Raw genomic sequence first — 57,671 nt, 5'->3', positions numbered from 1 at the left:
CGTCACCTGTTCCTGTTTGTGAACTGCTGATGGGAATACCGTCTACCACAATCAGCGCGCCACTGCCTCCTAAAGCGAGTACATTATCACCTCTTAAAATAACATCACTGGTACCTAAAGGTCCACCAATTTTGTTCAGGTTCAAACCAGCTACTTTACCAGATAGCGCATTTAGCCAGTTGCTGGTTGGCGAATCGGAAACTTCTTTTCCATCTATTTTTTGTGCTGCGTAACCTAGTGCTTTCTCTTCTCTTTCAATACCGAGTGCAGTTACGATTACTTCGTTGAGTTTTTTTGTTTCGGGTTGTAGACGTATATCAATAGTAGTGGTTTTGCCGGAAGTGACTTTGACTTCCTTCCGGATTTGTGTAATAAAGGACATGTATCGTATTTCTACAGTGTAAGTGCCGGCAGGGAGAGATACATTATATACTCCATTGTTATTAGCGAGTACGGTACGTTTAAGTTCTGTAATATGTACCGTTGCTCCAGGTATTGGTTCTTCTTTTTCATCTAAGATTTTACCTGTAAGCAGGCCTGGTGTTTCCTGTCTGATACTTACTGTAGGTTTGGTCGCCGATTTGGGTATAGGAAATACCGTGATTTGTTTGCCGATAATCCTATAGGTAAAACCTGACTCTCTAAGTGCAATATCAAGAATTTCTGATACTGCTTTTTGAACAAGGTTTAAGTTAAGTGCTTTATTATTGATTTTTGCGATATGTGCTTCCTCGTAAAAAATCCTATACTCACTCTTTTTTTGAATCTGTTCAAAAACCTCAGTTATTTTCGCGTTTTTTATTTTTATAGTAAGTTTCTGTGAATAGGATTTCCCATAAACAGTAAGGATACTTATAAACGTTAAGATGGTGACAAGCTTGATCATGTGCAATAGGAGCTTATATCTTCTTTTCAGAAAATGTTGGCTTATGCCTGTTTTTTGCATAATTTAGGTGATTGTTTTTAATTAATTGAAACGGTTAATTAAATGAATTATGGGCGGGAGATGTTAGCGCATCTTTCGCCTTTTTTATTAAACATTCTATTTATTCCTGGTTGTTTATCTTTCTTAGTATCCACCCCCTTTCTGTCTTTAATGAGTGGTAACCAGTTGTTAATGCAATAATATCAATAACTTCTTTTATATCATTTTGTAGGGTTAAGCGTCCCGAAAAATATCTATCTTCTTCACTGTCCTCAAGTGCTACGGGTACATTGTAATACCTTTCCAGGGTTTTAAGTAAGTTTTGAAGCGGTTCATTACGGAGATACAGGTAACCTGACTTCCATGAGGTTTGTATTTCAGTGTTTACAGTATGGACATTAAACGGACTTCCATTTTCATAAATGGCCATTCGTCCGGGAATCAGGCGCGTCCTATTCTTATTATTTTCAGCAGATAGTTCTACACTTCCCGTTAACAGTGTGGTTTTTAAGTTTTTTTCATCAGGATAAGCTCTTACATTAAAAGAGGTACCAAGCACTTTTACATCAACATCTTTTACGTATACATGAAAAGGCTGTTCTTTATTATGGAATACCTCAAAAAACGCTTCACCTTGTAGGTACACTTCTCGTTTACTTCCCTTAAATGTATTTGGATAAACCAGGCGTGATCCAGAGTTCAGCCAAACCCGGCTACCATCAGCTAATAATACATCAGCGCGACGGCCATAAGGAACAACAAGTGTACTGTATCCGTGCTCATTCATTTTTAGTTTTTGGTCAGCCTGTTTTTGTGAATCATTATTTATACGTAATTCATCTCCTTCATAGGTAATCCCTGCATTTCCTTTTAAATTGAAACTGCTGCTTTTATCCATTATCAGGCGGGTTTCTTTAAGCCCTCTTATATTGATGTTTTCTGAAGTTGCAAATTGTAACAAATCTTTTTTGGTATCCGCTTCTTTAATATTCAATTTAAATAAAATGCCAATACTGATTAAAATTACAATTGCGGCAGCAGCTCTAAGGAATACCAAAGTTCTGTTTCTCTGTTTTTTATCAGCGGCTATTTTAGCTAACAGATTGTTTTTTAAGCTTATGTTTGTGTCAGTCCAGGCTGAAAAAGCTCTTCCATCATCTTCATTAAGCTGTTCGTACCAATCCTCTACTTGCCTGCGCTCTTCTTCGGAACACTGACCATTTAAGTATTTCTTTACCAGTTCTTCTAATTGATTTTTCACGGCTTTATTGGCTTATATACAAAGAGACAAAGCGAACTGAACTAAGTACTATTGGCAGTCTTATTTATTTTGCAAGATTAAATAAATTGGGATAATCAGATATGATTCCGTCAACGCCCATACTTTTTAATTTTTTAATGCCATCAAGGTCGTTAACAGTCCAGGGAATAACCTTGATTTTTTCATCATGACAAGCTTTTATCAATTCGGGTGTAACGATGTCATACTGTGGACTAAATATATCTGGTTTAAAGCCCAGTCTTGCTATATGTTCTTTTATTGATTTTGTATTTGACTTAAATACAAGGAAAGATGTTTTAACGCCAGGATAACGGGCATGGATTATTTTTAATGCATTTACATCAAATGATTGAATCATGGTGCGATTTTTTATCCCTTTATCAAGGATAACTTTCATTGCCAGATCTACAAATTCGTTTACTGGAGGGTGACCTTTCCCTTTGTATTCAGGATTAGTTTTAATCTCCATGTTGTAGTAAATAGTGCGTTTCTTAATTTTAGCATAAGCCTCTGTCGAGTCTATTAGCTCAGATAATAAAGGTTTATAAGCCGCCATTTTTTTCTGTTTAGGGAAATCAGGATGTGGTTTAAGGCCTACATCATATTTGCGGATGCTATCATACGACATGTTGTACAATAATCTTGAATAACCATCTTTAGAAGTCATCTCCTTCCCTTCTGGCGTAGTGCAGAATTTAAAACCCATGTATGAATCATGAGAAACTACTACTTTTTTATCTTTTGAGATTTGAAGATCCATTTCCAGTGTGGTTGTTCCTAAGTCAATGGTCTGGAGCATACCCTGGATTGTATTTTCTGGCATTAGACCTCGAGCACCACGGTGTCCCTGTGAATCAAATTGGGCTGCTGATGGTTTGTTTTTTTTACTAATACTGCATGATGCCAATACAAGCAGAGCTAATAAGCTGCAGATACTGTTTCTAAATCTCATATTCTTATTTGGTTTTTGTTGGTATGTTTATTTCAAGCATTACAGGGAAGTGGTCTGAAGGATAGATCCCTTTCAGCATATCTGTAAGTATACGGTAGCTCCTAACTTCTATTGCCGGGTTAAGAGAGACAAAAAGGTGATCTATACGATTGGATCCGTTAAGGTCCTGCTTGTAACCATTGTAGGTTGTCATTTCGCTGTTTCTACGGTTTTTAGCCAAATGGTAGCTGTCCTTTATAAGGCCTGAGTTATTTAGTGTGGCATAGTTGGCATGATGCTGGTTGAGGTTAAAATCTCCTGTTACAATAACTGGGTAGCCCTCAGCTATTACCTTGATCTTTGTAAGCAACAACTGCACACTTTCCTGGCGAGCTTTAATACCTATATGATCTAAGTGGTTGTTGAAAAAATAGAATTCTGAGCCACTTTCTTTTTCTTTGAATTTTGCCCAGGTACAAATCCTCATGGAGAAAGCATCCCAGCCTTTACTAGGCACATCAGGTGTTTCAGAATACCAATAGGTGCCCCAATCTAGCACTTCAAATTTATCCTTCTTATAAAAAATTGGGGTATAATGCCTGTTTAATATATCGGTTCCACCTAAGATGTTGATTCCGATATAAGTGTAGCCTGGGATTAATTCTAATAGTCCTTTGATCTGACTAAGGTATGGTTCCTGTGCGCCTACAATATCGAACTGATATTTGTTAAATACCTTGGCTACGCTCGGTAATCTTTTAACCCATGTGTTTACTTTATCTTTAGAGTTGTCATATTGAATATTAAAACTAGCAACTTTAAGCAGTTCAGTTTTTTTTGAGTTTTGGGCCATTGTAGAAATCTGACCTATAAGAAATATAAAAAAAATAACAGCAGCTAATCGTTTCATTATATAATTGGTTTATTGGTTCTTTGTATAAAGAGACAAAGCAATTATATGATGGTACTATTAGAAGATTAAAAATAATTGAACTTTTGTTAAAAAGCTTTTTAGTCTTTTGGTAACGGTGCTGAGTTGGTTTTTAATGGTTTGTTCTGAGGTTTTTAATTGTTCAGATATTTCAGAGATAGATAAATCCTGTTCTTTTCTTAGTGTCCATACCGTACGCATTTTTTCTGGCAGACGATTTATTTCAGCATTTACAAGTTGAGGTAAATCGAGGATTTCCATTTTGCCATTAAACTCATGATCTTCTTCTGAATAAGAGTTCGTATAAACCCTCATGTTTTTTTCACGAGTACTGGCTTGGAGTAGGTGATTTAGGATATGATTTCTTAAAGCAGTAAATAACCATGCTTTGAATGATGTCTTAACATTTAAGGAGGTTCTTTTTCTCCAGAGAGAAGAAAAGAAATCCTGAAATACATCATCTACATCATCCTTGTTTTTTAGTTTTTTGTAAATGGTATAATATACAGCTTCAGAATAACGGGAATAGATCATTTCAAAGGCTTGAACAGAGCCTTCGTTAATCTCTTTAACTAATTGAATGTCTTCTTTCTCGCCGTTCATTGGACGCCTAAATTAAATAAAGTCCTTGAAGCTATGTTTAACATCATGTTAACAAATGAAACATGAATGCCTGCTCTTCTTTATTTCTGTTTTTATATTTGGTTAATCGAAAAACGAAACATAAAGCAAGTATAAGAAATATAAATCGAAATAAAAGAAACAATTTAATTGGCTTAAAATCAGGAGGAATGAACTAGCTGCGGACTTGAATTTATATGTTTTGCCTAGAGGCAATTATATGGATTTGGCATAAAAAAACCGTTTTCAGATGCTGAAAACGGTTTTTTATGGTGGGAGATGAGGGGTTCGAACCCCCGACCCCCTCGGTGTAAACGAGGTGCTCTGAACCAGCTGAGCTAATCTCCCTTGGTTGTGCTTTTTTTATTTTGAAACAGCTAAGCTGCTGTTTTTATGGTGGGAGATGAGGGGTTCGAACCCCCGACCCCCTCGGTGTAAACGAGGTGCTCTGAACCAGCTGAGCTAATCTCCCATGTGTGTTCTTTTGTTTATTAAAACCAGCTGAACATTGCTGTAATTTTTATCGAGGATCCCCTCGATTTGGGATTGCAAATATACATCCTTAAATCATTTTTGCAAAAAAAGATGAACTTTTTTATGAAAGAACATCTTCTAAAATCTGATGAGAACGAATATCTCCAAAAGAAGCTGTGTGTAAGGTGTAGTAAACCAGTATTTTATCAAGGATGCTGCGTCTGGTTTGGTTCTCCATATTTATTTCATTTATTTTTTCAAAAGGGATAGAAAATAAGGAAATGAAGAGTGAAGCATCTGATTTTTCAAGGAAATATGGATGCACAGGAATAGAAGATCTAAATTCGCCTTCCTGTAAATCGAAATAACTTTGATCGCTCTTAGTTTGTGTACTTGGTGCAAATCCTAAAAAGCGGGAAAGCTTAAGTAAAAAAGCAAGGTGGAAGTTTACATTCAATTCTTCAGATTCATCAAACCAGCATACTGAACTAAAAATGAAATCGAATAAATACTCGTCAGTAGTTTGTTGGCGGATACTTTTGTACAGCACCTCATTTAAAAAAAGTACAATAGTGCTTTTAATGATATCATAAGGAATACTCCTGAAAATAGGAGCAGGTCTAAGTTCAGAGACTCTCTGTATACTCGTATTGTTTTTGTGATAAACAATCATTTCAACCAGGTGCAAAGGTTGCAGCATATTCATCCGGATCTTTGCCTTTGGTTTTTTTACCCCGTTAATCATGTACGACTGAATGCCAAACTTCTCTGTGAAGATTTGTACAACAACACTGCTCTCGCTGTATAAAGTCGTTTTTAAAACAATGCCCCTGGTTTTATGCAGCATATTGAAGTATTTTTGGAATAAAAATAACCAGGCCTATCCCTGCTGCAGTAATAGCTGTAATTAGTACAGCCCCTGCTGCTACATCTTTAATGATTTTTGCTTTTGGATGTATTTCAGGAGAAACAAGATCAACCAATTGTTCTATTGCCGTATTAATTAGTTCAGTCATCAATACAAGTCCAATGGAAGCAATGATCCACAACCATTCTGAAGATGATAGCTTAAAGCAATACCCGGAAATAGCAACTAAAAGAGCAAAGGAGACATGGACTTTGAAGTTGAGCTGGCTTTTAAAAGCATAACCCAATCCGGAAAATGCATAGCCAAAACCTTTTATAAACTTCCTCATATCCTCTAAATTGCTTGCGATAACTATATTATACAAAGTAACTCATGCTTTCTTACATATCCAAGTTTCCATAAAACGTTTACCTTTGCTCAATTTCATAAACGAATGTCTGTAGAAAAAAACATCCTTCATCCCAGAAATAAACACCGGTCCAGATATGATTTCCCTGAACTGATTAAAAGTTTACCGGATTTATATCCATTTGTTGCGATCAATGCTCATGGTGATGAGTCTATCGATTTTTCTAATCCTTTAGCGGTAAAAATGTTGAATAAAGCACTTTTAAAACATTTTTATGGGATCTCGACCTGGGATATTCCTGCAAATTACCTTTGTCCTCCTATACCTGGAAGAGCCGATTATATTCATTACATAGCCGATCTGCTTGCAGAAAGTAATGGAGGTATAATCCCCAAAGGGAAAAATATAAAGGGTTTGGATATTGGAGTTGGGGCAAATTGTATTTATCCCATTATAGGTCATCAGGAATATGGGTGGAGTTTTACCGGGTCGGATTTAGACCCCGTAGCGATTAAGTCTGCCAGAGCCATCATATCGGTTAATCCGCAATTGAAAGATGATTTGACCTGCAGGCAGCAGCATAATAAGCAGCATATTTTTAAAGGTATTGTTAAACCGGGGGAACGGTTTGATTTCAGTATGTGTAATCCACCATTTCATGCCTCTGCTGCAGAAGCGCAATCTGGTACGCGGAGAAAGCTGCAAAACCTGGGTAAACACAGAGGAAAAGAACAAGTGCTAAATTTTGGCGGACAAGGAGCTGAATTGTGGTGTGAAGGGGGTGAAATTGCTTTCATTCGGAGAATGATTGAGGAAAGCACAGCTATCGCAGATCAATGTTTGTGGTTTACTAGTCTGGTTTCAAAAAGCGCAAGCTTGCCTTTCATTTACAGTACTTTAAAGACTGCAGATGTAGCTCGGTTAAAAACGATTGAGATGGCACAAGGGCAGAAAGTAAGCCGTATTGTAGCCTGGACTTTTATGGATTAATCCAGCAATAAAGGCTCATCATCATCATCTGTTAAACTTAATTGTATACTATCTGTTCCTGCAATACCCTCAATAGATCCGCGGATGTGGGTTGCATTTAGCATGACTTTCTCTAGTTGCTTTTCCCTGGCTTTCCAGAGCCTTTCCATAGCGTCACGTTCTTTTTGAATAGATAACTTCATGCTCATGAAACCTTCTCTGATGGCTTTCCATTGCTCAGAAAATTCTCTGCTCGTTAGATAATCGTAAAGCATATGCATTTTATCACCGCGGTTTTCCTGTGATTTAGTTGCACTAAAAAGTTTAACAATACCATCCCTAAGAATATACGAAACAGCCTTTACCTCATCAAAAGAACAAATCCATACCCCGTCTTTTTCTCCGAAACAGTCCATTCCTTTAGGGTAAGCCTGGGTTACGATTACAGCGACATCAACCCCCATGCTACGCATGTCTTTTTTAAGTTTCTCAATCCATTCCATCGAGAAGTCTTTTGTACGTTTACTTTCGTAAATGATCTTGCCACAATCCTGGCCAAACTGATTCCGAACATGATGTACACAATCAGCACCACGAACACCCTTTCCAACTTCTGTTACCAGATCGAACGGAAAGGCATTACGTAAAAGCTCTTCCAAAATAAGTTCCTGTACCTCGCCCTGTAACTGCATGGAACCTTGTTCGGCTTTCCGTTTCATTTCTTCAGCCAATTTCTTCTGGTCGTCCAGTTGTTTTTCCAGTTCTTTTACCCTTAATTGGTGCTCAGTATCTTTTAAGTTTGTTTTTTCTGCTTCCTGTTTGCGAATTTGTTCAACCATTTCTCCGCGCTGCTCTTGCAACTTGCGTTGAATTTCAAGTTCCATCTCAGCTTCTTTCTCTTTCATCGCTTGTTCTTTCTTTAAGAAGTCAAGTTCCTTTGAACGAGCAAGTTTTAGTCTTTCTTCGTTTTCTTTATTAGCATTGTCTAGCATTTGAAGCTTGTTTTCAAAGTCTGAAGCGATGCTTTTACGTAAGTTTTCTTCCAAAACTTTTTGCAATTGTTTCTTTTCAGCCTCCATCTTTTCTTCGAAAAGCTGAGCTTGCTTCTTTTTTTCAAACTCAAATGCCTGCTCCTGTTGCTTTTGCTGCTGTGCAAATTCACTCAGTTTTTTGCTGTATTCCTCGTCCTTTTGTTTGGTAAAAGAAACCATCTTTTCACGAAGATCTTTTTTATACTCTTCTGCCATCACTTCCTCGATAGGAAAGGTGTGGGAACAATTGGGACATTTTATCTCTGTAGACATATTATTTGGTGGAATTAAAGGAGAAACAGTACAAATCTAATATTATCTCTTTACAAAGAGACTTTCAGCAAACTTCATCGATACACTTCTGGGTTCTTCGTTTTCAATTTGAAGGTTTAAAGAGCCATCAAAGTCTATTACTTCCAGAACTTTAATTTTTGTGCCTATAGTAATATTTAATTTTTCAAGGTATTGCAAAAAAATGGTAGAGGTATCTTTAACGGCTACAACATGACAATTCTCATCTGCTATGATCTCCGATAGTAGTACCCTGTTAATTATTGGAAAATCGCCATTGGCTTTAGGAATAGGGTCGCCATGTGGATCAAAATCAGGAAATTCAAGGAATTCCTCTAGTTTATTTACAAGTTTTTCTGACTGGATATGTTCCAGTTGTTCAGCTACTTCATGTACCTCATCCCAACTAAAGTCTAATTTTGCATATAAAAAGGTTTCCCATAAACGGTGTTTACGTAAAATAGACATTCCTTTTTTTCTACCCAGTTCAGTTAACAGAATTTTGCCATATTTCTGATAATTTACCAAATCTTTCTCCTTCAGTTTTTTAAGCATGTCGGTAGCTGTCGCCGGTTTAACCCCTAGATAGGCTGCCATTTCATTTGTGCCTGCTTCCGGACGGTCCTCATTCTTGAAGCTCAGCATCAGTAATGCTTTTAAGTAGTTTTCTTCGGTATAAGATAGCATGTACAAATATAAAATAATAAATAATTCAATTAACTTTATAGCATGATTTACCGTACCACGTACCAAGCCGCCAAAATCATTGCACCAAAAGTGGAGGCAATATTTTCGCAGTATCTGGCTACTGCTACTGAAAATGGTGAAGAAGATCTGGCTCCATTGCCAACAGCTAATGTTGCTGAAGCTCTGATTGATGCCGCTTTTTGGGCCAGCCTTAGAAAAGAAGAAGGGCACTCTCCTAAAATATCTTTAGCTTTTTTACCACCGGAACAGGCGGGTAATCCTTTGCTTTTTAAACAACGTTTACCTTTAAACCCTGGGACATTGACTAAAATAGCTCCAGGTGTAGAACGGGCAGGGATCCATTTAGGTATATGGATAGAAGAGGGAGAGTTATATGTATGGGGTACAACGGTAAGCATCCCTAATTTTTGCTTTGTTCTTGATGTTTCTGAACCAGCTTTATTGGTTATCAAACATCGTAGGATTTATGGCTTCGGAAAATTCACAAATATTGCTGTGCTTAAAGGCGACCAGGTAAAAATGGTAGATGGTGATCATGCAAATTTGCCCGATTGTCCACCAATGCTCTTATCTTTACTTGATCTTACTGCTCCTTCATATTGGAATGATTCTGTGAATGTAATGATTCAGCTGGCTGTTTCTATGCGTGCACATGGTCGTGGGGGAACACTCCTCGTTGTCCCAACTGTAAATAATAATTGGTTGCAATCTATTATTAAGCCTATTCAATATGCTGTACAGCCATCGTTTACAGGCTTGTCTAAACTGTTGCAACAGGATAGAAAAGAAGCCAGTCAGATTTTCTGGCAAACTGCTTTAAGACGCGAGGTTGAGCATTTATCTGGATTAACTGCCGTAGATGGTGCAACAATTATTAACGATGAGTATGAGCTCCTTGCATTTGGTGCTAAGATAGGACGGGCAAAGGGCAAAGAAAATATTGATGAATTATCCTTTTCTGAACCTATACTAGGCGGATCAGGAGTGGTTATGCATCCTGCTAAGTTGGGTGGTACCAGGCATCTTTCTGCTGCACAATTTGTCCATGATCAAAGAGATGCCACTGCTTTGGTCGCTTCACAGGATGGACATTTTACCATATATAATTGGTCTCCACAACAAAGCAGGGTACAAGCTTATCGTATAGATACCCTTCTGCTGTAATTTCTTTAAGAAAATATAATAGCAGCGATAATAACGCCGAGAATAAGAGTAAGCATTACAATACGGTCTACATTAATCCACTCTTTATGTGTGATCTGATGCCCCGCTTTTGCTGTTTTCTCTTTTCCCACCGCTTTATGCGCATTCTTCACATGTTCAGAATAATCTTCTTTTCGCCTTGCGAAAATCTGAAAGATCGAATAGTGTTTGACCAACATATTGTAGCAGTTTTAGTAGATGTATGAGAAAGAAAGCAAATTGTGAGCCAGAATATATCAATACTAAGAAATGTTAATAAATTGATTTTGCTATCCTTTTTTCATTTCATTTTCATGAGTTAAATCAATCAATTTGAAATTATTGATTTGATTATCAGTGTTTTGTGTGTTTTTGTGTTATTTTTATAGTACTATGTATTGCATATTACTATATAAAACATATAACTTTGTATTATGATAGCAGAAAATACGCAAACACAAATGCGAAAGGGCATACTTGAATACTGTGTGCTGCTTATAATATCGAGAGGCGAAATTTACGCTTCGGATATTATCGCTGAACTGAAGCAGGCTAAGCTTCTGGTTGTTGAGGGAACGCTTTATCCATTGCTTACCCGATTAAAAAACAATGGCTTACTGAGCTATAACTGGGTAGAATCAACTTCGGGGCCACCTCGTAAATACTACATACTTACAGATACAGGAAGAGGAATTTTAAAGCAATTGGATACCACATGGGAAGAGCTTTCTTATGCCATTAATACATCCAGAAAAGAAGCAGATAATGAATCTAAAAAACCTACTAATCAAACAGAATCATGAAGAAGACACACAATATAAATATAGGTAACTCCATCGTTCACATCGAGGAAGATGCTTATGAAATGCTTACCAATTATTTGAATGAGGTAAAAAATCATTTCTCGAAAAGTGCGGATGACTTTGAGATTGTAACGGATATAGAAAATAGGATTGCTGAGATGTTTGCCGAGATTTTGGCTGCACAACAAAAACAGGTGATCAATATTGAAGACGTACAGTCTGTGATAAAACAGATGGGTTCAGTAAGGGATTTTGAAACTTTAGAAGATACTGAAGGAGAACCTGAAGTTTCAAGTCATTACAATTCAATAAGGAAATTATATAGAGATACCGATCAGGCAATGGTTGCTGGTGTTTGCTCTGGACTTGGTCATTATCTGGATATTCAAACCAAGTGGATCAGGCTATTTACTTTTCTAAGTATTTTCATATTTGGCGCTGGTTTATTGGTTTATATCATTTTTTGGATTATGGTTCCGAAAGCCACAACCAGAATAGAGAAAATGGAAATGCGTGGTGAGGAAACTAATCTTAGAGGTTTTGCTAATACACATTTACACCCACTTGCAGAGCAATCACGTGGTTTCATAGCAGGTTTTATTCAAGGTATCGGTGAGTTTGTACAGGGTACAGGAAAGGTTGTTTTTAAATTCATAGTTGGGGGGATTATCGCTTTTGCTTCTTTCTTCTTATTAGCTTTAATCGTTGTACTGGCTGTATTTTTAGGGCTATGGAGTTCTGATGTGCAAAATTATTTTCCGATTAGCATGGTCAACGAAGAATACCTTTTTCCTATGTCTATAGCTGCATTTATTATTCTGTTTATTCCATTGCTAGGTCTTATCCTGTTTTCAATACGTGTAGGGTTTAATGGTCGTCCTGTTAGTAAAGTATTATCTTACGGGCTACTATTAGCTTGGATAGCTGGTGTATTCACTGGAATATTTTATGTGGCAAGAGTGTCTACAGAATTTAAGGAGGGGGCAGAATTTGCACAAACTACACCTTTGAATAGTTTTCCAGTTTATTCGCTGAACATAAATAAGGCAAGGTACTTTACCAAAGAAGATAGCTTAAACTATCGCATAGATGCAACACGGTATAAAGGCAGAAAAATAATGTCTAGCCTCGACGATGATTTCAATATGCCCAGGAGTATTAGCTTTAGAATGGAGAAAAGTTTAGATGGGAAGGTATCTTTAAATACAGCATTTAAATCGAGAGGAAAAACTTTTGAAGTGGCCTTGAAAAATGCTCAGAACATTCATTACGACTTTTTACAGGAGGGAGCCAATCTAAATTTTAACCCAATACTGCATATTCCAAAAATGGCCAATTGGCGCGGACAGGAAGTCGTTCTTGTTTTAAATATTCCAGTAGGTACAGAGGTTAGAATTAGTAAAGAGTTTAATCGGTATCTGAATGGATATGATTATTGGAACTGCGAACATGACGAGGGCTCTCAATATACCTCCTGGATTATGACTGAAACGGGTGTTAAATGCAAATTTGAGAAGGAGAAGAATGATAATTAAACACAAAAAGGGGCATGTTGCCCCTTTTTGTGTTTAATTACATATTTTAATTATTTAACTGTATAGCGATATACAAAACGACCAACATGACCATCTTTATCTACACCTTCAATAACTGCTTTGTAAGTTCCTTTGCCGTCAGCATTATAATATTCCAGAGATAAACCACCAGTAGCATTTGTAACTACTTTTGGATTCCAGTATATAGTAGATCTTAAATCATTGAAATTATATGTTGCAGCTGCATTAACATATTTAGGGGCATAAAACTCCCGTTGTTTGCTATAGCCCTTCGGACTAAATTTCAATAGACTTGGGTCTGGGATAAGTTTCTTGAAATCTTCCATACTCATCTTTTCACCCTTAGGTATTTTCTTCGTGTTAATAACCAACACCCCGTTTGTATTATACATTCTATTTACTGTACCCAATTCGTCTTTTGTAAATACTTCTACGTTCTCTACTTCATTAGATTGTACACTTGAAAGACCTAAGTAATCAATCGGCATGCCGTTCAAGAAGATCTGTACTGGTACTCTGCTGCCTTGTTGGTAATCTCGGTTTACATAAAAGTTATTCTCATAGAAGATTAACCCCGTAGCCATAGTTTGCAAACATAAAGCAAGCATATTACATCCTTTAAATCGTTCGCCTTCTATCAATGTTCCTGAAATAGAACTCAATCCTGATAAAGCCGGGTGATCAGCATGGCTTGGCCTTTTAGCTTTAGCCCCTTCAATTTTAACCTCTTTAAGTTGACGTAAATAGCTGTACTGTCTTTTACTGTTGTTTAAGTAGGCAGACATCGTGCTGTCTATATTGGTTACTTCTTCTGCCTGATAGGGGTTTTTAGTTAGTTGCGGAGCTGGCTGACCGTCTAATATAATCATTAGATTATTTCCATTTGGATTGTGCTTTGCACTGATCACTACCTCAGAAGAATCAGGGATGTTAAGGTTCTGGAAGGTGAATATTCCAGATGGACTGCTTAAGGTTTCCACTCCAATTCGTGTGCCTGGTACTGTTAAACGCAGGTTGCCTTTTCTTATAGGCATACCTGTACGGTCTCTTAAGGTACCGGTAAGCGTCATGCTTTGTTCTGGTAAAAAGGTAAGTGGAGTTTTTTTATCCGAAAGGATTTCCTTGTAACTATATCTTCTAAATCCTTGCGTCAGTAATAATACATCCAGGTCAGCCAATTTCTTTGCATTGGTTTTGTTGAAATAATAATTGGGTTTTTCTATATAACCTTTAAGGTCTGAGGTAAGCAGCAATGAACTCAAAATAGTAATTTCTGAGTTCTCATCAACAGGTACTTTCTGCTCATCAGTAACTGATATAGAGAAATCTCCCTCAGCAAACTGAGCCCCATTTTTGGCCGTTACAGCAAGCTTAACTTTCTGACGGGGTTTGTAAGTAGCTAAGTCGCTTTTTAAGGAGAGTTTGATGGAATTGGGTTGATAATTAAAAGCCAGTCTTTCACTTATAGGTTCACCTGTTTCATTAAATAAGGTGATTTGTACGATACCTGCTGGAAACTTATCTTTAGGTAACTTGGCTGAAGTTACTTGTGAATTCAACTTTGTTTTGGCCGCGTAATAAATAACAGCACCATTTGTGGCTACTATAAATAGATTTTTGTTTTTATTGGCCTCGAAATAAGCATCATTGGCAATGATTTTAAGATTAAAGACTAAAGAATCAGTATTGTTTACCTGAGCAGCGATACCTGAAGAAATGGCTTTTGGCAAATCGAAGGACTTACTTGAGCCATCTTTAAAAGTAATATTTGCTTTGTAAGTCTTTCCTTCTTCTGCATTCATATAAAATGAACCCATCCCAAGGTGACTGGAACTGAAATCGATCAATTTATTTCCGGCATTATCAACTATAGCGCCTTTTAGGTCAACCCCAGCCCCATTTTGCTTTAATGCTTTAAAACCAACTCTTGAAGCGATTCCATTAATGAGTTCACCACCTTCGGGAAAAAACTGAACATCATACTCTGCCGAGGTACTAGGCTTAAAGCTAAATGAACTTGTTAGTACGCTTTTATCCGTCATGGTAATCTCTGTGATCAATTCACCATTTTTGATCTTATCAGCTCTTCTTGGGTCTATTTTTATTCTTAAAAAACCGTTCTGGTCGGTAACTCCTTTTCCTTTAGCAACCTCATCATAATTAGATAGCGCTTTCCAGGTTACCGCTTTTCCTCCCTGAACAACATTGTCTCGATTTTTAAACTGTAAAATAGCATCAATCACCTGGCTTTTATCCGTTTCAGTAGTTTTAAAACTAAAATGTGTATTTAACTGTTTTTCAATTGCTTCACCTATTGCAATGGTTTTGCTAAAAAAGTAATCGTCACTAAAGTTTAACATCCACCTTGTATAGGCTTTAATGTAATAATTTCCTTGCTGATAATTACCAGGACTAAGGGGGACATTCCCTGTCGCTACTCCTCCAACAACAGGGAGCTTAAAGGTTTGGACCAATGAGTCCTTACTGCTCATAATGTCTACATAAACAATTTTGCTCAATTGAGAAGGCACATTTTGTTCCATGGTCAGATAAGCCTTAAACCACATCGTATCTGCAACAGAATAATAGGGTTTGTCAAAATGCAGGTATACTTTTTCTACCGGACGTTCATCCGATAGTTTTTTTGTTTTCTTTAAAATGTTATCTAAAACAACACTGTCCTGTTGTGCAAAGGCTGAAAAATGGACAGCAGTAATAGCAAATAGGAGTGCGATAGCAGAATTTATGAATCTCATCAAAATGTTTATATACGATTAATATTGCTAATATATTCATTTATGAAATGAATCGCTTAACATGCTCGCATCTTTAACATTTTTTGACAGTTTAATACGGGAGATTTTAGCGCTCGAGGATCTTTTAAAAAGACAAGAGGCCGTTCAATAAGTATTATACTTTATTGAACGGCCTCTTGTAATGATTAGGTCTGAAAGATGATCTTAATTTAATTCTGTTACAAAATCCTGTAAAGGTGTACGAACCTTTTTAAGGTTTACCAACCAGTCTTCTGCATCATCTCTGTAACCTAGAGGAAGAATTGTAGTACTGCGTAATCCAAGATCTTTTAATCCAAGTAATTCATCAACTTTTGCAGCTTCGAATCCCTCCATTGGTGTCGCGTCAACTTTTAAAAGGGCTGCTTCTGCAATAGCTACCCCAAACCCGATATAAGCTTGTTTTGCAGCATGATGGAAATGGTCTTCAGGAGTCATTTCTGAAAATTTTCCCAATAGACCATTTAAGTAGGCTTCTGTAGCAGAGTCTGGTACTCCTCGTTCTGCATTGGTATGTGAAAATACTCCTCTTACCCGATCTTCTGTATAACCATCCCATGCCGCAAAAACCAATACATGAGACGCATCAGTAATTTGTTGCTGTCCGTATGCTACACTTTTGATTTTTTCTTTTAATTCCGGGTCTGTTATTACAAATATTCTAAATGGCTGTAAGCCAGATGATGTTGGTGCAAGGTGAGCAGCAGAAATAATTTGGTCAACTTTGTCCTGAGGAACCGCTGTACCATTCATTTTTTTAGTGGCATAGCGCCAGTTAAGTGCTTCTATTAAACTCATAATCTATTGTTTATATCTTTTTTTTCTAAGTTTTCTGCATTATTTAAATTGAAATAATAACAGTGTTAGCAAAGATAAGTATGTTATTTTAATGAGTGGTAATAATTCTGAAGCTTATGACTTTTAAATGAAAATTATTCTTTTTATTATGCTTGCATAGTTTTATCTTAGCTAAAACATACGATAAACAATCTTGTTTTAAGTATAACAGGCATTTTTTAACTAACCAAATTATTAAAACATCTACTCCTCTACTAAACAACTACTTACTTATGAAAAAGATTTTATTGAGTTTTTTACTGTCGGTTCCTGTTTTGGGATTTTCCCAATCATTCCAGGTAAATCTTCAGGGACAAAAGCAAACAGCAATGGGCGGAGCAGGTGCCGGGCTTGCTCTTGATGAAGCAGCGGTATTTTTTAACCCCGGTGCTGTTTCTTTTCTTAAAAGAAATGGGGTACAGGCAGGTGCACATGGCATTTGGCTTAAGACAGCTTTTAACCAGACAGGTTCTGCAACAACCGAGTATAACAAAAACAAAATACCTACACCTTTAGCTGCATACGCAGTTTTTGGATCTCCAGAGAATCGTTTAAGGTTTGGACTGGGGGTATATACTCCATTTGGTGGAGCAATGCACTGGAATGAAGATTGGACAGGGAAATATACAGTTACTTCTCTTGATTTGCAGGCCATTTATATTCAGCCGACCTTGAGTTTGAGAATTACTGATAACATCGGAATCGGTGGGGGATTGGTATATGCTTTAGGTAAAGTAGATCTCCAAAAGGCTGTTCCTTATACCAATAATGGTGTGCAAACTACCGCACAGTTAAAAGGTCATTCAAAAGATTTTGGCTGGAATGCAGGTATATTTATTAAAACTGTATCAGGTGTTTCTGTAGGTGTAACTCACCGTTCGCAGGTAACGGCCAAAGTAGAAAATGGGGATGCGAACTTCTTTAATGCACCAGCTTCTGTACAATCATTATTGCCTACTAAATTTAATGCAACGTTGCCTTTGCCTGCTACAACTACTGTTGGCTTTGGATTTTATCCATCAGAAAAAACAACTATCGCACTTGATGTAAATTGGGTATGGTGGCATGCTTATAAGAATCTTGATTTTTATTATGATAAAGGTGATCCTACCTTATCTAAACGTAATTATCATGATGCTGCTACTTTCAGAGTGGGTATTCAAAATGAAACGACTTCTTTCCTTACACTTAGAGCAGGGGTTGCCTATGCACTGTCGCCCGTTGGCGAAGGTTACGTTACGCCTGAAGTGCCGGATGCTGACAGATTATTATTAAGTGCGGGTATCGGTTTGAAACCATCTGAGCGTTTCGGGATTGATTTCTCTTTCTTGTATGAAAATATAAAATCAAGAACTGAAACTAATATAGAAACAGGTCTTAGTGGCACTTTTAAAACTGTTGCTTACATCCCTGGTGTAGCATTATCCTATAAATTCTAATTTTCTAACAGCAACATTATGAAATCGACATATTTTTATAAAAGTGTTCTGGCACTGGCCATCCTGGGTTTGGCATCTTGTAAACCTACTATAGATACTCCTGCTCCAACCAAAGGAACAGCTGATTTTACACGTTATATTGCATTGGGTAATTCACTTACAGCAGGTTTTTCAGATGCCGGTTTATATTTGGAAGGACAAAAGAATTCTTATCCTGAAATGATTGCTGCACAAATGAAAGCTGTTGGCGGGGGTAGTTTTAGCACTCCTTTTTTTCCTGAAGCTCAATTTAACGGTTCGGGATATCTGAAATTAACTGCACTTGTTAATGGTGTGCCTACTATTGTTCCTGAGACTTCAAATTTGGCCATTAGAGGTCAGGTTGGTAGTGTTAATTTATATACAAAGTATACTGGCAATATTGAGAATTTCGGTATACCAGGTATTCAGCTGGCACATGCGAAAATTCCAGGTTATGGTACCAAAAATAATTACTATGAGCGTTTGTTAACTGATGCAACGATAAATACTCCTTATCTTGATTTTGTCACGGCTAAGCCCTGGACATTTTTTAGTAACTGGCTTGGAAACAATGATATTCTTGGCTATGCCAGCGCAGGGGCAACTGGAACGGCACCAACTCCTAAGGGGGCATTTGCAAGTCAATATGCTGAGGTGATCACAAAGTTAACTTCAACAGGTGCTAAAGGAGTGGTGGCCACCATACCTGACGTTACAAAAATTGCTTATTTTAATACAGTTACCTTGCAGACTTTGCTTGCCGCTATTAATGCTACTCCAACAGGTAAGGATGTAAAGGATATTTATATTCAGACAGGCGCAGGGATACCTAGACCTGCAACAGCTGAGGATCTGTTTACTTTAACATTAAGCTCTGCAGGGGTAATGGGGACACCGAATGGTTCAAATATCCCATATGGCTTACATCCTGCAAACCCTGTTGAAAGTCATTTTGTATTAGATAAAGCTGAAATTGCTGTGGTAAATGATTTTGTTACCTCTTATAACAATTCCATTAAGGATATCGCCAATGCTAAAGGATTGGCAATTATGGATGCATATAGTATGCTAAACGAATATGGTGCAGGTAAAATGGTTAATGGGATTCCGGTAAGCGCTGCTTTTATCAAGGGGAATCTTTTTTCATTGGATGGTACACATTTAACTCCTTTGGGTTATGCGATAACGGCTAATGCTTTTATTGCAGCTATTAATGCTAAATATGGTTCAAATATCCCGGTGGTAGATGTTTCTAAATACAGAGGAGTCAAGCTTCCCTAACATTGGTTTAAACAAAACAAAATTGCCTGCTCATTTTTAAAAATGAGCAGGCAATTTTGCTTATTGATATAATAGTTTGGATTATTTTACTTCTAATATCTTGTCAATTTCTTTTGCAAGGTTTCTATCTTTCTCTGTGACTACGTCGCCAGCATCATGTGTCGAAAGCCATATTTCAACCTTATTCCACTCATTGGTCCACCTAGGGTGGTGGTTGTTCTTCTCGGCTAAAAAGGCAACTTTTAGCATAAAAGAAAATGCTTCCTGAAAATCTTTAAAGATAACTGCCTTATAGAGCTTTTTGTCTACTTCTTCCCATTGCTTCTGTATGATCTTTTCCATGATTTTATTTTTTAAGGATATAGTTTTCTGCTAAATCTCCAGTAACTCTGTTACCGTCCATATCCAGTTGAGTTAAGGTATTCTCACCTACAAAAAATTGAGATGAGCGGTCTTTTAATCCTTCAAGAATAACTATTGAGCCAGTTTTATCCCATTTGAAGTCTCCTGTTTCTTCAAAAATCTTGTCGCCTTTACCTTTATACTTTGTTTTAATAAGGTAAGTCATGTCTTTATTCAGAGTAACCTCTGTCTCTATACCCTCACAGTCTGCACAAGGGGTAATGCCTTTATAAGTACCATTCCAGTCCAGCGAAATTTGTGCATTGTGCATATCTGCATCGGGAACTTTGTCAACTGCAACTGTGTCTATACCATCGGATACAACATTACTATCAATTGTGGATTGTTGTTTTGTTTCTGAATTACAGCCCCATGTGAAGATGGAGACAACTGCGAGAATGATGATTTGTTTTTTCACGTGATAAATGTTTTGTTTAAAAGATAGATAGCTTATTGTTTTAATTTCGCCTTGAACACTTTTTCTAATTTTTCCATTTTCGGTAAAATGACCAATCTGCAATAAGGCTCGTTACCATTTTTATTGAAATAATCCTGATGATAATTTTCAGCAACATAAAATGGAGCAGCTTTATTTATGACTGTAACAACAGGTTTGCCAAATGCTTTAGTGCTATTTAATTCCTTTTTATATTTTTCTGCTATTTGTTTTTGTTCCTCATTATGATAAAAAATAACCGACCGATATTGCGTACCTACATCTGCCCCCTGACGATTCAACGTAGTTGGGTCATGACTTTTCCAGAATACTTCCAATAAATCGTCATATTTTATTTTTGTTGGATCATAAGTCACTTCAATCACTTCAGCATGACCTGTAATGCCGCTGCAAACATCTTCATAAGTAGGATTCACTGTTGAACCACCTTCATATCCTGATCGAACACTGACAACGCCATGTAGTCTTTGAAATAAGGCTTCTGAGCACCAGAAACATCCCATACCGAAAGTCGCTTTCTGTAATTTTGTTTGTGCATCAACATTGTTCGTCATTAAGAGAACTAAGATCATAATCGATAAATACTTCATGATTATTATAAATAAAATGAGGAATCACCCCCGTTAAGCTCAATAAAACAATAATCATGCCCTTTGCATTATGTTTTTTGACTTTGTCTGTGTGTTATTGGATTACCACAGTTATATACTGAATTTTAGGGCGTTTGGTTTTAATAGATTTGCAGTCCTGAAAATTTTCAGTATATTCGATAAGTATTTTCTGAAAGATACTGAATTGTTTTTAATTATTCTTGCTTCAATATCGAAGAAAAAATAGCGTTTAAAATTCTTGAAAATTGGACTTAGTTCGGACTTGGAGGGAGTCTCGATCGGCCTTAAAGGTAAAGTCGAAATTGCTTCGTACCTCCTTCGTCTCTCCTTCGTGTTTGTTCGATCAATTCTGAATCAAAATACGTCTAATTCTGGTACAAGATCAAAGCCTTTCAGCTGCTTCATATTCAGTCTATTCTAAATCCTAAAAAAATCTAATTTATTTGTCTTCTTTCTCTCTTTAATGTGAGTATTTGATTTGAAACAAATACCTAAAAAAATTAGGTTATACCAAATGTCTGTTGTGCTTTTTCGAAAGACTGTTTAAATAGTTTGTGTTGGTAACTTAAAATATTTATTTGTAGGTTTTTATCTCAGTTGTGAACCCGGTTTAAGTTTTATCAACAATAGTTTCTTAAATTAGATTATTGTTACTTATTAAAATATAACATTATGTCTACACCTTATATCCCATGTTTAGACTTGGGCTCATACATCAATGGAACTGAAGGGGAACGAAAAAAGTTTTCTGATGAATTGGGTAGAGCCTTTAATGACTCTGGTTTTGTGACCATTACCAATCACGGCGTTAGTCAAGAGCTAATTGATAAGCTTTATAGTAATATTCAAGCGGTATTTAGTCTTTCTCCTGAACAAAAGAAGAAATACGAGAAAGTGGAACTGGCTGGTCAACGCGGTTATACGAGTCCAGGCAAAGAAACTGCCAAAGGGGCAAAAACGGCCGATTTAAAAGAGTTCTGGCAAATTGGTCAGGAGGTAATGGATGGCGACCCTATAAAAGACCAGTACCCTGATAATGAATTTCTTGAAGAAATTACTGGATTTAATGAGATAACCAGAGAGATTTATCAACGATTGGAGGCTAATGGAAAACATCTATTAAGGGCAATTGCAACTTATTTAAATCTGCCAATTGATTATTTTGATAAGCATGTGCATAATGGAAATTCCATTTTAAGAGGAATTCATTATTTCCCTATCGAAAATCCGGATGCTTTACCAGATGATGCAGTTCGTGCGGGTGCTCATGAAGATATTAATCTGATTACATTATTGATTGGGGCGAGTGCCGATGGTTTAGAAGTGCTGACCAGAAGTAATGAATGGTTGCCTATTAAAGCACATCATACAGATATTGTGGTAAATGTTGGTGATATGTTACAGCGTCTAACCAATAATAAGCTGAAATCAACAACGCATAGAGTGGTAAACCCTCCTCGTGAACTCATGAAAACTTCCAGATTTTCTGTTCCTTTCTTCTTGCATCCGAGAAGTGATATGGACTTAACAAGCCTGCAATCTTGTATTGATGCTGAGCATCCTAAAGTTTATGAGGATATGACAGCAGGAGAGTATCTTGATGAAAGATTAAGAGAAATTGGGTTAAAAAAATAAAAAGGAGGCTTAGCAAACTCTTTATGCAGGTTGCTAAGCCTTATTGCAAACAGGTGCAGATTAGGTGAGATTGGATTTTAAAAGTGCCTAAGGCGCCTAGAGCAATGCACGCTGAGAGCAGGAGGGTTATCTTGTTGTTGGTATATGCGTTTCAGATGATATATTTAGCCTGTATAAGCTACTTTTCCTGATTTTAGATTCTTAATATGTTCCTGGCAAATTAGATTGGCTTGTTTTAATAGATCTTCTATTCGCCTGATTAAAGCACTTAGCTCGTTATTGGTTATATTAAATTTATCATTGTATCGCGCATCACTAAACCCCTTCATTAGCAATGCTGATAATCTTGCGCTTTCTGGAGTAGGCTCGGTGGGTGAAAATGAAGAATCTGGAAGAACACTATCTATAAGTTTGCTCAATCTTTTTAAGCTGTTGCTATTGCTGCGGTATCCAGTCAATACTCTGAGCATTGCAGAATAGCAGTGTTGTAGACTTTGGTGAAGCATAAAAACAGCCAGGTTGTTGCGCTGTTCTCCGGAATAAAAATGTGCCCCCATTAGAAAGCTTTGCGAGAGTGCAAACCATTGGTGCCAGAATTTTTCTCGTTTAGAAATACGCTCGCTGATGTTTTTGCCAGTTGCAGCTGCGATAAATGGTTCAGCTTCATTATCATGTAGTAATACCCCTTTTCTATAAACTTTAGTGAAAAATGAACTGTTATTTTGTAAAGCAGCATTGATCTCTAACATACGGTGAACTATGACCGTTATGTTGGCTATACCTTTAAGTTCTTCTTCCAGCCTTTGCTGTATTAAAATATCAGGAATAGCCTCCGCTGCTGAGGGTATAACTAGCAGACAATAACTGTTTGGTTCTGGATTTATATCTTCCCCTTCCGAAGAAAAGCAGCTGATTTTCTTTTTGGCAGTTACGATACTTCCAAAACAGATGATCTTTTCTGCCTTGATTTTTCTAAGAATAGCATGTGTAATTTTTTTTAATTCAATTGTTTCAATGCTTTCGGCTACTGTTTTAGCCTTTGCTACTGGTGTTTTTTGCTTCTTCATACTACAGTTTATAATGGTGTTTTTAATATTTAAGTTTATTACATTAGCAATTGTTGTATGGTAAACGTGCGTTCTTTTGATGAGATATTGAAATCAAAAGAATGTTTTAATGAGATTATTTTGGAAGACATTGATTTGCAGGTGAATAAAATTGGATCTCGGTTAAGTGAGGTGCGAAAAGTAATGGAAATGACTAAGGAAGAGTTTTATAGTCCCATTACTAAACATGTAAGTAACTTTACGGCTATAGAGAACGGCAAAAGAAATATTGGTAGACGGCTGTCAGATGATATTGCTAAATATTATCATGTAAATCCGGATTGGCTGGAAACGGGTGAAGGAGAGATGTTTGAAGAGGGGTTCTCCAATGACGAGATTTCTGCGATGAAGAAAGGAGTTCCATATTTTAACGTGAACCTTTCAGAAATCTCTTTCGAAAGTTTTAACACATTAAAGGAACCACCGGAGTATTACGTAAATTTCAGGCCATTTAATGATTGTGATGCTTATCTGCCAATATATGGAGATAGCATGTATCCTAAATATGCAAGTGGCGAGATCATTGCAGTAAGAGAGGTCAGGAATTTTAACATCATCCAATGGGGAGAAGCTTATCTCCTGGTGGGTGATGAAAGAGCAAATAGTATCACTACAGTTAAATTGCTATTTGAGCATTCAAATCAAAGCAAGATTATTCTGCGTTCATCAAATCCAAATTTTAAAGGTGATACTGTGATCGATAAAGATATGATCAAAAGAATGTTTATTGTAAAAGGAAAAGTGACCAGAAATCAACTATAGGCTGGATTTGGGATTAAAGTGCCTTATCAATTGCTTCATTGATTACATCTTGTATTCTTCCTCTGATTTTCATCGTAATCAGTTTATCCGTTACTGCAGGATATACCCGGTTGGACAGGAAAATATATATCAGACCCCTTGAAGGATCAACCCATACACATGTTCCTGTATACCCTGTATGCCCAAAAGTTTGTGGTGATGCAGTTTCGGAAGGATATTTTTTTGTCAGATCAGGATCCCATCTGTCAAAACCTAATCCTCTTCTACTTACGTTAGACTGCTTCGTAGTAAACATATTTACAGTCTGAGGAGTGAAATATTGTTGTCCACCATAGCTGCCCTTATTTAGTAACATCTGATAAATGATCGCTACATCATTGGCGCTTGCAAATAATCCCGCATGGCCCGAAACACCGCCTGCTAGTGCAGCTCCCTGGTCATGGACATAACCCTGTAATAGTGTTTTTCTGAAATAATTATCCTGTTCTGTAGGTACAATCTGTTCTCTTGGGAATCTATTCCTGGGTAAGAAACCTGCAGTTTGCATACCAAGTGGTTTGTAAAATTTTTCCTGTACATACTGATCCAATGGAGTTTCAGTAATATGTTCAGCTATTTCTTTCATGACATACATACTGATGTCGCTGTAAACATAAGTGCCTCTTGTTTTTATTGGAGAATTCAGCATTTTTGGCCACATTACATCCTTAAAATAGTTTTTTCGGATGAAATAATTGTCGGCCACTTTTGTTGGGTAAGCAGCACTGGAGTCGCGACTATAATCGCCTGGTTGTATGTTGTTATGAAAGGGAATGTATGGTGTAAAGCCTGCCTGATGGAGCATAACTTCACGCACCTTTATATTGGCCATTGGAGTATTTCTTGCTCTAGGGATATAGGTTGCAATACTCGTATCAAGGTTTAATTTTTTTTGTTCAACCAATCGCATAATGGTTGGTGTTGTCGCCGTAGTTTTAGTTAAAGATGCAAGGTCAAAGATATCGGATAAACGATCCGGTCTGATATTATCATAAGAATGGTTGCCATAAGCCTTATTGAAAATAACTTTTCCATCTTTGGCTACCAGGACCACCATCCCAGGGGCAGCTTTTGCGTTAATCGCTTCATTGGCAATCTTATCTATTTCCCGTAGGTTGTTAGCATTTACATTTGCGTCTTCTGGTAATGTGTATTTTAGACGGATAGTATTTGTTGTGTAGCCTGTGCCCATGGTATACTTTGGAGAAAAACTTTGATTAAGTTTCTGAGTAATGGCTATACCTCCAAAAATCATTTGTGGAACAATAGCAGCAGAAATAGGAGTGTTTTCTGCAGTCCAGATGATAGGAGACTTAATTCCATCAAGAACATTTAGCGCTCTGCCTTCACCAAATAGTGAAAGAATAACCTGCTTACTTTTGGCTGTATTTAAAATGAAATTGATATTACGGGAATCGTTTACTGCGGTAGATGGTAAAGTGATGATAACCGTATTGAAATACTTTAAGTCATCTTCCAGATCATTTAGAGTGGAAGAGGAAGAGTAGTCGGCTGATGAGAAGCTGGTTACCTTTGCGTATTTATATAGCAAACTATCATATACCGATTGGTTGGTAAATCCGAGGTTTACTGAAGCAATGTTTCTTTTATCAAGATTCAATAAGGGTATAGTGTTTTCCTGATTATTCAATAGTATAGTACTATTCATAATGGTTTTGGATACCATTAATATCTGTTCATTTTGCTGATGGTCCTGCTGTGCGCAGGCGGTAAATGTAAATAAGGCAAAAAAACTAATGCTTATAATGCCTGCAAGGCTATTTCTTCTCATGAATAATAGATTTAAATCTATGTTTGCGAACATAAATATAATGGTAATTTTATGGTAATATCTGAATGTTACGGAACAAATATCTAAAAAGATAGGATAACATGAGCCGTATTTTGCCTAAATTAGCGACTTTACCGAAGATATTATAGATGTCAGATATTATACAGCTTTTACCCGATAGTGTAGCCAATCAAATTGCAGCAGGTGAAGTAGTGCAAAGGCCTGCTTCTGCAGTTAAAGAGCTTTTGGAGAATGCGATTGATGCAGGTGCGAATAAGATACAATTGATTGTTAAGGATGCAGGTAAAGCGCTGATACAAGTGATAGATAATGGATCTGGTATGAGTGTTACTGATGCCAGAATGTGCTTTGAGCGTCATGCGACTTCTAAAGTTCGTAAAGCTGAGGATTTGTTCGCTATCCGTACTATGGGTTTCAGAGGTGAAGCAATGGCTTCTATTGCTGCTATTGCACAGGTTGAATTGAAAACCCGTAAACATGATGAAGAGATTGGTACTTCAATTGAAATTGAAGGTTCTGAATTTATAAAGCAGGAACCTGTAGCCACATCTGCCGGAACAAGTATCAGCATTAAAAATCTTTTTTATAATACGCCTGCAAGACGTAATTTTTTAAAAAGTAACCCTGCTGAAATGCGCCACATCATTGATGAGTTTCAGCGTGTAACACTGGCACATCCGGGAATTGCTTTTACACTTCATCATGATGGGGTAGAAATTTTTCATTTACCTTCTTCTGTTTTGAAACAGCGGATTGTACACTTATTTGGAAATAATTATAATGAGCGCTTAATTCCGGTTGAAGAAGAAACGAGTATCATTAATTTAAAGGGATATATCGGAAAACCTGAGTATGCAAAGAAGACCAGGGGAGAACAGTTCTTTTTTGTAAACAACCGTTTTATAAAGGACGCATATCTGAATCATGCAATTAACAGAGCTTATGAAGAGTTGCTTCAGGATGATCATTTTCCTTTGTATGTGCTTTTTATTGATATTGATCCGGCTAATATTGATGTAAATGTACATCCTACAAAAACCGAAATCAAATACCTGGACGAGAAGTCTATTTATGCAATTCTACATTCAGCAGTAAAAAGATCATTGGGAAGGTTTAATATCAGTCCTACAATTGATTTTGATCAGGAAACTGGTTTTAGTGGTATGATTACGCATAAATCACCTGAAGAAATTGTACCCCCCAGCATCAGCTTTAATCCTGATTTTAATCCTTTTGCGGGAGATAAGCCAGTAGCCTCAAGAGAAGCGGCTTATGCTAGCTTTCCGAAAAGCTATGGCGGTGGTGGAGGGAATATGTCGCCAAGTACTAAAAATTGGGGTTCATTATATGAAATCGCTAATCACGATCAGGCTGAGCAGTCATCATTAGAATTACCTGTTGCCGAAACTGAGCATCAGTTTACACCTGTACAAAAACAATTGATGCAATTGCATAACCGTTATATCATCTCGCAGATTAAATCAGGTATTATGTTAATTGATCAGCAGGCTGCTCATGAGCGGATTTTATATGAACGTTTTACTTTGCATCTGGAAGATAGAAAGGGTGCTTCCCAGCAAAGTCTATTTCCCCAAACAGTAACGTTAAGTACTAATGATTACGAACTGGCCAAAGGTTTATTAGAAGATATTAAAAGTTTAGGCTTTGAAGTAAGAGATTTTGGTAAAAATACGTTAGTAATTGAAGGGATTCCTGTGGATCTTGGAGGTGGGAATATTAATGAAACTCAATTGTTTGAACACTTGATAGAAGGCTTTAAAAATTCGCAGCAGGAATTAAAATTAGATAAAAGAGATGCATTGGCCAGAAGTATGGCGAGAAACAGTGCGATAAAAAATGGTACAGCTTTGGGGCAGGAAGAGATGAATACATTAATAGAGCAGCTTTTTGCTTGTAAAACACCTAACTTTAGCATTAGCGGTAAGCCGGTAATCCAAACTATTGGTCTGGCTGAGCTTGATAAAAAATTTGATAAATAGATACATGAATAATATCCATATACCGCCTGTAGTAAAGAACTTATTGATCATAAATGTGCTGTTTTTTGCAGCCAAATATGTTCTTCAAAATACAGGTATAGATCTTGATCGCCTGTTAGGTGCATATTATTTCGATTCTCAGTACTTTGGAATCTGGCAATTGGTTACCTATATGTTTATGCATGGAGACTTTATGCATATTTTCTTCAATATGTTTGCACTATTCATGTTTGGAGGGGTGCTGGAAGCAAGATGGGGGGCAAAAAGATTTATAAACTTTTATCTGATTACAGGTTTAGGTGCTGTAGCTTTGCAAATGGCTGTTCAGGCTTATGAAGTATATAACATTACTGGAGCGATCTACAATAATCCGATTCAGCTTGAATTCTTAAAAAACCAGGGAGTTCAGGGCTATATTAATATTGGGGGAGTAATGGATGCTCAAAAGCAGACATTAATGGGGATTTATGGCTTTCCTATGGTCGGTGCATCAGGCGCTGTTTTTGGCTTGTTAGTGGCATTTGGCTTGTTATACCCGAATACACAGATGTATGTGATGTTCATTCCTGTTCCAATTAAAGCAAAATATCTGATTCCAGTATATATCCTTATGGAACTTTCTTTAGGTGTAGCAAGAATACCCGGTGATTCTATTGCACATTATGCACACCTTGGCGGGGCACTCGTAGGGTTTATAATGGTCAAATTATGGGGAGATAGAAACAACGATAGATTTTATACCTATTATGAATAGTAACCTGTTAAAAGATTTAAAATATAAAGTATTCCAATCGGGCAATCCTGTATTTTTTTATATAGGTATCAATGTCCTTATTTTTGTTGTTTTTGCACTGCTTAATATTCCTTTCTTCTTGTCTGGAAAGGGTGGAGTGATGTACGATGCACTTATAAGAGAATATGCGGGTTTCCCTGCCTCTTTATCGAAATTGCCTACCAGGTTTTATACCATCATAACTTATCAGTTTTTTCATGATGGTTTATGGCATATCCTTTTTAATATGCTTTGGTTGTTCTGGTTAGGTAATATCTTTCTTGATTTTTTAAAGCCTCGTCAGTTCCATTTTGTCTATCTGGCTGGTGGCATTGCCGGAGCACTGCTTTACCTTCTTGCTTATAATATTTTTCCTGTTTTTGCTGAAGTAAGGCCGGATGCTACCGTGATTGGTTCATCTGCCGCTGTGATGGCTGTTATTGTTGCAACAGCAACTTTATTGCCTGATTATAGCATGAGGTTATTGTTGTTTGGTGAGGTTAAACTTAAATATCTGGCCCTGGCTTATATCGTTTTAGATCTGATAGGAATTGCGTCTAAAGATGCAGGGGGCAGTTTTGCACATATTGGTGGTGCTGTACTTGGATTTACATATATTAAATTGCTGAAAGGTGGGGCCGATTGGAGTAAAATATTTAAGCGTAAACCTAAGCTTAGGGTTGTTAAAAATGATTCTGGAAAACAAACAGGCAGGAAGCAAAACGAAGGTGTAAATCAGGAAGAAATAGATCGTATACTGGATAAAATTTCTAAAACAGGATATAATAAACTGAGTAAACAGGAGAAAGAAACGCTATTTAAGGCAAGTAAAGACTAATGAAACGAGCTAAGCCTACATTTCTGGATAAATGCGTTCGTCTGATAGCCTTGGGGCTGCTTATCGGTCTGGTCCTTGGGATGCTGGCGGGCGGAATAGATCCACGTAGGTTTCAATATATTGCTTTTTTTGGTTTAGCTTATCCATATTTCTTAGTGCTGAATATATTAATGATCATTTGGTGGTGTCTGCGGAAAAGGTGGACTTTTGCAGCTTCAACCTCTGTATTGATTTTGATAGGTTGGACTCCCTTAACTGCAACATTTGGATTTATCGGTGAAAGCGGAGAAGGGGCGAAGACTAATGCTGAACACATCAGAATGATGACCTATAATGTGCATAGTTTTAAGCCGTATGGACAAAACTATATAGATCCGGTAAAACAACAAATGCTTAATCTGATTGAGGAGGAAAATCCTGATATCATTTGCTTTCAGGAATATTTTACAAGGAGAAAAGGGAGTTACGATATTACTGATAGCTTAAAACGCATTTTAAATAAACCTTATTATTATTTTGTCCCCTCATCTGAGAATGATTATGAAGCTACAGGATTAGCTATTTTCTCTAAATATCCAATCAAAAATAAAGGTGAGATTACTTTTGTTAATGGTTATGGAAATTCAAGCATTTTTGTAGATGTGATGATTGGAAAGAAAATGTTAAGGGTATATAATGTTCATCTTCAATCTATATCATTTGATAAGCAAGACTATAATTACCTGGATCAGGTTAAGTATAAAATGGAGCCTAAGCTTTATCCTTCAAAAAGGATAATGATTATGTTAAGGAATGCTTTTCTAAAACGCAGTGGACAGGTTGATGTGATGAAAGCACATATGGAAACTTGTAAGACTCCTTATATAGTGGCTGGTGATTTTAATGATACTCCGGCATCTTATGCAGTAAGGCAAATGACAAAGTCATTAAAGAATGCCTTTAAAGAGCAAGGGACAGGTTTTGGGAAGACTTATAATGGTAAGTTTCCAAATTTTCAGATCGACTATATTGCTACGACAAAATCAATAGATGTACTGAATTACCGCATTATACCTGCTAAATTGTCAGATCACTTTCCTGTTCGCAGTGATTTAATATTAAACCCATAAATTTTTTAACTTTACAGAATGAATAACGGCTTACAACTGTACAATACCCTGACACGAAAGAAGGAAGTTTTTGAACCGCTGAACGCGCCTCATGTGGGCATGTATGTTTGCGGACCTACTGTATATAGTGATGTTCATTTAGGGAATTGTCGTACATTCATTTCTTTTGATTTAATATTTAGATATCTAAAATATAGTGGATATAAAGTTCGCTACGTTCGTAATATAACTGATGCCGGGCATTTAGAGGGCGACCGTGATGAGGGGGATGATAAATTTGCAAAGCGTGCAAAGTTGGAGCAGCTTGAACCTATGGAGATTGTTCAGAAGTATACCTTAGGTTTTCATGATGTGCTGCGTATGTTTAATACCCTTCCTCCTAGTATTGAACCTACTGCTACAGGACACATTACCGAGCAGATTGAAATGATCAAAGAGATCATTGCCAATGGTTATGGTTATGAGGTTAATGGAACAATCTATTTTGACGTTGAAAAATACAGTACAAAATACAACTATACGATATTAACAAATAGAAATCTGGAAGATATGCTGGCCAATACGCGCGAGCTTGGTGGACAGGATGATAAAAAAGGCAGGCTTGATTTTGCGCTATGGATAAAAGCAAAACCAGAAACATTGATGCGTTGGCCATCACCGTGGGGTGAAGGTTTTCCTGGCTGGCACATTGAATGCTCGGCTATGAGTGCGAAATATCTTGGTGATGAGTTTGATATACATGGTGGTGGTATGGACTTAGCGGCCACACATCATACAAATGAAATTGCACAGTCTGAAGCCTGCAGCCATAAACAACCTGCAAAATACTGGATGCATACTAATATGCTCACTGTAAATGGTACACGTATGTCTAAATCTGCTGGTAATGGTTTTCTTCCTGGCGAACTTTTTACTGGTGATCATCCTTTGCTGGAACGTGGGTTTAGTCCAATGACGGTTAAATTTTTTATGCTTCAGGCGCATTACCGTAGTACGCTGGATTTCTCGAATGAAGCTTTGGACGCTTCGGAAAAAGGATTCAGACGTTTAATGAATGCACTGAGCCTGCTTGATAAGTTAAGCTCGTCGGCAGATAGTGACTTTGAAATTGACCCTATTATAAAGAATTGTGTAAAAGCAATGAACGATGATTTTAATAGTCCTGTGGTAATTGCAGAACTATTTGAAGCTACCCGGATCATCAATACTGTTTATGATGGGAAAGGGAAAATCTCAACAGCTGAACTTGATAAGTTGAAAAAGCTGATGAACGATTTTGTATTCGATATCTTCGGATTAAAGGATGAGGATAGCTCTAATATTGAACTTAATGCAGTTTTGGATATGGTGATTGATATCCGTAAAGCTGCAAAGGAGAATAAGGATTATGCAACTTCTGATAAAATACGCCTCGGATTGCAAAGTATGGGGATACAGTTAAAAGACAGTAAGGACGGCACAACCTGGACTAAAGCTTAATATGTGCAATTGTTAATTACTTTTTTAAAGAGAATTATATCCATATCCTATATTCGCAACGCAAACTATACATTATGATGAACAAATTTTTTTATACAATTATTGTTGCTTCACTAACAGTTGGTGCTTATGCCCAAAAATCTGATGGAAGCACAAAATCTCTGGTAAAAGCCGAAAAGGAATTTGCTGCAACCCTGGCTAAAAGTGGCTCTAAGGCTGCCTATGCTTCATTTGCTGCTGCAGATGGATTGGCATTTAGGCCAAACCCCGTAAATGCAAAAACATTTTACGCGTCACATCCAGATAGTAAAGACATCAGTTGGACACCTGTTTATGCTAAAGTTTCCAGAAGTGGAGATTGGGGTTTTACCACAGGCCCGTACACGGAAAAAGGGGATAAAACATCTTATGGTCAATATTTAAGTGTTTGGAAAGCCAATGGTTCTAAATGGGAACTTGCTCTTGATCTAGGAACTAGCAGCAATAAGCCTTTGAATAAAGTAACTCCTGTATTTATTGAACCTAAAGACTTTTATAAACCTAAGTTTTTAAATGATAAGCAAAGAGCTGCTGGAGCAGATATCATTGCTACTACAGAAAAAACGCTGAATACTACTTTAAAGTCTTATGGAATGCCTGCTTTTGCTGGGTTCTTAAATCCAGACGCACGTTTGCTGTTCCCAGGATATGAGCCAATGATTGGCAAAGACAATATCCTGCCTTTCTTTAATAGTATGATCAGTAAAATAGCGCTGAAAACTACTAAGGTAGATAAAGCTGATGGTGGAGATCTGGCTTATACATATGGTATAGCTACTGTTGATTATAAAGCGGACTTAAGAGAAAGCTTTAACTATGTTTTCATATATGAGCGTCAGGCTGATCATAACTGGAACATTATTGTTCAGGTGTTTTCGCCAGCAGAACGTTAATATGATTCTTAAATATGAAGAGGTACTATATGCAGATATGGTACCTTTTTTGTTTAAAGCCAATAAATCCTTAATTTATGCCGTTATTAAAATATTCATGAAGAACCTACTTATAATTACTACACTCATATTCGTATCATTTACTCCTGTCAGTGCTCAAAAGTTTATGTTGATAGGTCACCAGGGTGCAAGAGGTATTATGCCAGAAAATACCATTGAGGGAATGCTCAAAGCATTGGATCTTGACGCTAATGTATTAAACATGGATGTTGTGATTTCTAAAGATGAACAGGTTGTTCTTTCTCACGAACCGTATTTTAATAACGAGATCAGTAAAACTCCAGCGGGTAAACCTATTTCTTTTAAGGATGAAAAGAAATACAACATGTTTAAAATGGATTATGAGGAGATCAGAAAGTTTGACGTAGGGTCAAAGCTACATCCAAGGTTCCCTGGACAAATGAAATTTAAAGCATATAAGCCATTGCTTGAGGAAGTAATAGATTCTGTGGAAGCTTATGTAAAGAAGAATAGATTGGCAAAGCCACTTTATAATATAGAAACAGCCTTGATCAGAAAGGGAGATGGGGAGTTTCAGCCAGATGCCTCAGTGTTTATTGAGCGGATCATGGAAATAGTGAAGAAAAAGAAACTAACAAAAAGAGTGATCATCCAATCACTTGATTTGCGTACGCTTCAATATTTAAAAGAGCATTATCCGAGTATTAAAACATCTCTGATGGTTGATGAAAAGCAAGACTTTGAAGATGGTATACAGGCGCTAGGATTTACACCCGACTATTACAGTCCATATTATGTGCTGGTAGGAAAAGGTTTGGTAGACCGTTGCCATGCTGCTGGTGTAAAGATTATTCCGTGGACGGTAAATACTGCCAAAGACATGAATTATTTGATTAATCTTGGTGTTGATGGTATCATTACCGATTATCCTAATCAGTATACACGTATCATGCAGCAAAAAAGAGACTAGTATAAATTCTTAATGATGTTTTCTATCGATAAGCCTTCGGCTTCTGCACGGTAATTACGTACAATACGATGTCGTAAGATAGCTTCTGCTACTGCCTGTATATCTTCAATGTCAGGAGCATATTTTCCTGTAATTGCAGCATGGCATTTAGCACCTATAATCAGGAATTGTGAAGCCCTGGGCCCTGCACCCCAGTTGACGTATTTGTTTACCTCTTCAGTCGCCAAAGAGGTATTTGGACGTGTTTTACTAACCAGTTTTACTGCATATTCTACTACATTGTCTGTTACCGGAATATTCCTTACCAGTTTTTGGAAATATTGAATCTGACTGGCATTAATAATCTTGTTCAGTTTAACCTCATTATTACTGGTTGTATTTTTTACAATAGTCAGCTCATCTTCAAATGAAGGGTATCCCAAATGAACATTAAACATAAACCTGTCCAGCTGTGCTTCAGGTAGGGGGTAGGTTCCTTCCTGCTCAATAGGATTTTGAGTAGCAAGAACAAAGAAGGGCTTAGGTAAGATATGTGTTAATCCTGCAGCAGTGACAGCTTTTTCTTGCATTGCCTCTAATAATGCTGCCTGAGTTTTTGGTGGGGTTCTATTGATCTCATCAGCAAGAATGATGTTAGAGAAAATAGGGCCATTAATGAATTTAAAATTACGGTCTTCACCAAGAATTTCAGCGCCAATGATATCACTCGGCATTAAATCAGGAGTAAATTGTATCCTGTTAAAATTTAAGTCTAATACATTTGCTACAGTCTGAACCAATAACGTTTTCGCTAATCCTGGTACACCAACCAACAAACAATGTCCATTGCTAAAAATTGAGATCAGGACAGACTTGATAATTTCGTCCTGTCCAATCACCACTTTTCCTATTTCAGCTTTAATGCTTTTGTAGGATTGATGCAAAGCATCAACAGCTTTAATGTCATTGTCAAACTCCATAAATGTTATTTTTTTGCAGACTTAGCCGACCAGATTTTTAACTCATCACAGTTGTCGTAGTCCTCATCAATACGGATATAAGTGTTTTCTCTTCTTTTTTCGAACCACTCACTTAAGATCTTATCTGTTTTTTCCTGTTGTGCTCTTTCTTTAAATTTAGCATAATCCTGCTCAAGATTCCCTTTGTGAGGTGGGATTTTAGATTTCAAATAAAGAATCTTATAGCCATCTTTACCACTTTGATCGGTAAATAAGGTAGGTTTTGATATTTCACCCACTTTCATAGTATCTACAATCAGGAATACTTTAGGATCAAGCTTGTCAGCAGGTATAAATGTTGTTCTTGCCGTTACGTTGTCAGCATAAAGAATCATACCCCCATTGTATTGGGATTCTTTATTGTCTGAATACTGTGATGCTGCAAAAGAGAATGGTATTTTTTTACTAACAAGATTCTGATAAATGGTATCAGCTTTAAATTTGATGCGTTCCAAACTTGCCGGTGTAGTTTCCGGGCGAATTAAGATGTGACGTGCGTTTACCTGTTCACCACGACGCTCTATTACCTGTAGAATATGGAAACCATGTTCGGTTTCAAAAACAGGAGAAATGTCACCTGCTTTTAATTTAAAAGCCTGAGCGGTAAATTCTTTTACCATTCTGGTACGGTCAAAGAAACCCAGATCTCCACCATCAGGTGCCGATCCCGGATCCTCAGAATACGATTTTGCAAGGAAAGCAAAATCTTCACCGCTTTTTATTCTTAAGCGTAATGCATCAATCTTATCATGGAACTTTTGTTTTTCAGCTTTGGTAAGCTTAGGATACATTACAATTTCACCGATTTCGAACTCTGTAGGAATATCTGGTAAGCTGTCTTTTTTGTACCCATCAAAATATTTTTTCACCTCTAAAGGTGTGATGCCAACATCCTGAGTAATTTTTTGCTGCATTTTATTGGATATCAGCTGTTCCTTAATGTCGGGTCTGATCTCATCTTTATATTGCAATACGGAGCGGTTTAAGAATTGCTCTAAACGTTCCTGCCCACCAGCTCTTTGAATCTGGTAGCGCATACGCTTTTCTACTTCTTCATCAATCTGAGATTCATCTACTGTAACAGAGTCAATTTCCGCCTGCTGCTTCAATAGTTTTTGAGCAAGCATTTGCTGGAGTATATAGCATTTTACATTTGGATCATCTGGATTTCCAGAATTAAGAAACTGTGCATATTGCTGATTTAAATCAGATAACAATATAATATTGCTTCCTAATACCGCTACGACTTTATCTATGTTCTTTTTTTGTGCCTGGGTATTAAAAAACAAACAGATTAATCCGCTTGCGATCAAAAAAATTCTCTTCATTATATATTTATTCAATTGTATTCTTTTTGCAAATTTAATATTCTCAATTGCTATTGACTAGTTTAATCCAACTTTGCCAGTTTTCTTATCTCATTTTGATTAATTTTCACACTATATTTCTTTCTTAGTGTATCAATCCAATCTTTTTCAATTCGTTCCTGATCATCAATAGGCTTATTCCATACCTTTATTTCCGATACATTAAACATTAAAGCTGCATCTCGGTACTCATTCATCATCATTTTATGGGCCTGACTTGTTTTGGAAGTTCTTTTTTGAGCATCCAATGCAGACTCATAGTTTTTCATTTCCGCAAGATACGCAGTATCGGTGTCTAAACCCATACCTCTTGCATCTAAAACTTTAAGCTTAAAGTTGATATACTGGTTTAAATAATCTTCTAAATCTTTCACCGAGGTAGTTGAATTGCCTTTATGGTTCTTTTTATAAAACCATAAAAATTCCTTATTGCTAATAGGCTTTCCATTAATGGTTGCTACATTTTGTGCAAATGCACCTTTAATAAAAAAACATAAGATTAAAATGCAATAAGCTTTTCTCACAAAAGATATATAGTGTATATTTTTAAGGCATAAAAGTAATAAATAAAGGCACTATAATAAGATATTTAACTAATTTTAACAGAAAAAATATTCCTAGTAAAATTATCATTAATGGATAGCCAATTGACAGCTGATGGAACAGCCTTACATTTATTTTTTACAGACGATGTTTATTTAGTTGATGATGTTGGTAATCAGGGTGTTGAATTTGGTGTAAAAGCCGATAAACCAGGACTTTCATCTAAAGAAAATGTCACTTCTTCAGTTGAGTCTATTGTTAATTCTGCTGCTATAGTTGCTGAAACTCCAGTTGATATTATAGTTCCTCAATCGATAGCGTTTAAATACTTAGGTAAGAACCTGCGTAATATTCTGATTCTGGTTAACGATGAGCAAAATGATGTAAGTGATGAGAACGGGCGTGAATTGTTGCGTAAAATTGTAAAATCAATAAACCTAAGTGCGAATGATTTTGCCTTACTTAATTATGCAAAATACAAAGGGGTAGGGTTTGAACAATTGCAGTCACACTTTTCAAGCACTTTGATTTTCTCTTTTGGTGTTACTCCTGCTGATCTTTCTATGAGCAAAGCACATCCTGAACATGTTATTGTGATGGAAGGACCTGTAAAAATGATATTCTCTGCGGAGCTAAGAATATTAGATAAGAACCCTGCTGGGAAAAAGGCATTATGGGGAAGCCTTCAAAATCTTGGATTATAATATGAGAGAACTTGTTTTTGCGACAAATAACCAGCATAAAACGCAAGAAGTGCGTAATATGCTGATGAATGAATATAAAGTGTTAAATCTGAACGATATTGGCTGCGATACTGATATTCCTGAAACTGGTGATACCTTTGCTGAAAATGCCACATTGAAGAGCCGATACGTTACAGATCATTATCATATGGACTGTTTTGCTGATGATAGTGGTTTAGAAATAGAAGCATTAAATCAGGAACCAGGTATTTTTTCTGCCAGATATTCCGGTATAAAAGATGATCAGAAAAATCTTAATCTGGTGCTTCAGAAAATGGAAGGACAGTCTAATAGAAAGGCACGTTTCAGAACCGTTATTTCCTTAATTAGAAATGGAGAGGTTTTTCTTTTTGAAGGTATCATTAATGGTGTGATCAGGACTAGTCCTTCTGGTGAAAAAGGCTTTGGTTATGATCCTATTTTCGAGCCTGCAGGTTATGATATAACTTTTGCAGAAATGAGTATGGAACAGAAAAATCAAATTAGTCACAGGGCATTAGCCATGAATAAACTGATTACTTTTTTAAAGGAGCAACCTTAGTCGTATCACTTTTTGAAATGCTGTCAACAACAGGTTTTACGATACTTTCTTTAATAGTTTTCCTTGCGGTACTGTCCTTTTGAAGTCCTGGGCTAACAGGTTTTTCCAGCACTTTATTCTTTAAATCAACAATTGTTTTCTTTAAAGAATCTGTTGCGGCGACTGGGATTTTAGTGTTTTTAGGCGGGATTGTTACTGTATCTTTAGCTGGCGTGCCTTTAGTGCTTTTGACAGGTGTACTTTTTGCGGGTGCTTTTTTTGCGGGCGACTTAGCCTTGGCTCTTCCACTAATTACCTCCTTTTTAGATCGTGGTCTGAGTTCTGGTTTCCAGGTAAAGCCAGTTAAAAAAACATCTTCCTTTAATTCAGGAACGGGTGTTCTGATTCCTTCAGGTTCTCTGATTGTCACAATCCTTGCAATTTCTTTATCTTTAAATAAGATTTTTATACGACTACTTACCGTTTGGTTCATATCAGTATAGATCTTTTTTTCATTTTGATTGAAATAAATACTCTCTGCATTTCCATCCACAAACATATTTTGGAGCTTTCCGTCATCGAAAAAAGCAGTAATTAGTTTTCCTTTAATCTGATTGTATTTCGCAGAATCAGCGTTGACGTTTACCAGAAAAGCATTTTGCAGGACTTGCAATGTTCTTAACTTTTTGTTTTTTAACTGCAGGTAAATGGTGTCTCCAGTTTGCTGTGAACCCTCTGCCCAAAGAATAGGATCCCGGTACCAACGAAGAGTGGAGTCTGCTGCAGTATAAAATAAGGAGTCGGCTTTAGCCTGCATGTTCGACTTATAAACCCTTACATCATGGTAAGCCTTAATAATCCTTGTTCGTACAGTGTCTTCAGGATTGAATGGTATAGAATCCTTGACCGCAACATTTTTCATTTTATTAGCAAGATCCCCCTTTAAAGTTGTGTCTGCTTTCCCTTTTGGTAAGGGGTTTACTTTTCCCTTTAGAGCAGTATCAATTTTCCCCTTTACTATTGGAGCTGCAGCTTTAATAGCTTTTGAAACGCTGTCTTTACCTGTTTTTAAAATGGAGTCCGCCTTCGATTTTAACACGGAGTCTTTTGGTATCGGGGTTGTCTTTTTAAGCAGTTGCAGACTGTCCATTAGTGTACTATCTTTTAAAAGGCTATCTGCTCCTTGCTTAATTTCAGTACTTTCCAATGGCTTTTTGGGCGTATTTTTTCTTGCCTTTGCATTCTTTTTAATGTCCTTATCAAGCTTTTTTGGAGCTGAAGTGTTTTCATTTGGGATAGCCTTGGGGGCTGCAGGACTAACCTTTTTATCTTCAGGATCGTCTTCTTCACCTAGTTCATTATCTTTTTTAATGACAGGTGAGGAAATTAATGTCAGTGATTTTTTTAGAACCATTTGTGTCTCCAATGTATCAGCTCCCATCCATAAACTGTCTGGTTGTTTTATATTGTTTACCATAATGGAATCTGCAGTACCTAAGCCTATATAAGGGTTTTTGGTAACTAAGGTTCTTTCATCTTTTTTATAGTAAAAACCAAGTTGACCATACATCACTGTTTTATCAGTAGTGTCTTTAAAAACTATATTTCTTACTGCCTTTCCGTATCCGGCAATACCATCGTAGTATAAACTATCTCCTTTAAGGGATTTTGATCCCATGGTATACAAATTTTTCTTTCCGAAATAGGCATACTGTGTTTTAGTATTATAGGCGCCGTTTTCGGTGTATAGGTTGTCGTCTTTACCCTTGATATTGGTAGGTCCGTAAAAATAAGTCCAGTTGGTTAATGTGTTATAACGCAAGGTATCTGAATTGATCACACTCTCTGGGGTTACTACAACTACATTATATCTGAAATAAGCATCACGGGTATTTGAAAAATAATAACCGTTTTTACTGGTTAAAGTTACATCCTTACTTACAATTTTACCACCGGTAATATAGGTGCCATATTTAGTAGCCATATTGTAATCCAGTATATTGGTAGTCAGTACAGATTCACGGTCTACCATTCTTACATTACTGGTTAAATGTGCAATTTTTGTATTCCCGTTGTAATTTAGTCGGTCGGAATAAATGTTAATTGTATCAGCCTGATTAATGTGTACATTATTAAAAGCATCAAAAACGTTTTCATTTACATAAAAAACGGCACTGTCACAAGTCAAGGTCGCATTATCTTGTCTGAATACGGGTTTTCTTAAATAAGAAATATTCTTTTTTGCATCTACATTTGTTGCTTGCCAGCTTTCGACAATGATCTTGGTCTTCTGCTGTGCAAGCACAGAGCTGGATAATAATAATAGAAGTAGGAAATAGTGTATTTTTTGCACAATACAAAGTTAGTTTTATAATTTGTTTTTTTAAAGGTTATGATATCATCATGGATTATTATTCATTATTTTTGAAACCATGTTACCCCTGCAAAATTTTCAAACCTATATCAGTCAACATAAGCTTTTTCAGCCAGAAGATAAAATCCTTTTAGCTGTAAGTGGGGGTAAGGACTCTGTTTTAATGGCTCAGCTATTTAAACTCTCTGGATTTGAATTTGGTATTGCACATTGCAATTTTAATTTAAGGGCAGCGGAATCCCAAAGAGATGAAAATTTTGCAAAAATGCTGGCTGCAACGCTCGAGGTTCCGTTTTATGTGACTCATTTTAAAACGAAAGATTTTGCAGAAAAAAATAAGGTATCTACGCAAATGGCAGCGAGGACACTTCGTTACGAGTGGTTTGAGGAGCTTAGACTGCGAGAGGGATATGATTATGTTGCTTTAGCACAACATCAGGACGATGCTATAGAGACGGTATTGTTAAATCTTACACGTGGAACTGGTATTGCGGGATTACATGGGATTTTGCCTAAAAAGGATAAGCTGATCAGACCTTTACTGTTTCTTTCAGCGGCAGATATTACATCAATCATCAAAGAAAATAAAATAGATTATGTGGAAGACAGCTCCAATTTGAGTACCTACTATTCACGTAATAAAATCAGACTGAATGTGATCCCTCAACTTAAAGAGATCAACCCTAATCTTGAGGAAACTTTTAGTCACAACATCAGACGTTTTGCTGAAACTGAAATGGTTTTACAGCAGACCGTGGATAGATTAAAACAAGAAATATTAAAAGAAAAACAAGGAAGATTTTATTTATCCATAGAAGCAGTGAAAGCTTTAATTCCTAAACAATTATTGCTTTTTGAACTGCTCAGGCCATTTGATTTCACGGAACCTGTTGTTGCTGAACTTTTAGAGCGTTTAGATAAGCAAAGTGGTACTGTCTTTCTGAGTAATTCGCACAGGATTGTTATAGATAGAACGTCTCTGATTATAGATAAGTTGACCGATCAGGCATTAAGTAATTTACTTATTCATGCTGATAATGGCTTGATAAGATTTGGTGAAAGTCAGATTCTTATCAGTTCATCCGATGATCTGAACTTTAAGAAAAATAGAGATATTGCCTATGTTGATGCTAATAAGCTTGTGTTCCCATTGGTGTTGAGAAAGTGGCAGGATGGAGACCGGTTTATGCCATTAGGAATGGAAAACTTTAAAAAACTAAGTGATTTTTTTATTGATGAGAAAATCCCAATTAGTGAAAAGGAGCAAATTCCAATATTGATAAATGGAAATGGCGAGATCATCTGGATTGTAGGCTGGAGGCAGGATAATAGGTATAAGCTTACTAATAGTACCAGGAAGGTTACTGTTTTTGAGTTGCAGCAGTTACATATTACAATTCCTAAACAATCTTAAGCAGGTCGAAAGCAGGATGCAATAAAAAAACCAGTAACTTTATTGAAAATACACGCACACATGGGAAACCGATACGCTTTTTTTGAAAAACAATATATTGGCCGGGATTACATTAGAATTTGTATCAGGTTGGTAATGGCGGCATTTTGTTTTGCAGCTTACGTTTATGAACGTGATCGCGATAATACCCAGGATCTTTTTCTGGTGGTAGGTTTTGGCATTATAGGCGTTTCTATATTATTGCTTTTTCTGATTCAGTATAAAACGATGATAGCTGATAAGAAAATTATCATTGATGGCTTGTGGTCAGCAAGAAAAGTTGTGATTGATTTAAATTCAATAGTAAAGGTTAGAAAAGATTCTTATAGCAGCTTTTCATTAAATAATCCGGTGTACAATTTGCACCGTAAAGGCAGTATTAGGTTTTATTCTTCAGGTAAAGATGCCGTTGTCCTTACAGACCGTGATGGCTTAGAGTATTACATTGGTACACAAAGACCAAATGAGATGTATCTGGTTATTCAGGAAGAAATGAGAAGTTAGCTAAATAATTGCATTAGTTTAACACAATCATCGTTTTAAGTACTGTACTTTGCAGCGTTAAATAATTTCAATGAAACCGTCGTGAGCATAACGATAGCGGATATATGCTCATGATAGCTTCATGAAACTAATTTGTTTTTATGAAAATAGGTATTGTTTGTTACCCTACTTTTGGTGGTAGTGGCGTAGTGGCTACTGAACTTGGAAAGGCATTAGCCGATGAAGGCCATCAGGTACATTTTATTACATACAGTCAGCCAGCACGCTTGGATTTCTTTTCTGCTAATCTTTTCTATCACGAAGTATCTGTAAGAGATTATCCTCTGTTTGATTATGCACCTTATGAATCCGCATTAGCGAGTAAACTCGTTGATGTAGTAAGGTTCGAAAAACTGGATATTCTACATGTACATTATGCGATCCCACATGCTTCAGCTGCTTTTATGGCAAAGCAGATTCTGGAAACTTATGGTATTTATATCCCTTTCGTAACCACCTTACATGGAACAGATATTACACTTGTTGGGAAGGATCCAACCTACAAGCCTGTGGTTACTTTTTCGATTAACAAATCAGATGGCGTAACTACTGTTTCTGAGAGTTTGAAGAAGGATACCGAAGATCACTTCGATATCACAAATGAAATCAAGGTCATTCCCAATTTTATAGATTTCTCACGTTTTAGTTTAAAGCCAAAAGATCACTTTAAAAAGGCTATTGCTCCTAATAATGAGCGGATATTGATTCATACCTCCAATTTTAGAAAGGTGAAGCGTACCGCAGATGTAATTCGTATTTTTCAGAAGATTTTGCAGAGAATTCCATCTAAATTACTAATGGTAGGTGATGGTCCGGAGCGTGCATCTGATGAGAAATTGTGCAGGGATCTGGGGATTTGTGAGCATGTACGCTTTTTAGGTAAGCAGGATGCTGTAGAAGAGATTTTATCCGTTTCGGATTTGTTCTTAATGCCTTCTGATTCTGAAAGCTTTGGCCTGGCAGCCTTAGAAGCTATGGCTTGTAAAGTGCCTGCAATTACTTCTAATTCTGGTGGTTTACCAGAATTAAATGTAGACGGTTTCTCTGGTTTTATGAGTAATGTTGGTGATATAGATGATATGGCTGAAAAGGCTGTTCGTATTCTCGAAAATGATGAAGTTTTACAGCAGTTTAAGGAAAATGCATTTGCCAGGGCTCAGGACTTCGACTTGAAGAAAATCCTACCGGATTATGTAGCATATTATAATAAGGTTATTGCGGAATCAACAAAGTTGGTGAAAGTTTAAATTTCCTATTTAATAGGAGCAAAGACCAAACATACAGGAGCATTTAACTCAATTCTTTTACCGGTATCCTTTAAGATGCCGGTTTTTTTATTGCGTTCAAAGATGACAACGTTATTAGTGTATTGGTGGCCTATCAACAGGTACTTGCCAGTCGGGTCAATTGTAAAGTTCCTGGGTCCTTTACCCAATGTACTTATACGAGAAACTGATTTAAGTTTACCATTAGCCTGTATGGCAAATGCAGAAATGGTATTGGCATCGCCCCGATTGGTTTCGTACAAGAATTTTCCATCTGGAGAGATGTGGATATCGGCTCCGTCAATCCTTCCAGAGAAGTCCTTATCTGTAGTCGCTATTTCCTGAATTTTGTTCAGTTTTCCATTATTATAAGCATAAGTCGTAATGCTGCCATTAAATTCATGTGCAAGATAGGCGTATTTGCCATTAGGACTAAATGTAAGATGTCGTGGGCCAGAACCTGGAGTAGTTTTAACGATATTGTTAATGCTTAGTACCTTTTCTTTTCCTTCTTTGTTGTAGTTATATATGTATACCTGATCTTCACCCAGGTCTATACAAACTACATACTTATGGTCTGGTGTAAATTGGACCTGATGTGCATGAGCACTTTCCTGTCTTTTTTGCGGATCTATACTTTTTCCTGTATGCTGAATTAATTGTTTTAAAGGTGTCAAACTACCATTGGTTTCTATTCCAAAAACAGAAATGCTTCCGCCTCCATAGTTGGCAGAAAGAACATGTTTCTCATCAGCAAGTACAAAGCAAGCGCCGCGGCTGCCAGTTGACTGTTTGTTTAAAAAGCTTAATTCAGCTTTTAAACCATCAAAAGCAAAAGCACCTAATGTGCTGCTTGAGCCTTCAGAAACAGAGTAGAGGAATTTATTGTTGTTGCTAACAGCTACATAGCTGGGATTAGATAATTCTTTGGCTACACTTTTGAATTTAGAATCAGCAGTATTAATGTCAAAGTTATATATATAGATCCCCTCACTTTTACCTGGACTGGTGTAAGTCCCTATGATTAAATTGTAGTCCTTTTGTTGTGCGAAGCTTTGCAGTGTTAAAAGTATTAGCAATAAAAGCGAGGGGATCTTTTTCATATTATGTTTTTTATTTTATCAGGTGCTTAATCTGGATTAGCTCATGCTCTTCCAGGTAACGCCATCTTCCACGTGGAAGATCTTTTTTTGTAAGGTTACCATACACAACACGGTCCAGTTTTACTACATCATATCCTAAGTGTTCGAATATACGGCGTACAATCCTATTTTTGCCACTATGGATTTGTATACCTACTTCACGTTTCGATCCTCCGGTTACGTAAGATACAGAATCTGGTTTAATAATACCATCTTCAAGCTCCAAACCGAATTGAATTTTATTCAGGTCGCCCTGACTTAAACTTTTGTTCAATTCAACATGGTATATCTTAGTGATGCCATTTTTCGGGTGAGAAAGCTTATCAGCAAGGTCACCATCATTAGTCATAAGCAATAAACCTGTTGTATTGCGGTCTAGTCTGCCTACAGGATAAATGCGTTCTCTGCTTGCTTTGTCGACCAATTGCATAACTGTACGACGTTCCTGAGGGTCATCAGTAGTAGTGATGTAATCCTTAGGTTTGTTTAATAGCACGTAAACTTTCTTTTCGCGTTTAAGCAATTCTCCATTGTAACGCACCTGATCGTTTGCCGGGTCAATTTTATGTCCCAGTTCAGATACTACTTCACCATTTACAGAAACTACACCTGCAGCAATAAGCTCATCGGCTTTACGGCGAGAACATATCCCTGCATTTGAAATGTATCTGTTTAAACGGATTAATCCATCGTCCTTCTGAACAGGTGCATTTTTTCTACCACGCATGGTTGGAGCTTTTTCAGGACCTGCCCATGTGTTATTACGTTCCTGACGAGTTGGGCGTTCAGAACGCTCTCCGCGATCAGTACGATCAAAAGAACGTTCAGGACGATTGCCTGCACCCTTGAATCCGGTTTTAGCACCATCATCTTCTCTTTTTCTGAAAGGTCTGTTGTCAGTGCTTCTTGAAGACTGACTTTTTTTATCATCAAATTTGCGGAAAGGTTTATCTCCTTCAGTATTGAAATGATCTTTCTTTATATAACTACGTTTGCTTTCTCCAGCTGGGGTTTCTCTTGAGCCAGCATCTTTAAAAGAACGTGGTTTAAAATCTTTGTTATCGTTATCTCTGCTGCCAGATTTGAAATCTCTGGGGCCGGTGCTTCTAGAGCCGAAGCTTTTATTGTCGCCATCTCTGGAACCTCTTGATTTGAAATCACTGCCAGAACTTCTTGGTTTGAAATCTTTTGAATCTCCGTCTCTATCCGCTCTTGGTTTGAAATCTCTTTTTTCTCCCTCTCTGGGTTTAAAGTCTCTGCTTTCTCCGTCTCTTAGTGTTCTAGGCTTAAAATCCTTGTTGCCACCAAACTTATTGTCTCTTCCTTCTTTATCGTCAAACTTGCTTTTTCCCTTGTATGAAGACGACGCTCCAGCTGGTTTTCTGCCTGTTGTGCTTCGGTTTCCCGGTTTGGACTTGTCATCCCGACTGTTCCTGTTGTTGTTTTTTATCATGATACGCTTTTATCCACATAATTTATGCGGGCGACAAATTTACGAAAAAAAGTACTCATTCCTAATTATACTGTCTGAGAACTGCAATTAAGCGTCTGACTAGTACCAGATTTTGGTGAATTGGGAAATCAATTTACAAGATTTTATGCCATTTAAGCATGGTGGCTATGAGTACAAATAAAGCTACTTAGTGTATATGTGTTTTCTTAGTGAGTAATTGGCAGGCGTTAGACTCCGGGAGTTTTATATTTAGCCGAGAAAATACTGCTTTTCACGGCTTTTAGAAACGTCCTTTAAGTATGCTTAAACATTGATTTTGAGGGTTTGTTTTGTAATTCATTGATAATTAGATTAATATGTTGTATCTTTGCCGACGTTTTTAAATTATTCACCAAAAAAAGGAGGAAAATGATAAAGAAACACATAATAACATGTACGGTAATAATATCATTACTGGTTATGGCAAAAGTGTTTGCTTACAACATGCCCCAAGCAGCGAAAAGTATTTCAAAAGAAGAAAAAATAACAAGTACAGATACACTAACATCAAACATCACGAAGGAAGCTTCATTGATGGATCAATTAAACTTTGCAGACGAGACATTGCCACTTGGTGATGTCAAAGTAGAGCGGAAAATGAAGAGGACGCTTGCTGCACATTACTTCAGTAATTTACAGACCAATAAGCTGCACAGAAAAGCTGCAGAATGGTTTCCGATAATCGAACCGATCCTTGCCGCTTACGGCATTCCCGAAGATTTTAAATATATGCCTTTGGTTGAATCAGGGTTAAATAGTGGTGTCTCGCCTAAAGGTGCAGCAGGTTTTTGGCAATTTATGCCTGGAACAGCCCGTATGTATGGTTTGAAAGTTAATGCAAAAGTTGATGAGCGAAACAATTTACGTAAATCAACTATAGCTGCCGCTAAATACATAAAAGAACTATATCGGACTTTTGATAGCTGGACGCTAGTTGCTGCCGCTTATAATGTAGGTGATGGCCACATGAGACGTCAAATCTCCAAACAAAATCAGGATAACTATTTTAAACTAAAACTAAATCAGGAAACTGGTGGTTATGTTTATAAATTGATTTCTATGAAACAAATCGTGGAGAATCCTAATGATTACGGTTATACAGCACCACGTACATTATTGGCTTACAATGCCGAACGTGATAGAAAAGCTGAAGACAAAACTGTTGAATAAACAGTTAAAGATACTCGCAAATTGGGGAGCCGTTTAGTTTATACTAAACGGCTTTTTGGTTTGTAGGAAAATTATTATTTTACCCCCATATGGTATTGTTGAAACTGCAAATAACTGAAATGACCTATTGCCCGGGAGAAACGCTGATTATTCGTTTTGAGCCGGTAAATGGTGAAAAACCAAAGTATCTGGCAGGTCAGTTTTTAACCCTTGTCTTTGATGTAGCTGGAAAAGAATTAAGGAGGTCCTATTCCCTGTGTAGTTCACCCGATGTTGATGAGCCTCTTGCTATTGCTATTAAGAGAGTAGAGAATGGTGAAATATCTAGATTATTACACCATAAAACTGCTGTAGGGGATGTGCTGACAGCTGTGGAGCCAAATGGTCGCTTTAATTATAAACCAGAACTACTAAAGCAAAGAACAGTCTTTCTTTTTGGTGCTGGTGTTGGAATCACTCCATTGTTTTCTATTATAAAAACGGCATTGATCAGGGAAAAAAATAGTAAGGTTATTCTGATCTATAGCAACCGATCAGTGGCTCAGACATTGTTTTATGATGAACTGAATGCATTGCAAAGGCAATATACAGAAAGGTTTAAAATTGTTTATGTACTTAGTCAGTCGCAAAATCTGCTAATGGCCCGCCTAAATGGGGAACTAATAGAACGGTTGATTAAAGAGTATCTGGAGTTCGAGAAAATGGATGCTTTATTGTATACCTGTGGACCGATCGATTATATGGACGTATGTCGGATTACCTTATTGAACCTTGGTTTTGATCAAGAACAGATTAAAAGAGAAACTTTTGTTTTGCCAGAGGACGAGGTAGATGAGGACGATTCAACGGAAAAAGTTATCAAGCACACCAATACCTACAATGTTGTATTAAATTTTAAGAACAATATTTATAATATAGATGTTCCTTACAATAAGACAATCTTAGATGTAGCACTCGAAAACAAAATCGGGCTGCCTTACAGTTGTCATGCCGGGATATGTAGTACCTGTACTGCCAATTGCATCAAGGGTGGGGTTGAAATGGATTATAATGAGGTGTTGATGGATGATGAAATTGCTGCTGGAAGGGTATTGGTCTGTACCGGGCATCCAACAGAAGATGGTACTACAATAGTCTGGTAAACTTAAATTAAGTGATGACAATGTGAATGTAATTTTTAGTTTTGCACCGTTGTTTTGATAAAATTTTTAGCAATTTTGCAGTGTAAAGAATTGCAATCTTAAAATAAAGATTCAGCATCTTTTATAAATATATATGAGCAAAAATACTGTTGACCTTGGCGAGCAAAGAGATGTAGAAGTATATGGTGCAAGGGTACATAATCTTAAAAATATTGATATCTCCTTTCCAAGGAATAAACTAGTAGTTATTACTGGTTTAAGTGGTAGCGGGAAGTCTTCTTTGGCTTTTGATACCATTTATGCTGAAGGGCAGCGCAGATATATGGAGACCTTTAGTGCCTATTCCCGCCAATTTATGGGAGGAATGGAACGTCCGGATGTAGATAAAGTATCTGGCCTGAGTCCGGTTATTGCCATTGAGCAGAAAACCACTAGTAAAAACCCGCGCTCTACAGTGGGAACTATCACCGAAATCTATGATTTTATGCGTTTGCTATATGCACGTACTGCGGATGCATATTCTTATAATACCGGTGAAAAAATGGAACGCATGAGCGAAGATCAGATTCTTGAAAATATCTTCAAGAAGTTTGATAAAATGCCTGTTAATATCCTGGCTCCGGTTGTAAAAGGACGTAAAGGTCATTACAGGGAGTTGTTTGAGCAGATCCGTAAACAGGGTTATGTAAAGGTTCGTATCGATGGTGAAATCCAAGATATTACGGCTAAAATGCAAGTTGACCGCTATAAAATCCATGATATTGAGATTGTTGTAGATCGTCTGATTGTTGATCGTGAAGATCTTAAACGCTTACAGGATTCTTTGCAAACTGCGATGCGTTTAGGTAAAGGCATTATTAAAATTAGTGATAAGGAAAATAATGTAGCTCACTTCAGTCGTTTTTTGATGTGTCCAACTACGGGGATCTCCTATGACGAGCCTCAGCCGAATAGTTTTTCTTTTAACTCTCCTTATGGGGCCTGCGAGAACTGTGACGGTTTAGGGTATATCTTCGTCGTAGATAAAGAATCCGTAATGCCAAACCCTAAGCTCAGTATTATGAGCGGTGGCTTAGCGCCCTTGGGTGAATACAGAGATATATGGATGTTCCAGGTTTTAAAAGCCCTGGCAAAAAAGTATAATTTTTCTTTATCTACACCAATTGAAAAGCTAGGAGATGATATCATCAATATTATATTGAATGGTTCTCATGAGCTCCTTTCAGTGGCTGTGGAATATAACAAATGGAACGTACAGAACTACCAGATCACTTTTGATGGTATTATTAAACTGTTGGAGGAACAGCAAGAGCGTAAAGGTGAAGGGGCGGTAGATGATATGGAGAGTTTCCGTAAGTTAAAGACGTGCCCTGTGTGTAATGGTGCGCGTTTGAAGAAAGAAAGCCTGAATTTTAAAATAGATGGCAAAAATATCTTTGAACTTGCAGAAATGGATATCAGTTCTGTTAAAACCTGGTTTATAGGGTTGGAAGACCGGTTAAATGATAGGCAAAACACCATTGCTAAAGAAGTTTTGAAAGAAATCCGTTCAAGGCTTGGTTTTTTAAGTGATGTGGGATTAAATTATTTATCCCTTGATCGCACTGCGCGAACGCTTTCAGGTGGAGAAGCACAAAGGATTAGGCTTGCTACACAGATAGGGTCACAACTGATGAATGTGATGTATATTTTGGATGAACCAAGTATTGGACTTCACCAACGTGATAATGAGCGTCTAATTGGTGCTTTAAAGAATCTGAGAGATCTGGGAAACACAGTATTGGTGGTTGAACATGATAAAGACATGATCCTGGAGGCTGACCATGTGATTGATGTAGGGCCTGCTGCAGGCTTGCGTGGCGGAGAAATTGTTGCGCAAGGTACTCCAGCCGATATTTTAAAATCTGATACGCTTACAGCTGCTTATTTGAATGGAAAGAAAGGAATTGAGGTGCCGAAGAAGAGAAGAAAAGGCACAGGACATAAGCTTTCTATCATTAAAGCTAGTGGGCACAATTTAAAAGATGTGTCTGTAGATTTTCCTTTAGGTAAGTTCATTGCTGTAACAGGTGTTTCAGGTAGTGGTAAATCCAGCTTGATTACAGAAACCTTATACCCAATATTAAATCATCATTTTTTTAGAGCGAAGAAACATCCTCTACCATACGAAAAGATCAATGGGTTAAAGGAAATTGATAAAGTTATAGAAATTGATCAGGCGCCAATTGGACGTACACCACGTTCCAATCCATCTACTTATACCGGTGTTTTTTCTGACATCAGAAATCTGTTTGTGCAGTTACCTGAAGCAAAGATCAGGGGGTATAAACCTGGCCGTTTCTCTTTTAATGTAAAAGGCGGACGTTGCGAAACCTGTCAGGGTGGCGGAATGAAAGTGATAGAAATGAATTTTCTCCCTGATGTGCAGGTGCCATGCGAAGAGTGTAATGGTAAAAGATATAATCGTGAAACGTTGGAAGTACGTTATCGTAGTAAGTCGATCAGTGATGTACTGGATATGAGTATTGAGGAGGCTTGCGACTTTTTCGAGAATATGCCTGCTATCTACAGAAAGATTAAAACACTGAAAGATGTGGGGTTAGGCTATATTACTTTAGGACAATCTTCTACTACACTTTCTGGTGGTGAGGCTCAGCGTGTTAAGTTAGCTACTGAACTTTCAAAAAAAGATACAGGCAAGACATTTTATATTTTAGATGAGCCTACAACTGGCCTGCATTTTGAGGATATAAATGTATTATTAGGTGTGCTTAATGAACTTGTGGAACGTGGAAACACGGTACTGGTTATTGAACATAACCTGGATGTGGTAAAAGTGGCCGATTGGGTAATTGATTTAGGTGAAGAAGGCGGTGTTGGAGGGGGAAGAATTCTCTTTGAAGGTACTCCAGAGGGCTTGATACAAAACCCGATTAGCTTAACCGGCAAATTCCTTAAAAAGGAAATGGGCCTGTAAAATCAACAGTTATGGCAGTGTTTGTAAGCGATTTTCTGCCCGATTCTGATCCTTCAAGCAAACTTCAGGTTGTTGATGAAGGATTAGATCAATCTAACGCAGAAACAGATGGCTCTCCCTATAAGTTAATTGAAATAGCAGATGTCAGTGCTATCTTAAAGCGAAGGAAGCCTTTTTCGCATAAGGGGACATACGGGCATGCATTGATCATAGCAGGTGATGCAAAGACCATGGGAGCAGCCTTGCTTAGTGCAAGTGGCTGTGTGTATGGTGGAGCGGGTTTAACAACCGTGTCCATCCCTGAAAATGGTTTAACCGCCTTGAATACCTTCCTGCCCGAAGCAATGTATTTGGACAGAGCTCATCTGGTTAAGATCAAATCATTAAAAAAATATGATGCGATAGCAATCGGCCCTGGTCTTGGAAAGTTATTTGAAGCGATATGTATTGTGGAAGAGCTGGTTGTTTTAAAAACTCCGGTGGTAGCTGATGCGGATGCTTTGAACATTCTATCTAAACGAGAAGATCTCTTGTTGCATCTTGCTAAAAACTCAATATTGACCCCTCATTTAAAAGAGTTTGATTGTTTGTTTGGTAAGCACAAAAGTTGGTGGGAGCGATTACAAACAGCTAGAATAATGGCTAAAAAGCTGAGCCTTGTTATCGTATTGAAAAACCAATATAGCTTTATTATTGACCAGCAGGGGGATGTTTGTATCAATCCGACAGGGAACCCAGCTATGTCGCAAGGTGGAATGGGAGATGTTCTGACCGGTTTGATTACTGCTTATGTTGCACAAGGCTATAGTCCAAAAGCAGCTGCAATATTGGGATGTTACTTTCATGGCAAAGCAGGAGATGAATTGGCTGTAAGCCATTATAACATTACAGCTTCACAATTAGCCGCAAGACTTCCAATAACGGTCAAAAGCTTTTTAAATAGCAAAACTCATTAAAACTAAAAGTCGAATAGATGTTTTTCTGCATGGTATGATGAACGTACAAGCGGTCCGCTTTCTACATATCTTAATCCTTTTGCTAATCCTATTTCCTTGTATTTGGCAAACTGATCAGGATGGATCCAATCTACCACAGGATGGTGGTTACGTGTAGGTTGCAGGTATTGCCCTAGTGTTAAAATATGCACACCGTTAGCCACAAGATCATCCATTGCTTCCAGAACATCTTCCTCAGTTTCTCCAAGTCCAAGCATAATACCTGTTTTGGTTCTTAAGCCGAATTCAGAAATTCGCTTCAACGCTTCTAAACTTCTGTCGTATTTTGCTTGTATACGCACTTGCTTGGTTAGCCTTTTTACGGTTTCCACATTGTGAGACATTACTTCTGGACGTTCCTCTAAAACACGGTAAAGATTGTCCCATTGACCTTTAAAATCAGGGATTAATGTTTCTAATGTTGTTTCAGGACTTTCTCTTCTGATGGCTTGTAAGGTCTCAGCCCAAATAATTGAACCTCCATCTTTCAAATCATCTCTATCAACTGAAGTGATTACACAGTGTTTTACCTTCATTAGTTTAACAGAATTGGCTACACGGTTAGGCTCGTCTGTATCTACAGCTAAAGGTCTGCCTGTTGCTACTGCACAGAAGGAGCATGAACGTGTACAAATATTGCCCAGAATCATAAAGGTTGCAGTGCCTGCTCCCCAGCATTCGCCCATATTTGGACAATTACCACTTTCGCAGATGGTATGTAGCTTATGGGTATCTACCAAGCTGCGTACTTGTGCATATTCTTTACCTACAGGTAGCTTAACTCTAAGCCAATCTGGTTTACGTTGTACTGGGTTCTCTGAAACAACCGGAAGTGCGATCATGAGGCAAAGTTACGCAATAGGTTTGAATTGTTATAAAACCCTGTGTCAATAAGCATCAGATTAAAATCATAATTTATCTTGATTTTTTATGTTGCTTAAATAGGTAATGCTTATTTTTACCATATGAGTACTTCAAAAATAACTTACAATGGTGGTTTAAGAACCACATCTATACATCAGCGTTCTGGAAATGAAATTATTACTGATGCACCGGTTGACAATAAAGGCAAGGGGGAGGCATTTTCTCCAACTGATTTGCTAGCTACTTCATTAGGCAATTGTATGCTGACTATTGTTGGTATTGCAGCGAATGAACATGGATTTAATATTGATGGGACAACTTGTGACATCACAAAGATCATGGCTGAAAACCCAAGAAGGGTTACAGAGATTGTAGTTGACTTCCAGTTTCCTGCAAATAACTATTCAGATAAAGATAAAAAGATTATTGAACGTTCAGCTAATACCTGTCCGGTGATGTTTAGTTTACATCCTGATATTAAGAAAACAGTTAGTTTTAATTACTAATCACTTCTGCCACTTCTTCGGCCGAAATGTCACTATGTGAAGCATCCAATATGCAATCGCCGTTTTTAATCAATAGGATTTGCGGCGATTCATGGTGGACTTGAAAAGTTTCAGCTATATGGGTAGAAATATCACGGTGGCTGATCAGATCTAAAAAGTACAAAGAGGTGTCTTCAGGAATAACAGACCAGTCCTGTTCAAAACGTCTTTTGGCCATTGAACTCACAGAACAACGCGTGCTGTGCTTAAAGATCAAACTATATCCTTCTTCTTTCTGTATCTGACTAATCTGTTCCAGATCAGTAATGTTTTTCCACTGCATGATTTTATGAATTATCTACCCGTCTTTATCGTCTTCTTCTTCCTTCTGGATAGGAACTATAGGCCGGGCATATTTTGTTAGAACAGGCTTCCAGGACAGTTATTGCAAAAAATACGCCAAGCAATAGTATTGCAATTCTCTTCATCAGTAATATCGTTTTGAGTTTGTTATTTAAACTACTAATCTACAGCTTTTAGCAAGATAATCAAAATAGTTATACTGTTGCGGTAAGTTCTGCCATTTTTAATGCTGTAATTGCAGCTTCATCGCCTTTATTGCCATGCTTACCTCCAGCCCTATCTAAAGCCTGCTGCTGGTCGTTAGTTGTTAACACACCAAATATAACTGGTTTAGCATGTTTAATACCCACTTGCGTAATACCATTGGCTACAGCGTCACAAATAAAGTCAAAATGTTTGGTTTCTCCTTGAATTACACAGCCTAAGCAGATTACGCCATCAAGATTCTTGTGTTTCTGCAAAAGGATTTCTGCCGCTGCAGTAAGTTCAAAGCTGCCAGGAACAGCTACAGAGATAATATTGTCTGCAGATACACCATGTTTAAGTAGGGTTTCTAATGCGCCGTTATATAGACTGCCTGTAACTTCTGCGTTCCATTCTGCAACTACAATTGCAAATTTGTATGCACTACCATTAGGTATCGTTGTATGTGAAAAATCAGAGAGGTTCTTTAATTGAGTTGCCATACTGCAAACTTAGATAAAATTTCAGAAAGGTTTGGTGATATGGCACAAAAAAAGGCTAACCATTGGTTAACCTTTTCTTTAAAATTTAAGCTGTTTTTATTTCACTTGTACTGATGCACGCTCAATATACTCGTCAATCATAGTAGCTTCTTGACTTTCAGGGTACTGAGTTTTTATCTTAGTATATGCTTCTTGAGCATTTTTGAATTCTTTTTGTGCTTCATAAACCAAACCTAGTTTTTTAAGGAACATAGGAGAAGTGAATTTGTTACTTGCTTTATCAGCTGCTTTTTTATAATAAGTTGCTGCTTGTTTTAAATCTTTCAGCTCACTATAAGCATCACCCAATAAACCAAGAGCCAATGGATCTGCAACAGCGCTTCCAGTTTCAGCATATTTTCCTAAGACTTCTGTAGCTTTTTTATAATCACCTTTACGTAAATAAATACCACCAAGGTATAGGTTTGCAAGGTTTGCGGATTTTGTATTGGCATACTCGTCTGCGATTTTCTCTAAACCTGGGTAACCACCTTCGCCATTAATGGCTTTGTTTGCTAATGAATCCGCTGCACCTACGTATTGTTCTGCTTTGTACATTTTAGCAGAAGCTTCCTTCGCTCTGTTATCCAGATATACATTCTGATACCAGAAATATACACCAATTAATACTACAATTGCACCTGCAATGAACAAAAGGCTTTTCGAATTTTCTTCTAAAAAAGAACCCTTTCTTACCGGCTGATTTATTTCTTTCTCTGTTGTAGACATTTTATTTTAAAAAATTAAGGACTGCAAAAATACATTTTTACATCAAAGTATCAACCTCTTTTAAAAGTATTTAATAAATTTAATGAACTGATCGTTAATTAGAACCAATAGAAAGGTTAATAAATTGAGATAAAACCTCAAGCATTGCAGAAAACAAATCATAGGATTAACAAAGCTAAACGGTAACTTTGGCTACAGATACTATGTGGTTAAAAAACATTACTCTTCTTAATTTTAAAAACTATACAGATGCAAATGTTAGTTTTTCGGAAACTGTAAATGCCTTTGTAGGTGATAATGGAGCTGGTAAGACCAATTTATTGGATGCCATTCATTATTTGTGCCTATGTAAAGGATATTTTAATCCTATCGATTCCCAGCAAATAAAAACTGGTCATGACCTTTTTCTTGTTCAAGGTGATTTTGAAAGACAGGAAAAGAATGAGAAAATCACTTGTGGCGTAAAACGCAATCAGAAAAAGCAATTTAAAAGGAATAAAAAAGAATATGATAAGTTGGCGGACCATATCGGACTATTTCCTTTGGTGATGATTTCTCCCTATGATACCAATATTATTATGGAGGGAAGCGAGGAGCGCAGGCGTTTCATGGATAATGTGATCTCTCAAACGGATACTCATTATCTGGATGAACTGATTATGTATAATCGTCATCTTTTGAACCGTAATGCTTTATTCAAACAAATCGCATTAACACGCAGTTATGATCCGACATTATTGGAGATTTATAACGAACAATTGGTCGCTTCTGGGATTAAGATCTATAAGAAGCGACAGCAGTTTATGCTGGAGTTTATTCCATTATTTGATAAGTATTATCATTTTTTAACAGATGATAAGGAGCGAGTAAGCTTACAGTATCAGAGTCAGCTTCATGATACGTCTTTTGACCAATTGCTTTTACAATCTATAGAAAAGGATAAAGTTTTGGAAAGAACTACGACTGGAATTCATAAAGATGATTTGATTTTCACCATTGCGGATATGCCTTTAAAAAAGTTTGGTTCTCAGGGACAACAGAAATCTTTTTTAATTGCTCTGAAGTTGGCACAATATGCTTACCTTCAGAAGTATAAAGGTTTTAAGCCTTTGTTGTTACTGGATGATATTTTTGATAAACTGGACGACAATAGAATGCATAAGCTGATGGAGATGGTTTCACATCATGATTTTGGACAGATCTTCATTACAGATACAGGAAGAGAACGGGTTTTGGCAGTATTTAATAAAATTGATGTGCCAATTACTTTATTTGAGGTAAATAACGGGGGGATAAATCATGCGTAAGCCTAATGATATTACATTAAAAGAAGGCATCGGCAAGTTGCTGAATGTTTATAAGTTAAAGGGTAAATTTGATGAGACATCAGTTGTGGCTTTATGGCCTGACTTGATGGGAAAGGCAATTGCTAACCGTACTACGCAAATCTATGTCTCACAAAAGAAATTGTTCGTGAGGATTGAATCTTCGGTAATTAAGAACGAGCTTTTAATGGTGAGAACCGGCATCATTCAAAAAAT

At 37.1% G+C, this 57,671-nt stretch carries 54 protein-coding genes and 2 tRNA genes (2 of these 56 only partly in view); 27 read left to right on the top strand and 29 right to left on the bottom strand.

The window, feature by feature from the left end:
- From WC623_RS02440 to WC623_RS02400, 9 genes are all read right to left on the bottom strand, one after another.
- Positions 1 to 886 carry the start of a SusC/RagA family TonB-linked outer membrane protein gene (locus WC623_RS02440; RefSeq protein WP_372847918.1) on the bottom strand. The gene continues 2,567 nt to the left of window position 1, outside the view, so only the first 886 of its 3,453 coding nucleotides appear in the window; the start codon lies at positions 884 to 886; its stop codon lies off the left edge, out of view.
- A gap of 160 nt (positions 887 to 1,046) precedes the next feature.
- Positions 1,047 to 2,186 carry a FecR domain-containing protein gene (locus WC623_RS02435; RefSeq protein WP_372847917.1) on the bottom strand — a complete coding sequence of 380 codons (1,140 nt, stop codon included), beginning with the start codon at positions 2,184 to 2,186 and terminating at the stop codon, positions 1,047 to 1,049.
- Between the two features lie 64 nt (positions 2,187 to 2,250).
- Positions 2,251 to 3,159, bottom strand: coding sequence for a glycerophosphodiester phosphodiesterase family protein (locus tag WC623_RS02430; RefSeq protein ID WP_372847916.1), 909 nt, complete (start codon positions 3,157 to 3,159; stop codon positions 2,251 to 2,253).
- A 4-nt stretch (positions 3,160 to 3,163) separates the two neighbouring features.
- Entirely contained in the window at positions 3,164 to 4,048 is an 885-nt protein-coding gene (locus WC623_RS02425; protein ID WP_372847915.1) for an endonuclease/exonuclease/phosphatase family protein, read from the bottom strand.
- A 60-nt stretch (positions 4,049 to 4,108) separates the two neighbouring features.
- Positions 4,109 to 4,672 (bottom strand): RNA polymerase sigma factor, encoded by a 564-nt coding sequence (locus WC623_RS02420; RefSeq protein ID WP_372847914.1) that lies wholly within the window; start codon positions 4,670 to 4,672, stop codon positions 4,109 to 4,111.
- Between the two features lie 288 nt (positions 4,673 to 4,960).
- Positions 4,961 to 5,038: transfer RNA gene (locus tag WC623_RS02415), tRNA-Val, on the bottom strand.
- Positions 5,039 to 5,084: 46 nt separating this feature from the next.
- A tRNA-Val gene (locus WC623_RS02410) sits at positions 5,085 to 5,162 on the bottom strand.
- A gap of 123 nt (positions 5,163 to 5,285) precedes the next feature.
- Positions 5,286 to 6,011, bottom strand: a complete 726-nt coding sequence (gene recO / locus WC623_RS02405; protein WP_372847913.1) for a DNA repair protein RecO — start codon at positions 6,009 to 6,011, stop codon at positions 5,286 to 5,288.
- Positions 6,001 to 6,360: a diacylglycerol kinase family protein gene (locus WC623_RS02400; protein WP_372847912.1), complete on the bottom strand. Its 360-nt coding sequence runs from the start codon at positions 6,358 to 6,360 to the stop codon at positions 6,001 to 6,003. The genes recO and WC623_RS02400 overlap by 11 nt, the downstream gene beginning before the upstream one ends.
- Before the next feature lie 105 nt (positions 6,361 to 6,465).
- Between WC623_RS02400 and rlmF the strand changes: the two genes are divergently transcribed.
- Entirely contained in the window at positions 6,466 to 7,371 is a 906-nt protein-coding gene (gene rlmF, locus WC623_RS02395; protein ID WP_372847911.1) for a 23S rRNA (adenine(1618)-N(6))-methyltransferase RlmF, read from the top strand.
- On the opposite strand, the gene WC623_RS02390 is transcribed toward rlmF, so the two are convergent.
- Both WC623_RS02390 and WC623_RS02385 read right to left on the bottom strand, forming a co-directional pair.
- A complete protein-coding gene (locus WC623_RS02390) occupies positions 7,368 to 8,654 on the bottom strand; it encodes a DUF2130 domain-containing protein (RefSeq protein ID WP_372847910.1) in 1,287 nt (428 codons plus the stop codon). The two genes, rlmF and WC623_RS02390, sit on opposite strands and share 4 nt — an antisense overlap.
- Positions 8,655 to 8,696: 42 nt before the next feature.
- Entirely contained in the window at positions 8,697 to 9,359 is a 663-nt protein-coding gene (locus WC623_RS02385; RefSeq protein ID WP_372847909.1) for a metal-dependent transcriptional regulator, read from the bottom strand.
- A 42-nt stretch (positions 9,360 to 9,401) separates the two neighbouring features.
- On the opposite strand from WC623_RS02385, the gene WC623_RS02380 reads away from it, so the two are divergent.
- Positions 9,402 to 10,544 (top strand): putative sensor domain DACNV-containing protein, encoded by a 1,143-nt coding sequence (locus WC623_RS02380; protein WP_372847908.1) that lies wholly within the window; start codon positions 9,402 to 9,404, stop codon positions 10,542 to 10,544.
- Positions 10,545 to 10,549: 5 nt separating this feature from the next.
- Here the strand turns inward: WC623_RS02380 and WC623_RS02375 are convergent, their stop codons facing one another.
- A complete protein-coding gene (locus tag WC623_RS02375; RefSeq protein WP_372847907.1) occupies positions 10,550 to 10,762 on the bottom strand; it encodes a hypothetical protein in 213 nt (70 codons plus the stop codon).
- Positions 10,763 to 10,996: 234 nt separating this feature from the next.
- Here WC623_RS02375 and WC623_RS02370 point away from each other — a divergent pair, with 234 nt between their 5' ends.
- Both WC623_RS02370 and WC623_RS02365 read left to right on the top strand, forming a co-directional pair.
- Entirely contained in the window at positions 10,997 to 11,365 is a 369-nt protein-coding gene (locus WC623_RS02370; RefSeq protein WP_372847906.1) for a PadR family transcriptional regulator, read from the top strand.
- Positions 11,362 to 12,900, top strand: coding sequence for a PspC domain-containing protein (locus WC623_RS02365; RefSeq protein WP_372847905.1), 1,539 nt, complete (start codon positions 11,362 to 11,364; stop codon positions 12,898 to 12,900). Before WC623_RS02370 ends, WC623_RS02365 begins: the two co-directional genes overlap by 4 nt.
- A 50-nt stretch (positions 12,901 to 12,950) precedes the next feature.
- On the opposite strand, the gene WC623_RS02360 is transcribed toward WC623_RS02365, so the two are convergent.
- Both WC623_RS02360 and WC623_RS02355 read right to left on the bottom strand, forming a co-directional pair.
- A complete protein-coding gene (locus tag WC623_RS02360; protein WP_372847904.1) occupies positions 12,951 to 15,677 on the bottom strand; it encodes a carboxypeptidase-like regulatory domain-containing protein in 2,727 nt (908 codons plus the stop codon).
- Positions 15,678 to 15,881: 204 nt separating this feature from the next.
- Positions 15,882 to 16,514, bottom strand: coding sequence for an NAD(P)H-dependent oxidoreductase (locus WC623_RS02355; RefSeq protein WP_372847903.1), 633 nt, complete (start codon positions 16,512 to 16,514; stop codon positions 15,882 to 15,884).
- A 272-nt stretch (positions 16,515 to 16,786) separates the two neighbouring features.
- Between WC623_RS02355 and WC623_RS02350 the strand changes: the two genes are divergently transcribed.
- Entirely contained in the window at positions 16,787 to 17,992 is a 1,206-nt protein-coding gene (locus WC623_RS02350) for an OmpP1/FadL family transporter (RefSeq protein WP_372847902.1), read from the top strand.
- A gap of 18 nt (positions 17,993 to 18,010) precedes the next feature.
- Positions 18,011 to 19,294: an SGNH/GDSL hydrolase family protein gene (locus WC623_RS02345; protein ID WP_372847901.1), complete on the top strand. Its 1,284-nt coding sequence runs from the start codon at positions 18,011 to 18,013 to the stop codon at positions 19,292 to 19,294.
- Between the two features lie 81 nt (positions 19,295 to 19,375).
- On the opposite strand, the gene WC623_RS02340 is transcribed toward WC623_RS02345, so the two are convergent.
- From WC623_RS02340 to msrA, 3 genes are read right to left on the bottom strand one after another with little or no spacing between them, the layout of a single operon-like run.
- Positions 19,376 to 19,636 (bottom strand): 4a-hydroxytetrahydrobiopterin dehydratase, encoded by a 261-nt coding sequence (locus WC623_RS02340; protein WP_372847900.1) that lies wholly within the window; start codon positions 19,634 to 19,636, stop codon positions 19,376 to 19,378.
- Positions 19,637 to 19,640: 4 nt separating this feature from the next.
- The gene (locus WC623_RS02335) at positions 19,641 to 20,114 is read right to left on the bottom strand and encodes a copper resistance protein NlpE (protein WP_372847899.1); all 474 of its coding nucleotides are present in this window, start codon (positions 20,112 to 20,114) and stop codon (positions 19,641 to 19,643) included.
- 32 nt (positions 20,115 to 20,146) lie between these two features.
- Complete coding sequence (msrA, locus tag WC623_RS02330; protein ID WP_372847898.1) at positions 20,147 to 20,743, bottom strand: peptide-methionine (S)-S-oxide reductase MsrA; 597 nt, start codon at positions 20,741 to 20,743, stop codon at positions 20,147 to 20,149.
- Positions 20,744 to 21,436: 693 nt separating this feature from the next.
- Between msrA and WC623_RS02325 the strand changes: the two genes are divergently transcribed.
- Complete coding sequence (locus tag WC623_RS02325) at positions 21,437 to 22,399, top strand: isopenicillin N synthase family dioxygenase (protein ID WP_372847897.1); 963 nt, start codon at positions 21,437 to 21,439, stop codon at positions 22,397 to 22,399.
- A gap of 164 nt (positions 22,400 to 22,563) precedes the next feature.
- Here the strand turns inward: WC623_RS02325 and WC623_RS02320 are convergent, their stop codons facing one another.
- On the bottom strand, positions 22,564 to 23,466 hold the full coding sequence (locus WC623_RS02320; protein WP_372847896.1) for a HEPN domain-containing protein: 903 nt from the start codon (positions 23,464 to 23,466) through the stop codon (positions 22,564 to 22,566).
- Between the two features lie 57 nt (positions 23,467 to 23,523).
- Between WC623_RS02320 and WC623_RS02315 the strand changes: the two genes are divergently transcribed.
- The gene (locus tag WC623_RS02315; protein ID WP_372847895.1) at positions 23,524 to 24,267 is read left to right on the top strand and encodes an XRE family transcriptional regulator; all 744 of its coding nucleotides are present in this window, start codon (positions 23,524 to 23,526) and stop codon (positions 24,265 to 24,267) included.
- Positions 24,268 to 24,280: 13 nt separating this feature from the next.
- Here WC623_RS02315 and WC623_RS02310 read toward each other — a convergent pair whose 3' ends face one another.
- Entirely contained in the window at positions 24,281 to 26,098 is a 1,818-nt protein-coding gene (locus WC623_RS02310) for a serine hydrolase domain-containing protein (RefSeq protein WP_372847894.1), read from the bottom strand.
- 149 nt (positions 26,099 to 26,247) lie between these two features.
- Here WC623_RS02310 and mutL point away from each other — a divergent pair, with 149 nt between their 5' ends.
- The 7 genes from mutL to WC623_RS02275 all read left to right on the top strand — a co-directional run bounded on the left by mutL (position 26,248) and on the right by WC623_RS02275 (position 34,240).
- Positions 26,248 to 28,119, top strand: a complete 1,872-nt coding sequence (mutL, locus tag WC623_RS02305) for a DNA mismatch repair endonuclease MutL (RefSeq protein ID WP_372847893.1) — start codon at positions 26,248 to 26,250, stop codon at positions 28,117 to 28,119.
- Positions 28,120 to 28,123: 4 nt separating this feature from the next.
- Positions 28,124 to 28,873, top strand: a complete 750-nt coding sequence (locus tag WC623_RS02300) for a rhomboid family intramembrane serine protease (protein ID WP_372847892.1) — start codon at positions 28,124 to 28,126, stop codon at positions 28,871 to 28,873.
- Positions 28,866 to 29,729, top strand: coding sequence for a rhomboid family intramembrane serine protease (locus WC623_RS02295; protein WP_372847891.1), 864 nt, complete (start codon positions 28,866 to 28,868; stop codon positions 29,727 to 29,729). Before WC623_RS02300 ends, WC623_RS02295 begins: the two co-directional genes overlap by 8 nt.
- Positions 29,729 to 30,838, top strand: a complete 1,110-nt coding sequence (locus WC623_RS02290) for an endonuclease/exonuclease/phosphatase family protein (protein WP_372847890.1) — start codon at positions 29,729 to 29,731, stop codon at positions 30,836 to 30,838. Before WC623_RS02295 ends, WC623_RS02290 begins: the two co-directional genes overlap by 1 nt.
- Before the next feature lie 18 nt (positions 30,839 to 30,856).
- Positions 30,857 to 32,317: a cysteine--tRNA ligase gene (gene cysS / locus WC623_RS02285; RefSeq protein WP_372847889.1), complete on the top strand. Its 1,461-nt coding sequence runs from the start codon at positions 30,857 to 30,859 to the stop codon at positions 32,315 to 32,317.
- Between the two features lie 74 nt (positions 32,318 to 32,391).
- A complete protein-coding gene (locus WC623_RS02280) occupies positions 32,392 to 33,249 on the top strand; it encodes a nuclear transport factor 2 family protein (protein ID WP_372847888.1) in 858 nt (285 codons plus the stop codon).
- A gap of 97 nt (positions 33,250 to 33,346) precedes the next feature.
- Positions 33,347 to 34,240, top strand: a complete 894-nt coding sequence (locus tag WC623_RS02275; RefSeq protein WP_372847887.1) for a glycerophosphodiester phosphodiesterase family protein — start codon at positions 33,347 to 33,349, stop codon at positions 34,238 to 34,240.
- Here WC623_RS02275 and WC623_RS02270 read toward each other — a convergent pair.
- The 3 genes from WC623_RS02270 to WC623_RS02260 all read right to left on the bottom strand — a co-directional run bounded on the left by WC623_RS02270 (position 34,237) and on the right by WC623_RS02260 (position 37,129).
- On the bottom strand, positions 34,237 to 35,199 hold the full coding sequence (locus tag WC623_RS02270; RefSeq protein WP_372847886.1) for an AAA family ATPase: 963 nt from the start codon (positions 35,197 to 35,199) through the stop codon (positions 34,237 to 34,239). The two genes, WC623_RS02275 and WC623_RS02270, sit on opposite strands and share 4 nt — an antisense overlap.
- A 5-nt stretch (positions 35,200 to 35,204) precedes the next feature.
- The gene (locus WC623_RS02265; protein WP_372847885.1) at positions 35,205 to 36,566 is read right to left on the bottom strand and encodes a peptidylprolyl isomerase; all 1,362 of its coding nucleotides are present in this window, start codon (positions 36,564 to 36,566) and stop codon (positions 35,205 to 35,207) included.
- Positions 36,567 to 36,628: 62 nt separating this feature from the next.
- Entirely contained in the window at positions 36,629 to 37,129 is a 501-nt protein-coding gene (locus WC623_RS02260; RefSeq protein WP_372847884.1) for a hypothetical protein, read from the bottom strand.
- Positions 37,130 to 37,240: 111 nt separating this feature from the next.
- On the opposite strand from WC623_RS02260, the gene WC623_RS02255 reads away from it, so the two are divergent.
- Together WC623_RS02255 and WC623_RS02250 are read left to right on the top strand one after the other, a co-directional pair.
- Positions 37,241 to 37,852, top strand: a complete 612-nt coding sequence (locus tag WC623_RS02255) for a hypothetical protein (protein ID WP_372847883.1) — start codon at positions 37,241 to 37,243, stop codon at positions 37,850 to 37,852.
- A 1-nt stretch (position 37,853) separates the two neighbouring features.
- Positions 37,854 to 38,432 carry a non-canonical purine NTP diphosphatase gene (locus WC623_RS02250; RefSeq protein WP_372847882.1) on the top strand — a complete coding sequence of 193 codons (579 nt, stop codon included), beginning with the start codon at positions 37,854 to 37,856 and terminating at the stop codon, positions 38,430 to 38,432.
- Here WC623_RS02250 and WC623_RS02245 read toward each other — a convergent pair.
- A complete protein-coding gene (locus tag WC623_RS02245; RefSeq protein ID WP_372847881.1) occupies positions 38,407 to 40,764 on the bottom strand; it encodes an OstA-like protein in 2,358 nt (785 codons plus the stop codon). The genes WC623_RS02250 and WC623_RS02245 overlap by 26 nt on opposite strands.
- 79 nt (positions 40,765 to 40,843) lie before the next feature.
- Here WC623_RS02245 and tilS point away from each other — a divergent pair, with 79 nt between their 5' ends.
- The 3 genes from tilS to bshA all read left to right on the top strand — a co-directional run bounded on the left by tilS (position 40,844) and on the right by bshA (position 44,028).
- Positions 40,844 to 42,199, top strand: coding sequence for a tRNA lysidine(34) synthetase TilS (tilS, locus tag WC623_RS02240; RefSeq protein WP_372847880.1), 1,356 nt, complete (start codon positions 40,844 to 40,846; stop codon positions 42,197 to 42,199).
- A gap of 60 nt (positions 42,200 to 42,259) precedes the next feature.
- On the top strand, positions 42,260 to 42,742 hold the full coding sequence (locus WC623_RS02235) for a hypothetical protein (RefSeq protein WP_372847879.1): 483 nt from the start codon (positions 42,260 to 42,262) through the stop codon (positions 42,740 to 42,742).
- 140 nt (positions 42,743 to 42,882) lie between these two features.
- Positions 42,883 to 44,028 (top strand): N-acetyl-alpha-D-glucosaminyl L-malate synthase BshA, encoded by a 1,146-nt coding sequence (bshA, locus tag WC623_RS02230; RefSeq protein ID WP_372847878.1) that lies wholly within the window; start codon positions 42,883 to 42,885, stop codon positions 44,026 to 44,028.
- 5 nt (positions 44,029 to 44,033) lie between these two features.
- Here bshA and WC623_RS02225 read toward each other — a convergent pair whose 3' ends face one another.
- Positions 44,034 to 45,149, bottom strand: a complete 1,116-nt coding sequence (locus WC623_RS02225) for a lactonase family protein (RefSeq protein ID WP_372847877.1) — start codon at positions 45,147 to 45,149, stop codon at positions 44,034 to 44,036.
- 10 nt (positions 45,150 to 45,159) lie between these two features.
- On the bottom strand, positions 45,160 to 46,641 hold the full coding sequence (locus WC623_RS02220) for a pseudouridine synthase (protein ID WP_372847876.1): 1,482 nt from the start codon (positions 46,639 to 46,641) through the stop codon (positions 45,160 to 45,162).
- 459 nt (positions 46,642 to 47,100) lie between these two features.
- Here WC623_RS02220 and WC623_RS02215 point away from each other — a divergent pair, with 459 nt between their 5' ends.
- The 4 genes from WC623_RS02215 (at position 47,101) to WC623_RS02200 (ending at position 52,925) form a co-directional block, all read left to right on the top strand.
- A complete protein-coding gene (locus WC623_RS02215) occupies positions 47,101 to 47,850 on the top strand; it encodes a lytic transglycosylase domain-containing protein (RefSeq protein ID WP_372847875.1) in 750 nt (249 codons plus the stop codon).
- 89 nt (positions 47,851 to 47,939) lie between these two features.
- Positions 47,940 to 48,992, top strand: a complete 1,053-nt coding sequence (locus WC623_RS02210) for a 2Fe-2S iron-sulfur cluster-binding protein (protein WP_372847874.1) — start codon at positions 47,940 to 47,942, stop codon at positions 48,990 to 48,992.
- A 133-nt stretch (positions 48,993 to 49,125) separates the two neighbouring features.
- Positions 49,126 to 51,969 carry an excinuclease ABC subunit UvrA gene (gene uvrA / locus WC623_RS02205; protein WP_372847873.1) on the top strand — a complete coding sequence of 948 codons (2,844 nt, stop codon included), beginning with the start codon at positions 49,126 to 49,128 and terminating at the stop codon, positions 51,967 to 51,969.
- A gap of 11 nt (positions 51,970 to 51,980) precedes the next feature.
- A complete protein-coding gene (locus WC623_RS02200) occupies positions 51,981 to 52,925 on the top strand; it encodes an NAD(P)H-hydrate dehydratase (protein WP_372847872.1) in 945 nt (314 codons plus the stop codon).
- Between the two features lie 2 nt (positions 52,926 to 52,927).
- Here WC623_RS02200 and lipA read toward each other — a convergent pair whose 3' ends face one another.
- Positions 52,928 to 53,806, bottom strand: a complete 879-nt coding sequence (gene lipA, locus WC623_RS02195) for a lipoyl synthase (RefSeq protein WP_372847871.1) — start codon at positions 53,804 to 53,806, stop codon at positions 52,928 to 52,930.
- A gap of 123 nt (positions 53,807 to 53,929) precedes the next feature.
- On the opposite strand from lipA, the gene WC623_RS02190 reads away from it, so the two are divergent.
- Positions 53,930 to 54,334 carry an OsmC family protein gene (locus WC623_RS02190; protein ID WP_372847870.1) on the top strand — a complete coding sequence of 135 codons (405 nt, stop codon included), beginning with the start codon at positions 53,930 to 53,932 and terminating at the stop codon, positions 54,332 to 54,334.
- On the opposite strand, the gene ytxJ is transcribed toward WC623_RS02190, so the two are convergent.
- The 3 genes from ytxJ to WC623_RS02175 all read right to left on the bottom strand — a co-directional run bounded on the left by ytxJ (position 54,324) and on the right by WC623_RS02175 (position 56,130).
- Complete coding sequence (gene ytxJ, locus WC623_RS02185; RefSeq protein ID WP_372847869.1) at positions 54,324 to 54,656, bottom strand: bacillithiol system redox-active protein YtxJ; 333 nt, start codon at positions 54,654 to 54,656, stop codon at positions 54,324 to 54,326. The two genes, WC623_RS02190 and ytxJ, sit on opposite strands and share 11 nt — an antisense overlap.
- 214 nt (positions 54,657 to 54,870) lie before the next feature.
- Positions 54,871 to 55,362, bottom strand: coding sequence for a 6,7-dimethyl-8-ribityllumazine synthase (gene ribH / locus WC623_RS02180; protein WP_372847868.1), 492 nt, complete (start codon positions 55,360 to 55,362; stop codon positions 54,871 to 54,873).
- Positions 55,363 to 55,458: 96 nt separating this feature from the next.
- Entirely contained in the window at positions 55,459 to 56,130 is a 672-nt protein-coding gene (locus WC623_RS02175; protein WP_372847867.1) for a tol-pal system YbgF family protein, read from the bottom strand.
- Between the two features lie 203 nt (positions 56,131 to 56,333).
- Here WC623_RS02175 and WC623_RS02170 point away from each other — a divergent pair, with 203 nt between their 5' ends.
- Positions 56,334 to 57,437 (top strand): DNA replication/repair protein RecF, encoded by a 1,104-nt coding sequence (locus tag WC623_RS02170; RefSeq protein ID WP_372848972.1) that lies wholly within the window; start codon positions 56,334 to 56,336, stop codon positions 57,435 to 57,437.
- Positions 57,430 to 57,671: the 5' portion of a DUF721 domain-containing protein gene (locus WC623_RS02165; protein ID WP_349784271.1), read on the top strand. It continues 49 nt past the right edge of the window; the window shows 242 of its 291 coding nt (coding positions 1–242); its start codon is at positions 57,430 to 57,432; the stop codon falls past the right edge of the window. The genes WC623_RS02170 and WC623_RS02165 overlap by 8 nt, the downstream gene beginning before the upstream one ends.

Source organism: Pedobacter sp. (assembly GCF_041645105.1).
Classification (GTDB): domain Bacteria; phylum Bacteroidota; class Bacteroidia; order Sphingobacteriales; family Sphingobacteriaceae; genus Pedobacter.
Note: the sequence above shows the minus strand (reverse complement) of the source record. Positions and strands in the feature narration are given on the sequence as shown.

Bases quoted from the DNA above. Each gene is read 5' to 3' on its own strand.
- WC623_RS02430 (WP_372847916.1), bottom strand. From the start codon at position 3,159: ATGAGATTTAGAAACAGTATCTGCAGCTTATTAGCTCTGCTTGTATTG.
- WC623_RS02425 (WP_372847915.1), bottom strand. From the start codon at position 4,048: ATGAAACGATTAGCTGCTGTTATTTTTTTTATATTTCTTATAGGTCAG.
- WC623_RS02420 (WP_372847914.1), bottom strand. From the start codon at position 4,672: ATGAACGGCGAGAAAGAAGACATTCAATTAGTTAAAGAGATTAACGAA.
- recO (WP_372847913.1), bottom strand. From the start codon at position 6,011: ATGCTGCATAAAACCAGGGGCATTGTTTTAAAAACGACTTTATACAGC.
- WC623_RS02400 (WP_372847912.1), bottom strand. From the start codon at position 6,360: ATGAGGAAGTTTATAAAAGGTTTTGGCTATGCATTTTCCGGATTGGGT.
- rlmF (WP_372847911.1), top strand. From the start codon at position 6,466: ATGTCTGTAGAAAAAAACATCCTTCATCCCAGAAATAAACACCGGTCC.
- WC623_RS02390 (WP_372847910.1), bottom strand. From the start codon at position 8,654: ATGTCTACAGAGATAAAATGTCCCAATTGTTCCCACACCTTTCCTATC.
- WC623_RS02385 (WP_372847909.1), bottom strand. From the start codon at position 9,359: ATGCTATCTTATACCGAAGAAAACTACTTAAAAGCATTACTGATGCTG.
- WC623_RS02380 (WP_372847908.1), top strand. From the start codon at position 9,402: ATGATTTACCGTACCACGTACCAAGCCGCCAAAATCATTGCACCAAAA.
- WC623_RS02375 (WP_372847907.1), bottom strand. From the start codon at position 10,762: ATGTTGGTCAAACACTATTCGATCTTTCAGATTTTCGCAAGGCGAAAA.
- WC623_RS02370 (WP_372847906.1), top strand. From the start codon at position 10,997: ATGATAGCAGAAAATACGCAAACACAAATGCGAAAGGGCATACTTGAA.
- WC623_RS02365 (WP_372847905.1), top strand. From the start codon at position 11,362: ATGAAGAAGACACACAATATAAATATAGGTAACTCCATCGTTCACATC.
- WC623_RS02360 (WP_372847904.1), bottom strand. From the start codon at position 15,677: ATGAGATTCATAAATTCTGCTATCGCACTCCTATTTGCTATTACTGCT.
- WC623_RS02355 (WP_372847903.1), bottom strand. From the start codon at position 16,514: ATGAGTTTAATAGAAGCACTTAACTGGCGCTATGCCACTAAAAAAATG.
- WC623_RS02350 (WP_372847902.1), top strand. From the start codon at position 16,787: ATGAAAAAGATTTTATTGAGTTTTTTACTGTCGGTTCCTGTTTTGGGA.
- WC623_RS02345 (WP_372847901.1), top strand. From the start codon at position 18,011: ATGAAATCGACATATTTTTATAAAAGTGTTCTGGCACTGGCCATCCTG.
- WC623_RS02340 (WP_372847900.1), bottom strand. From the start codon at position 19,636: ATGGAAAAGATCATACAGAAGCAATGGGAAGAAGTAGACAAAAAGCTC.
- msrA (WP_372847898.1), bottom strand. From the start codon at position 20,743: ATGAAGTATTTATCGATTATGATCTTAGTTCTCTTAATGACGAACAAT.
- WC623_RS02325 (WP_372847897.1), top strand. From the start codon at position 21,437: ATGTCTACACCTTATATCCCATGTTTAGACTTGGGCTCATACATCAAT.
- WC623_RS02320 (WP_372847896.1), bottom strand. From the start codon at position 23,466: ATGAAGAAGCAAAAAACACCAGTAGCAAAGGCTAAAACAGTAGCCGAA.
- WC623_RS02315 (WP_372847895.1), top strand. From the start codon at position 23,524: ATGGTAAACGTGCGTTCTTTTGATGAGATATTGAAATCAAAAGAATGT.
- WC623_RS02310 (WP_372847894.1), bottom strand. From the start codon at position 26,098: ATGAGAAGAAATAGCCTTGCAGGCATTATAAGCATTAGTTTTTTTGCC.
- mutL (WP_372847893.1), top strand. From the start codon at position 26,248: ATGTCAGATATTATACAGCTTTTACCCGATAGTGTAGCCAATCAAATT.
- WC623_RS02300 (WP_372847892.1), top strand. From the start codon at position 28,124: ATGAATAATATCCATATACCGCCTGTAGTAAAGAACTTATTGATCATA.
- WC623_RS02295 (WP_372847891.1), top strand. From the start codon at position 28,866: ATGAATAGTAACCTGTTAAAAGATTTAAAATATAAAGTATTCCAATCG.
- WC623_RS02290 (WP_372847890.1), top strand. From the start codon at position 29,729: ATGAAACGAGCTAAGCCTACATTTCTGGATAAATGCGTTCGTCTGATA.
- cysS (WP_372847889.1), top strand. From the start codon at position 30,857: ATGAATAACGGCTTACAACTGTACAATACCCTGACACGAAAGAAGGAA.
- WC623_RS02280 (WP_372847888.1), top strand. From the start codon at position 32,392: ATGATGAACAAATTTTTTTATACAATTATTGTTGCTTCACTAACAGTT.
- WC623_RS02275 (WP_372847887.1), top strand. From the start codon at position 33,347: ATGAAGAACCTACTTATAATTACTACACTCATATTCGTATCATTTACT.
- WC623_RS02270 (WP_372847886.1), bottom strand. From the start codon at position 35,199: ATGGAGTTTGACAATGACATTAAAGCTGTTGATGCTTTGCATCAATCC.
- WC623_RS02265 (WP_372847885.1), bottom strand. From the start codon at position 36,566: ATGAAGAGAATTTTTTTGATCGCAAGCGGATTAATCTGTTTGTTTTTT.
- WC623_RS02255 (WP_372847883.1), top strand. From the start codon at position 37,241: ATGGATAGCCAATTGACAGCTGATGGAACAGCCTTACATTTATTTTTT.
- WC623_RS02250 (WP_372847882.1), top strand. From the start codon at position 37,854: ATGAGAGAACTTGTTTTTGCGACAAATAACCAGCATAAAACGCAAGAA.
- tilS (WP_372847880.1), top strand. From the start codon at position 40,844: ATGTTACCCCTGCAAAATTTTCAAACCTATATCAGTCAACATAAGCTT.
- WC623_RS02235 (WP_372847879.1), top strand. From the start codon at position 42,260: ATGGGAAACCGATACGCTTTTTTTGAAAAACAATATATTGGCCGGGAT.
- bshA (WP_372847878.1), top strand. From the start codon at position 42,883: ATGAAAATAGGTATTGTTTGTTACCCTACTTTTGGTGGTAGTGGCGTA.
- WC623_RS02225 (WP_372847877.1), bottom strand. From the start codon at position 45,149: ATGAAAAAGATCCCCTCGCTTTTATTGCTAATACTTTTAACACTGCAA.
- WC623_RS02220 (WP_372847876.1), bottom strand. From the start codon at position 46,641: ATGATAAAAAACAACAACAGGAACAGTCGGGATGACAAGTCCAAACCG.
- WC623_RS02215 (WP_372847875.1), top strand. From the start codon at position 47,101: ATGGCAAAAGTGTTTGCTTACAACATGCCCCAAGCAGCGAAAAGTATT.
- WC623_RS02210 (WP_372847874.1), top strand. From the start codon at position 47,940: ATGGTATTGTTGAAACTGCAAATAACTGAAATGACCTATTGCCCGGGA.
- uvrA (WP_372847873.1), top strand. From the start codon at position 49,126: ATGAGCAAAAATACTGTTGACCTTGGCGAGCAAAGAGATGTAGAAGTA.
- WC623_RS02200 (WP_372847872.1), top strand. From the start codon at position 51,981: ATGGCAGTGTTTGTAAGCGATTTTCTGCCCGATTCTGATCCTTCAAGC.
- lipA (WP_372847871.1), bottom strand. From the start codon at position 53,806: ATGATCGCACTTCCGGTTGTTTCAGAGAACCCAGTACAACGTAAACCA.
- WC623_RS02190 (WP_372847870.1), top strand. From the start codon at position 53,930: ATGAGTACTTCAAAAATAACTTACAATGGTGGTTTAAGAACCACATCT.
- ytxJ (WP_372847869.1), bottom strand. From the start codon at position 54,656: ATGCAGTGGAAAAACATTACTGATCTGGAACAGATTAGTCAGATACAG.
- ribH (WP_372847868.1), bottom strand. From the start codon at position 55,362: ATGGCAACTCAATTAAAGAACCTCTCTGATTTTTCACATACAACGATA.
- WC623_RS02175 (WP_372847867.1), bottom strand. From the start codon at position 56,130: ATGTCTACAACAGAGAAAGAAATAAATCAGCCGGTAAGAAAGGGTTCT.
- WC623_RS02170 (WP_372848972.1), top strand. From the start codon at position 56,334: ATGTGGTTAAAAAACATTACTCTTCTTAATTTTAAAAACTATACAGAT.